At 56.4% G+C, this 48,791-nt stretch carries 48 protein-coding genes, 1 tRNA gene and 2 pseudogenes (1 of these 51 only partly in view); 30 read left to right on the top strand and 21 right to left on the bottom strand.

Annotation, left to right across the window (positions count from 1 at the left end):
* Nucleotides 1-594 precede the first annotated feature (594 nt).
* Genes SHIM_RS18390 through SHIM_RS18375 form a run of 4 tightly spaced genes read left to right on the top strand, consistent with a single transcriptional unit; the run spans nt 595 to nt 4,476 of the window.
* The gene (locus SHIM_RS18390; protein ID WP_054004140.1) at nt 595-1,686 is read left to right on the top strand and encodes an extracellular solute-binding protein; all 1,092 of its coding nucleotides are present in this window, start codon (nt 595-597) and stop codon (nt 1,684-1,686) included.
* Between the two features lie 25 nt (nt 1,687-1,711).
* On the top strand, nt 1,712-2,575 hold the full coding sequence (locus SHIM_RS18385) for an ABC transporter permease (RefSeq protein ID WP_241488925.1): 864 nt from the start codon (nt 1,712-1,714) through the stop codon (nt 2,573-2,575).
* Nucleotides 2,565-3,407, top strand: coding sequence for an ABC transporter permease (locus SHIM_RS18380; protein WP_054004139.1), 843 nt, complete (start codon nt 2,565-2,567; stop codon nt 3,405-3,407). Before SHIM_RS18385 ends, SHIM_RS18380 begins: the two co-directional genes overlap by 11 nt.
* A gap of 13 nt (nt 3,408-3,420) precedes the next feature.
* Nucleotides 3,421-4,476 (top strand): ABC transporter ATP-binding protein, encoded by a 1,056-nt coding sequence (locus SHIM_RS18375; RefSeq protein ID WP_054004138.1) that lies wholly within the window; start codon nt 3,421-3,423, stop codon nt 4,474-4,476.
* On the opposite strand, the gene SHIM_RS18370 is transcribed toward SHIM_RS18375, so the two are convergent.
* Genes SHIM_RS18370 through speB form a run of 3 tightly spaced genes read right to left on the bottom strand, consistent with a single transcriptional unit; the run spans nt 4,473 to nt 6,834 of the window.
* Entirely contained in the window at nt 4,473-5,423 is a 951-nt protein-coding gene (locus SHIM_RS18370; protein WP_054004137.1) for an ornithine cyclodeaminase family protein, read from the bottom strand. The two genes, SHIM_RS18375 and SHIM_RS18370, sit on opposite strands and share 4 nt — an antisense overlap.
* 1 nt (nt 5,424) lies before the next feature.
* Entirely contained in the window at nt 5,425-5,769 is a 345-nt protein-coding gene (locus SHIM_RS18365) for a RidA family protein (RefSeq protein WP_054004136.1), read from the bottom strand.
* Nucleotides 5,770-5,781: 12 nt separating this feature from the next.
* Nucleotides 5,782-6,834 carry an agmatinase gene (speB, locus tag SHIM_RS18360; RefSeq protein ID WP_054004135.1) on the bottom strand — a complete coding sequence of 351 codons (1,053 nt, stop codon included), beginning with the start codon at nt 6,832-6,834 and terminating at the stop codon, nt 5,782-5,784.
* Nucleotides 6,835-6,951: 117 nt separating this feature from the next.
* Between speB and SHIM_RS18355 the strand changes: the two genes are divergently transcribed.
* Nucleotides 6,952-7,866 (top strand): LysR family transcriptional regulator, encoded by a 915-nt coding sequence (locus SHIM_RS18355; protein WP_054004134.1) that lies wholly within the window; start codon nt 6,952-6,954, stop codon nt 7,864-7,866.
* Nucleotides 7,867-9,111: 1,245 nt separating this feature from the next.
* Here the strand turns inward: SHIM_RS18355 and SHIM_RS20750 are convergent.
* Nucleotides 9,112-9,462: pseudogene (locus SHIM_RS20750) on the bottom strand (dihydrolipoyl dehydrogenase); the annotation flags it as partial.
* 126 nt (nt 9,463-9,588) lie between these two features.
* Nucleotides 9,589-10,754, bottom strand: a pseudogene (locus SHIM_RS20590) (IS5 family transposase); the annotation flags it as partial.
* Nucleotides 10,755-11,098: 344 nt separating this feature from the next.
* Between SHIM_RS20590 and SHIM_RS18345 the strand changes: the two are divergent.
* The 4 genes from SHIM_RS18345 to SHIM_RS18330 are packed head-to-tail and all read left to right on the top strand — an operon-like array spanning nt 11,099 to nt 15,014.
* Entirely contained in the window at nt 11,099-12,154 is a 1,056-nt protein-coding gene (locus SHIM_RS18345; protein ID WP_054004133.1) for an ABC transporter substrate-binding protein, read from the top strand.
* Nucleotides 12,155-12,212: 58 nt separating this feature from the next.
* Entirely contained in the window at nt 12,213-13,301 is a 1,089-nt protein-coding gene (locus SHIM_RS18340; protein WP_054004132.1) for an ABC transporter ATP-binding protein, read from the top strand.
* Nucleotides 13,298-14,200 (top strand): ABC transporter permease, encoded by a 903-nt coding sequence (locus SHIM_RS18335; protein ID WP_054004131.1) that lies wholly within the window; start codon nt 13,298-13,300, stop codon nt 14,198-14,200. The genes SHIM_RS18340 and SHIM_RS18335 overlap by 4 nt, the downstream gene beginning before the upstream one ends.
* 10 nt (nt 14,201-14,210) lie before the next feature.
* Nucleotides 14,211-15,014 carry an ABC transporter permease gene (locus SHIM_RS18330; protein ID WP_054004130.1) on the top strand — a complete coding sequence of 268 codons (804 nt, stop codon included), beginning with the start codon at nt 14,211-14,213 and terminating at the stop codon, nt 15,012-15,014.
* A gap of 8 nt (nt 15,015-15,022) precedes the next feature.
* Here the strand turns inward: SHIM_RS18330 and SHIM_RS18325 are convergent, their stop codons facing one another.
* Nucleotides 15,023-15,730, bottom strand: a complete 708-nt coding sequence (locus SHIM_RS18325) for an IclR family transcriptional regulator (protein ID WP_054004129.1) — start codon at nt 15,728-15,730, stop codon at nt 15,023-15,025.
* A gap of 85 nt (nt 15,731-15,815) precedes the next feature.
* Between SHIM_RS18325 and SHIM_RS18320 the strand changes: the two genes are divergently transcribed.
* The 9 genes from SHIM_RS18320 to SHIM_RS18275 all read left to right on the top strand — a co-directional run bounded on the left by SHIM_RS18320 (nt 15,816) and on the right by SHIM_RS18275 (nt 25,121).
* Nucleotides 15,816-16,586, top strand: a complete 771-nt coding sequence (locus SHIM_RS18320) for an arginase family protein (protein ID WP_054004128.1) — start codon at nt 15,816-15,818, stop codon at nt 16,584-16,586.
* The gene (locus SHIM_RS18315; RefSeq protein ID WP_054004127.1) at nt 16,579-17,253 is read left to right on the top strand and encodes a hypothetical protein; all 675 of its coding nucleotides are present in this window, start codon (nt 16,579-16,581) and stop codon (nt 17,251-17,253) included. The genes SHIM_RS18320 and SHIM_RS18315 overlap by 8 nt, the downstream gene beginning before the upstream one ends.
* The gene (locus SHIM_RS18310) at nt 17,253-18,128 is read left to right on the top strand and encodes an arginase family protein (RefSeq protein ID WP_082358467.1); all 876 of its coding nucleotides are present in this window, start codon (nt 17,253-17,255) and stop codon (nt 18,126-18,128) included. Before SHIM_RS18315 ends, SHIM_RS18310 begins: the two co-directional genes overlap by 1 nt.
* A complete protein-coding gene (locus SHIM_RS18305; protein ID WP_054004125.1) occupies nt 18,125-19,123 on the top strand; it encodes an agmatinase family protein in 999 nt (332 codons plus the stop codon). Before SHIM_RS18310 ends, SHIM_RS18305 begins: the two co-directional genes overlap by 4 nt.
* Nucleotides 19,123-19,812, top strand: a complete 690-nt coding sequence (locus tag SHIM_RS18300) for a hypothetical protein (RefSeq protein WP_152926604.1) — start codon at nt 19,123-19,125, stop codon at nt 19,810-19,812. Before SHIM_RS18305 ends, SHIM_RS18300 begins: the two co-directional genes overlap by 1 nt.
* Nucleotides 19,809-21,257: an aldehyde dehydrogenase family protein gene (locus tag SHIM_RS18295; RefSeq protein ID WP_054004123.1), complete on the top strand. Its 1,449-nt coding sequence runs from the start codon at nt 19,809-19,811 to the stop codon at nt 21,255-21,257. Before SHIM_RS18300 ends, SHIM_RS18295 begins: the two co-directional genes overlap by 4 nt.
* On the top strand, nt 21,254-22,447 hold the full coding sequence (locus SHIM_RS18290) for a CaiB/BaiF CoA transferase family protein (protein ID WP_054004122.1): 1,194 nt from the start codon (nt 21,254-21,256) through the stop codon (nt 22,445-22,447). Before SHIM_RS18295 ends, SHIM_RS18290 begins: the two co-directional genes overlap by 4 nt.
* A complete protein-coding gene (locus SHIM_RS18285) occupies nt 22,444-23,256 on the top strand; it encodes a citryl-CoA lyase (RefSeq protein WP_054004121.1) in 813 nt (270 codons plus the stop codon). Before SHIM_RS18290 ends, SHIM_RS18285 begins: the two co-directional genes overlap by 4 nt.
* A 323-nt stretch (nt 23,257-23,579) precedes the next feature.
* Nucleotides 23,580-25,121 (top strand): DNA primase family protein, encoded by a 1,542-nt coding sequence (locus tag SHIM_RS18275; RefSeq protein ID WP_152926603.1) that lies wholly within the window; start codon nt 23,580-23,582, stop codon nt 25,119-25,121.
* Nucleotides 25,122-25,617: 496 nt separating this feature from the next.
* On the opposite strand, the gene SHIM_RS18270 is transcribed toward SHIM_RS18275, so the two are convergent.
* The 5 genes from SHIM_RS18270 to ychF form a co-directional block, all read right to left on the bottom strand.
* A complete protein-coding gene (locus tag SHIM_RS18270; protein ID WP_054004118.1) occupies nt 25,618-26,931 on the bottom strand; it encodes a DUF6538 domain-containing protein in 1,314 nt (437 codons plus the stop codon).
* 139 nt (nt 26,932-27,070) lie between these two features.
* Nucleotides 27,071-27,160 (bottom strand) — tRNA-Ser (locus SHIM_RS18265).
* Nucleotides 27,161-27,242: 82 nt separating this feature from the next.
* Nucleotides 27,243-28,202, bottom strand: a complete 960-nt coding sequence (locus tag SHIM_RS18260) for an NAD-dependent epimerase/dehydratase family protein (protein WP_054004117.1) — start codon at nt 28,200-28,202, stop codon at nt 27,243-27,245.
* Nucleotides 28,203-28,207: 5 nt separating this feature from the next.
* Nucleotides 28,208-29,194 (bottom strand): glycosyl transferase family 90, encoded by a 987-nt coding sequence (locus SHIM_RS18255; RefSeq protein ID WP_054004116.1) that lies wholly within the window; start codon nt 29,192-29,194, stop codon nt 28,208-28,210.
* A 75-nt stretch (nt 29,195-29,269) separates the two neighbouring features.
* Nucleotides 29,270-30,367 (bottom strand): redox-regulated ATPase YchF, encoded by a 1,098-nt coding sequence (gene ychF, locus SHIM_RS18250; RefSeq protein WP_054004115.1) that lies wholly within the window; start codon nt 30,365-30,367, stop codon nt 29,270-29,272.
* A 96-nt stretch (nt 30,368-30,463) separates the two neighbouring features.
* Between ychF and SHIM_RS18245 the strand changes: the two genes are divergently transcribed.
* Together SHIM_RS18245 and trpA are read left to right on the top strand one after the other, a co-directional pair.
* Nucleotides 30,464-30,877 (top strand): VOC family protein, encoded by a 414-nt coding sequence (locus SHIM_RS18245; RefSeq protein ID WP_054004114.1) that lies wholly within the window; start codon nt 30,464-30,466, stop codon nt 30,875-30,877.
* A gap of 186 nt (nt 30,878-31,063) precedes the next feature.
* Nucleotides 31,064-31,855, top strand: coding sequence for a tryptophan synthase subunit alpha (gene trpA / locus SHIM_RS18240; RefSeq protein WP_054004160.1), 792 nt, complete (start codon nt 31,064-31,066; stop codon nt 31,853-31,855).
* A gap of 152 nt (nt 31,856-32,007) precedes the next feature.
* Here the strand turns inward: trpA and SHIM_RS18235 are convergent, their stop codons facing one another.
* Entirely contained in the window at nt 32,008-33,381 is a 1,374-nt protein-coding gene (locus tag SHIM_RS18235; RefSeq protein ID WP_054004113.1) for an ATP-binding protein, read from the bottom strand.
* Nucleotides 33,381-33,926, bottom strand: coding sequence for a heme NO-binding domain-containing protein (locus tag SHIM_RS18230; RefSeq protein ID WP_054004112.1), 546 nt, complete (start codon nt 33,924-33,926; stop codon nt 33,381-33,383). The genes SHIM_RS18235 and SHIM_RS18230 overlap by 1 nt, the downstream gene beginning before the upstream one ends.
* A gap of 144 nt (nt 33,927-34,070) precedes the next feature.
* Between SHIM_RS18230 and SHIM_RS18225 the strand changes: the two genes are divergently transcribed.
* The 4 genes from SHIM_RS18225 to SHIM_RS18210 all read left to right on the top strand — a co-directional run bounded on the left by SHIM_RS18225 (nt 34,071) and on the right by SHIM_RS18210 (nt 37,995).
* Nucleotides 34,071-35,237, top strand: coding sequence for an alpha-hydroxy acid oxidase (locus SHIM_RS18225; RefSeq protein ID WP_054004111.1), 1,167 nt, complete (start codon nt 34,071-34,073; stop codon nt 35,235-35,237).
* A gap of 68 nt (nt 35,238-35,305) precedes the next feature.
* A complete protein-coding gene (locus SHIM_RS18220; protein ID WP_054004110.1) occupies nt 35,306-35,920 on the top strand; it encodes a sulfotransferase family 2 domain-containing protein in 615 nt (204 codons plus the stop codon).
* A gap of 130 nt (nt 35,921-36,050) precedes the next feature.
* Nucleotides 36,051-36,698, top strand: coding sequence for a 50S ribosomal protein L25/general stress protein Ctc (locus tag SHIM_RS18215; RefSeq protein ID WP_054004109.1), 648 nt, complete (start codon nt 36,051-36,053; stop codon nt 36,696-36,698).
* A gap of 148 nt (nt 36,699-36,846) precedes the next feature.
* Nucleotides 36,847-37,995: a M24 family metallopeptidase gene (locus SHIM_RS18210; protein WP_054004108.1), complete on the top strand. Its 1,149-nt coding sequence runs from the start codon at nt 36,847-36,849 to the stop codon at nt 37,993-37,995.
* A gap of 63 nt (nt 37,996-38,058) precedes the next feature.
* Here the strand turns inward: SHIM_RS18210 and SHIM_RS18205 are convergent, their stop codons facing one another.
* Entirely contained in the window at nt 38,059-38,514 is a 456-nt protein-coding gene (locus SHIM_RS18205; RefSeq protein WP_275043958.1) for a GNAT family N-acetyltransferase, read from the bottom strand.
* A 107-nt stretch (nt 38,515-38,621) separates the two neighbouring features.
* Nucleotides 38,622-39,311, bottom strand: a complete 690-nt coding sequence (locus SHIM_RS18200; protein WP_054004106.1) for an FkbM family methyltransferase — start codon at nt 39,309-39,311, stop codon at nt 38,622-38,624.
* A 90-nt stretch (nt 39,312-39,401) separates the two neighbouring features.
* Between SHIM_RS18200 and pth the strand changes: the two genes are divergently transcribed.
* From pth to SHIM_RS18180, 4 genes are all read left to right on the top strand, one after another.
* Nucleotides 39,402-40,112 (top strand): aminoacyl-tRNA hydrolase, encoded by a 711-nt coding sequence (gene pth, locus SHIM_RS18195; protein ID WP_054004105.1) that lies wholly within the window; start codon nt 39,402-39,404, stop codon nt 40,110-40,112.
* Nucleotides 40,109-41,173 (top strand): DUF2332 domain-containing protein, encoded by a 1,065-nt coding sequence (locus tag SHIM_RS18190; RefSeq protein ID WP_054004104.1) that lies wholly within the window; start codon nt 40,109-40,111, stop codon nt 41,171-41,173. The genes pth and SHIM_RS18190 overlap by 4 nt, the downstream gene beginning before the upstream one ends.
* Before the next feature lie 66 nt (nt 41,174-41,239).
* The gene (locus SHIM_RS18185; RefSeq protein WP_054004103.1) at nt 41,240-42,406 is read left to right on the top strand and encodes a serine hydrolase domain-containing protein; all 1,167 of its coding nucleotides are present in this window, start codon (nt 41,240-41,242) and stop codon (nt 42,404-42,406) included.
* Between the two features lie 182 nt (nt 42,407-42,588).
* The gene (locus tag SHIM_RS18180; protein ID WP_193749959.1) at nt 42,589-42,969 is read left to right on the top strand and encodes a DUF2237 family protein; all 381 of its coding nucleotides are present in this window, start codon (nt 42,589-42,591) and stop codon (nt 42,967-42,969) included.
* Nucleotides 42,970-42,981: 12 nt separating this feature from the next.
* On the opposite strand, the gene SHIM_RS18175 is transcribed toward SHIM_RS18180, so the two are convergent.
* The 5 genes from SHIM_RS18175 to ihfB all read right to left on the bottom strand — a co-directional run bounded on the left by SHIM_RS18175 (nt 42,982) and on the right by ihfB (nt 46,230).
* Nucleotides 42,982-43,296 (bottom strand): hypothetical protein, encoded by a 315-nt coding sequence (locus SHIM_RS18175; RefSeq protein WP_193749957.1) that lies wholly within the window; start codon nt 43,294-43,296, stop codon nt 42,982-42,984.
* A gap of 168 nt (nt 43,297-43,464) precedes the next feature.
* Complete coding sequence (gene trpB / locus SHIM_RS18170) at nt 43,465-44,721, bottom strand: tryptophan synthase subunit beta (protein WP_054004101.1); 1,257 nt, start codon at nt 44,719-44,721, stop codon at nt 43,465-43,467.
* 163 nt (nt 44,722-44,884) lie between these two features.
* Complete coding sequence (locus SHIM_RS18165; RefSeq protein ID WP_054004100.1) at nt 44,885-45,556, bottom strand: phosphoribosylanthranilate isomerase; 672 nt, start codon at nt 45,554-45,556, stop codon at nt 44,885-44,887.
* Between the two features lie 38 nt (nt 45,557-45,594).
* Nucleotides 45,595-45,945, bottom strand: a complete 351-nt coding sequence (locus tag SHIM_RS18160; RefSeq protein ID WP_054004099.1) for a lipopolysaccharide assembly protein LapA domain-containing protein — start codon at nt 45,943-45,945, stop codon at nt 45,595-45,597.
* Between the two features lie 3 nt (nt 45,946-45,948).
* Complete coding sequence (gene ihfB / locus SHIM_RS18155) at nt 45,949-46,230, bottom strand: integration host factor subunit beta (RefSeq protein ID WP_054004158.1); 282 nt, start codon at nt 46,228-46,230, stop codon at nt 45,949-45,951.
* Nucleotides 46,231-46,563: 333 nt separating this feature from the next.
* Here ihfB and SHIM_RS18150 point away from each other — a divergent pair, with 333 nt between their 5' ends.
* On the top strand, nt 46,564-47,637 hold the full coding sequence (locus tag SHIM_RS18150; RefSeq protein WP_054004098.1) for a bifunctional transcriptional activator/DNA repair enzyme AdaA: 1,074 nt from the start codon (nt 46,564-46,566) through the stop codon (nt 47,635-47,637).
* The gene (locus SHIM_RS18145; protein ID WP_054004097.1) at nt 47,634-48,404 is read left to right on the top strand and encodes an isocitrate lyase/PEP mutase family protein; all 771 of its coding nucleotides are present in this window, start codon (nt 47,634-47,636) and stop codon (nt 48,402-48,404) included. Before SHIM_RS18150 ends, SHIM_RS18145 begins: the two co-directional genes overlap by 4 nt.
* 36 nt (nt 48,405-48,440) lie before the next feature.
* On the opposite strand, the gene SHIM_RS18140 is transcribed toward SHIM_RS18145, so the two are convergent.
* Nucleotides 48,441-48,791, bottom strand: partial view of an SMI1/KNR4 family protein gene (locus SHIM_RS18140; protein WP_082358469.1) — the 3' portion only. 45 nt of this gene lie beyond the right edge of the window; 351 of the gene's 396 nt are visible here — the last part of the coding sequence; its start codon lies beyond the right edge, outside the window; it ends in the stop codon at nt 48,441-48,443.

Raw genomic sequence — 48,791 nt, 5'->3', positions numbered from 1 at the left:
ATCCGTCCGGGGAAAGGGGAAGTCCGGTCATGCCCCGATTTGTGCAACAAAGCCGCGGTAGAGCAGTCATTCGCTGTGCGTGCGAGAAATAGGTTTACCGTATGAAAAAGCAAACGTTCGGCTGCACGTGGCACTGTTGGCCGCAAGGGACGGTTGAAATGAACCCACTTTGCGTGACGCTGCACGATTAACGAATGTCCGCAATCGGCAGCGCTATATCAATCCTTGTTGCGCTATTGTTTTTCTACTTTAGCATCCAACAGCGATCGAAGAGTGCGACGTGGACGCGCGCATTTATCTGGTCCATTTGCCAAGTAGTCCAATTCTCAGGCAATGCCAGTCAGGATGGTCGCGATCCTAAACGGAGCTGCAAAGCAATTGCGTGGTTGTATTTAAGCACCAAAAGCTGAGGAAAAACAGCATTTCGAGAAATTTCCATTTTGATGCATTTTGTGCTCATTAAGTTGGCATCAGTTGCATCGGGATGAAACATTTCTTGGATTCAGCGGTATTTAATCGACATCGATGTTCGCGATTATACCCCAATAAGAAAATGGTTCAGCAATACGAACTGTCATCCAACAGGGGAAAATCATGACGTACAAGATTTCACGACGCGGCCTTCTAGCGTCCTCAGCTGCGGCGGCGACAACATTAGCTATGCCATCCATTGTGCACGCCGCAGGAAGCCAGCCATTGGCAGGAAAAGAGCTGCGACTTTTGACGTGGTCGGACAATACTGGCCTGGCTATTTTGGATCATATCGCGAAGCCATTCGAGGAAGCCACAGGCGCACGGGTCATCGCCGACCGGACCGGATCTACATCGGAAATGGTCGCCAAATTGCGCGCCGCCGGCGATCGTCCACAGTACGATGTCATCACGCTAGCGGGTGTTGGGGCAGTTGAGCTGGCTGGTGACGGTCTGTTGGCGAAGCCAGATTTGAACATGTTACCCAACCTCGAGCAGGTTGACCCTCGCTTCCGAACGGGCGCGGATGGGCACGGCATTGGGTATCTGCTTTGGACCGGCGGCTTAATTTACAACACCAAGACATTTGCTGAGCCACCAAAATCTTATGCTCAGATGTGGGATGCATCCCATAAAAATCGCTTGTTCATGCCACCGTCCACGTGGACCGACGCTCTGGATACAATCTTTGCGACTGACAAGATGCTCGGTGGTGACGGCACCAATGCCGAAGAAGCCTTTGCGAAGCTGGCGGAACTCCGCGATAGCCTGTTGACGTTTGGTGAAAACCCCGCACAGATTTCAGAATTGTTCCGCTCGGACGCATTGGACATCGGCGGCGTCTATGCGCCCGCATTCTACGCAGATGAATTGAAAGACCCCGCCAATTCGAACATGGGTGCGACCTATGACATCGACGAAGGTTTCTTTGCGGATCTGATGTACACCATCGTTCCAAAAGCCAAACCGGGTGACGATGATGTTGTTCACGCCTTCATCGACTACACGCTGGACGCAAACGTGCAGGGTAAAATGGCCGAAGCCGTGTTGAACGGCCCGATCAACCAAAACGCCGTGATGTCGGAAGAGGCCAAGGCCAGCCCGTTCATCATCAAGCCCGAGCAAATGGGCGACACAGCTGTGGTGCATGACAAGTCCTTCATCGCAGATGTGCGTGAAGACTGGATCACCCGCTACACTCAAACCTTGGCGTGATCCGCCTAAGTCAGGACGTTCCTCAGTGAGCCTTCAACTTACCAAACCCAAGGCGCTGGCATATTCTTTGCCAGCGCTTATCGCGATACTCCCTTTTCTCGGGGCGTGCCTATACATTTTCCGATTTTCGATTTCGGGGGAGCAATCGCGCATCGACGGCTTTTCGATACAGCCCTATGTGGACCTGATGACGCCATTTTTCGGCCGCTCGGTCTGGCTGACACTGCGACTTGCCTTTATCGCCACTGTGCTTGCCATGTTGATGGCCGTGCCGCTGGCGTTTTTGCTGATCAGCCTGCGCAGCGCTTTCGCCCGCCGCACGCTGACCATTGTCATTTTGCTGCCGCTGATCCTGAACCTTCTCGTTCAAGCCTATGGCTGGATATTGCTGCTCGGCCCAAGCGGCGTGTTGAATTCCACCCTGCGCAGTTTTGGCATCATTGAGCGCCCTATCTTTTTACTCTTCAATGAGACCGGCGTTTTGCTGGGGCTGGTGCAAACCTCTCTCCCCTTGGCGGTCTTTCCAATTGTCAGCGCGGTGCGCGGTATCTCTCGCGAACACCTCGAGGCGGCAAGCTCTCTGGGCGCTTCGCATTGGCGGATCTTCTTTGACGTGACCGTGCCGTTGCTGCGGCCTGGGCTGTTTGGTGCGGCCTCTATCGTATTTGCCTTCAACGCCAGCGCCTTCGCAATTCCATTGCTGCTCGGCGGTCGCCGTGTGCAGATGATGGGCATTGCCATTCGAGATATGATTTCACCCCTGTTTAACTGGTCTGGTGCCGCAGCTGCGGGCATGATCCTGATCTTTGTCACCATGTTTGTCATGCTCTTTGCAGCCTGGCTGACACGCCTGGCATCTGAAAAAGTGGAGCGCCAAAATGCGCGTTGATCTTCTCCCCACCGAAGGGGGCGGCTCCTATCGCTTCGTCATCTTGTTGCTGGCAACCTGTGGGATCCTGATCTCTTCGCTGCCCGTCATCGTGGTGACAATCATGTCGTTCTCCGCGGCAGACAACACAGGCTTCCCACCCGAAGCGCTGTCGTTGCTCTGGTACAGTGAAGTCATTGCGCTGTTCACGTCCGAGGACGCCAACAGCGCCCAATCGGTGGTGGGATCCACAGTGACAAGCCTGCTGGTTGCGGTCATCGTTATGGCCATTTCGACGGGTGTTTGTATACCTTTGGCCTATGTTTTGGCACGGGGCGATCGGCGCATTCGGGGCGGGATGGAGCTGTTGTTTACGCTACCGCTCGTCTTTCCGCTGGTGATCCTCGGGATTGCGTTTTTGTTGGTCGCGGAAAGCTTGCGCCTTGAGCTCGGCATTTGGCGGATTGTGATCCCGCATGTGGCCTTGGTGCTCCCGTTTGTGCTGCGCAATTGCTTGAGTGCCATGAGCGGCATCAGCATCGAACTCGAGGAAGCCGCCGTATCACTTGGCGCATCGCCATTGCGCGCGATCTGGGATGTGGTCATTCCCTTGATGAAGGCGGGTATCCTCGCTGGCCTAATCTTTGCGCTGATCATCAGCTTCAACGAATTCACCATCACGTTCTTTATGTACACCGTCGATGTCAGCACATTGCCGATCTGGATGTACAGCCGCACTGCGTCCTCTCTGGACCCCTCAACACTGGCCTTGTCCGTGTTCATCATTGTCGCCGATGTGGTGCTGATCGTGCTTGTTGACAAGCTGATCGCCGGTCGAGCGAGCCTCTTTTAGAAAGGTCATAGACATGACGTCTGACACTCACCTCCACATCAATAATGTGTCGAAGCGGTTTGATACGGTCGATGCTTTGCGTGATATCGATCTCAAAATTGAACGCGGCTCATTTGTGTGCCTGTTGGGGCCATCGGGCTGTGGCAAGACCACATTGTTGCGCATCATCGCAGGGTTCGAGGCCGCCAGCAAAGGCAGCTTGATCCTTGATGGAAACGACATTTCAAACCAGCCGCCACACAAGCGCGGCTTTGGCATGGTGTTTCAATCATTGGCCTTATTCCCCCATATGAGTGTGGCGCGCAACATTGGCTACGGGTTGAAGCTACGTGGCATCAAAGGCGCCGCCCAACGTGACCGGGTGGAGGAGCTTTTGGAGGTGATCCAGCTGCCGCATATCGCGGATCGTCCGGTGTCGGCCCTGTCGGGCGGGCAACGTCAACGGGTGGCGATTGCCCGCGCCTTGGCGATCCAGCCGCCGTTGTTCTTGCTCGACGAGCCGTTGTCCGCCTTGGACGCCCAACTGCGCGACAACATGCAGATCGAGTTGCGCCAATTGCAGCAAAAATTCGGTGTGACGACGGTTTTGGTGACCCATGATCAGCACGAAGCGATGATGCTGGCGGACGAACTGGTGGTGCTCAAAGACGGTGCAATTCGCCAGTCGGCACCACCGACGCAGATCTATAATGACCCTGCCGACAGCTTCGTAGCGGACTTCCTTGGCGCAGCGAACCTGATCGACGTAGGTGCTATAAAAGGTGGCGCGGTGGATCTGTTCGGCACCCCAGTCCAAAGCGCGACACCCCATCAAGACGGCGACAATATACTGGCCGCGGTGCGCGCAGAACATGTGGGCCTGACACCAGTTTTATCCAACGGAAAAACCTGCGTCGGAGAGATTTCCTTCATGCGTGATCTGGGTGCAGCCACCGAATTTGTCGTGGCAATACAAGGGAAAGACCTGCGCGTTCGCCGCTCCAGCGCAGAAGCGCAGGGCCTTGATATCGGCTCCAAAGTGGCGCTGACATTCGACCCCGCGCAGGTCTCCTTGTTTAAAGCGGTTTAGTCAAACGTTGCGGCGGCTTCATAGGTGAGGATCGCCGCAGCCAGATCTTCTAGGGCGGCGCCGACAGATTTGAATACCGTGATCTCCGTGTCGCAGCTGCGTCCTGCATGCTCACCACGTGCCAAATCATACAAATCCGCTTGAATGTCCGACGCCTTAAATGCGCCTTCGCGCACGGCTTGAACGATGTCGCCGCCCTCAGACAAAACGCCTTCGCGCGTGTCCGCAAACACCGAAGATTTGGCAATGACTGCACTGTCGGTCTCGCGCATGTCGGGTTTGAACGCGCCGATAAGATCGACATGAGTGCCGGGTTTGAGCCAAGCGCCTTCAATCAATGGCATACGCGACAAAGTGCAACAACTGATGATGTCGGCCCGTTTGGCCTCCGGTTCCAAATCAGACGCTGATTTCGCATCAAAGCCCAATGCCCGAGCACATCTCACCACCTCTTCGGCTTGTTCGATGCGACGTGCCCAGATGGTGACCGAAGTTATCGGACGCACAGATGCATGCGCCTCAATAACGTTCAGCGCCAGTTTCCCCGCGCCCACAACCAGAAGATGGCTTGCGTCCGCGCGTGCCAAATATCGCGCAGCAAGCGCGGAGGCCGCGGCCGTACGGCGCGCGGTCAGTTCAGCACCGTCAATCACGGCCAGCAAAGCGCCTGTTGCACCAGACGACAGGAGATAGGCACCCGAGATCGCAGGGAGCGAACGCGCTGAATTTCCCGGAATAACATTGACCATTTTGACGCCGATGTAGTTCCCAGGCGTCCAAGCAGGCATCAGCAACAATGTACCGCTATCCTCACCGGGAACCTCAACCTCATGATGGTGACGCAATGGCATCACACAACCCGATTTGAACATCGCGTCCAGCCCACCGACAAGAAGAGGCCATTGCAGCCCCTCCCGCGTTTTCTCAGCACTAAAAACTTGCGTCATGCTACGATTTCGCAGCTGTGATCATGACCTCAACCAGATAGTCCGGTGTGGCCATGCGAGACTCAACACACGCGCGGGCAGGCGGGTTCGCGGGATCAATCCACGCATCCCAAACCGCATTCATCTCACCAATGGTATCAATATTCGCGAGCCATATCGTGGCGCTTAGGATCTTTGATTTGTCACTGCCCGCGTCCACCAACAAGCGGTCAACTTCGGAGAGCATGGTTTTGGTTTGCGCCGTGACATCTGCCCCTTTGCCGATCTGTCCGGCCAAGTAGATAGTGTCGCCGTGAACGACGGTTTGGCTCATGCGGCTATCAAGTTCGGAGCGCTGGATTGTCATAGGGTCTTGTCCTTATTTGGAAGTTATGGAGGGCGAAAATTGCATCAGACTTAGGATCTCGAACAGCATCTGCGCGCCGTTTTGAGCGGTGTTGGTTGTCGGGTCATAGGCCGGTGCCACTTCGACGACATCTCCGCCCACGAGGTTTGCACCTTTCATTCCACGGATCAGTTTAAATGCCTCGCGCGTGGTCAGGCCGCCGACTTCCGGCGTACCCGTTCCGGGGGCATATGCTGGGTCGAGGCTATCAATGTCGAAGGAAAAATACGTCGGCCCGTCACCGATGACCTCGCGCGCTTTCGCGATAATATCGGGCAGATTTGCATCAGTGATGCGCGCCGCCTCAATGACCGTCATTCCCGACATCTCGGAAAACTCCCAGATGTATTTGGCCGCGCCGCGGATGCCGATCTGGATGGTGCGCTCGGGGTCGAGAACCCCTTCAAGGACCGCATTGCGAAAGGGCCCACCGTGGTGGAATTTCTCACCCTCATAGGAGCCTCCCGTGTCGCAATGCGCGTCGATATGGATCATGCCAACTGGCCCGTTCTTTGCGACCGCTTTCAAGATCGGATGGCTGATCGAGTGATCGCCGCCAACGGCAAGCGGGATCACATCTTGGGCAACAATTTTGGATACGAAGCCTTCAATATCGGCATGGCTTTGGGTCAGATCAAAGCGGCTTTGCATCGGCACATCGCCAATATCGGCAACCACCATTTCATGCAGCGGGGCACATTCCAATGCATCGTTGTAGGGGCCAACACGCTCGATTGCACGCAAGGCGCGCGGCCCAAAACGCGACCCGTTGCGATTGGTCACCCCAAGGTCCATTGGCACACCGTATAGCGCCACATCCAAAGTGGAAATATCCGCGCCACCGTCGAAGGGAATAAGAGGCGCATCCAGTAACGTCGGGATGCCAGCATAAGGCGCAGGGCGGCGCCCCCCTTCGGAAAAGATTTTCTCCGCTATCCTCCGCCCTTTTGGATCATGCAAATCGCCGCCGGTTCCGCCCCCAAATTTTTTCAGCAATTGCGCCCGTTTTTCTGCCGACCAAGTCATTGAAATTCCTTTCACTAGTGCCTCGTAAATAGCGCACCGGATTGGTGAGATAAATTTGTACATTCGGAAGTTTTGTTGCATATTTATGCAACCCGAAATCATCACGGACTTTCACGCATGCCACGACGCAAAAAAGCTTTCTCCGGCACCGTCAATGATGTGGACTTGCGCCTGATGCGCGTGTTTAAAACCGTGATTGAATGTGGTGGCTTATCCGCGGCTCAGACTGAATTGGGCGTCGGAAGATCCACCATATCGCGGCAAATCTTGGACCTTGAAGTCAGGCTCGGCATGCGCCTGTGCCACCGCGGCCGCAGTGGGTTTTATCTGACGCAACAAGGTCAGCAAGCCTATGATTTCATTGTTGAGTTCCTCAAACAGAGCGAAGACTTCACCTCGCGCATTGCCAGCATCAGCAACAAGATGGTTGGGAAAATCGAGATCGGAATGATCGATTTCACCATGAGCGATGTGAAAAACCCCCTCATTGGGGCCATTCGCCGGTCTCAGGACATTTCGCCCGATGTGATGATCAACATGATGACGGGATCGCCAAATGAAGTGGAGCGCGGAGTCATTGATGGCAAATTACATATCGGCATCGTCCCCGACTACCAACGCCACCCCAGCCTCAACTACGTAACGCTTTATGATGAACGTGTTGGGCTGTTTTGCGGCGGCAATCACCCACTGGTCGACGATGTGCTCAACGGCGTTGAGTTGTCGGACAAGGACGTGTGCAAGCACAAGCTGGTATATCGTGGATATTTCGAAGGCGAGCGTTTGCGCAAAAGAAAGCAAATTTTCCCGGTTGGGAGTACGGTCTACCAGACCGAAGCGGTACTTTCCCTTGTTCGAAGCGGTGTTTACTTGGGTTACTTTCCGTCCCATTGCCAAGATCTCATTCGGGATGAGTTTTACGAAATTCTGCCTGATGTTTTTGGCTATTCCACACCAATCTGCGCAGTTTGGCGCACAGATCGAAATCAGTCTGCAATCTTACAGGACTTTTTAGATCTTCTAATGCCGTAGACTTGGACCTGTCACGCTTTCGTGCCGCCCCCGGTGCTCGTTTAAGCCACCTTTCGCTCGAGGGCGACAGGGCTTTTCCAGCCCTGTCTGACGTCAGCGCTGACGTCAGACATCACTCCACTTGGCAAATGTAGCTACGGCCGTCGTTTATCAAGCGATGTGCGCTCAGTTGGGTGGGTGAATTCAGCGTCCTGCACGAAAATGGTAATTGCAGCCGTTGGTGCAACCGCAGCGAAATCACGCTTTGTCCGCAGAGCAGTCATCCGGTAGGCCCAAAATGCTGCATCCTGCACCAATGGCTGCTTTCGGGAAGACGGCCGACTGAGATTTCCGTCAGTCGAATGTCCGCAAAGGGCCGAGATCGGCGATCGACAAATCTGCAAGGAAGCGTGATGGCAATGCCGAATGCAAGAAGGTCTCTTTCGCGCGTGGGTGAGCGGCACGAATACGAACGAACAAGGCGCACGCTTGATTCGATACCTATTGGGGGAAAGAATGGGGGAAGTCGGTGGCATGGACCCAGTATTTTCCCGCATTTTCAGCGCATTAAAAAATAATAATGGCGGAGACGAAGAGAGTCAATCCGAACTTGATTTTCAGTATTTTATGTTTTGTTACAGAAGGTTGAAAGGGGGTGAAGGTTTTTTCTCCAGACCGCCATGCGGGATTTCATGCGGGATTTTTTTGGATTGAAACGAACGCTTTTTGGCCCGTCTCTTCGCACGGTTCATATTCCAATCGGTATTGGTGGGACGACATTCGCTGTTCTGACAGATCACTACAAGGGAATTGAAATCCCGCGTGCAGGGTAAACGCCAAGCGCGGTTCAACGGGTCGCAGCCCGCCAGCATACAATGCTCTTCTGTGCTGGACAGCTGCGGTCAACGCAACCAGCGAGGATGTGCGCTCAGGTTGGGGGCTGTTCGTCTATGCTCTTTGCTTGGGGGCTCAGCCTTGAATTGGGGTGACAGTTGAGTGGATGAGGTTGTGGGGCATGGCCTGCGCCGGTTGCCTTGGGGGGTGGGTTAACGGTTCGGGACATTGCTTGGATTTAGGGGCTTCGCATTTGTCTTTGGGTCCTTCCGGGGACTTTTCACATTCGGGTAATTCACACCCCTGTCGACGGCATATATCAAATCCAGCAAGGCGTGAGGGCAGTGTCGACGGTAATGCCTTTGTGAGGCCATTACAAACGCTGCTACCGATTTCCCTGGAAAGCGAGCAGCGCTGAATCGCCTAGATAAATCACAAATCCGTCAGTGTCCCTAGCGCGCGCTCTGCAGCGAAAGCCACGGTTTCTGATAAGGTCGGATGGGCGTGAACCGTTAACGCAACATCTTGGATCGTGGCTCCCAGCTCCATAGCCAGAACGAGTTCTGCCAGCAATTCACCTGCATTTGTGCCAACTAATGTGACCCCCAGAATTTGAAGGGTATCGGGGTCGTAAACCAGTTTGGTCAACCCGTTGCCACCACCTGAGCTCAAGTTACGCCCGCTGGCCGCCCAGGGAAAGCTTGTGGTTTTATGGGCCCGCCCGGCCTGTTTTGCCTGTGCGGCGGTCATGCCGACCCATGCCAATTCAGGGCTGGTGTAAGCAACAGAGGGGATCAAATCGGTATCCAAAGCGGCCGCGTGACCTGATGCGACTTCGGCTGCAACATGGCCTTGATGCGTCGCGCGGTGAGCCAGTATAGGATTGCCAGTCACATCACCAATGGCAAAAATGTGCGGCTGTACGGTGCGGCATGACTTGTCTACGGTGATTACACTGGACCCATCCACAGATATGCCAGCAGCATCAACCTCCACTAGCGCGCCATTCGCACGGCGCCCAACGGCCTGAATGATTGCATCTGCTTTAATAGGGCCTTCAAACTCGCCTTCACAGGTGAGCGTTAGCGCAGCTTTGGTGGCTGTGATTTGGGTTACTTTGGTGCCCGTGTGGATGAGAACACCCTGTTCCTCCGAGGCCGCTTGCAAAATACCCACTGCTTCAACGTCAGCGCCGACTACGATTTGGTCAAATAGTTCAACCACCGTGACTTGGGACCCCAGCGCCGCATACCCCAACAGTTTCACAAAATGTATCTTGGTTTCGGCGCAGCTCCTCCGGTGATATTCGCTCCATCGTCGCCATTGCGCCCGTCCGAGGTATTTGTTGGCCCGCACAGCTTCGTTCTGGGCAATTGCACCGGCCGAATTTAGCTTCCAGGGCCAGGCATTCTTGCGTGGCGGGATGACGGCATTTGCGCGTGTCGTAGGCACCATCTGCCTTCACCGATCCGATTTATTGATCGGCTGGGATCTGTTGCAGAAGGTCCGGCAACATGGGCGCGTCTCCAATGTGGTTAGTGGTGACCTCCACAGCCCGAATTTTCAGTGTTTGTTCACCGATCCCCCTCTCGGCGAATGATCAATTCGCCTGCCGGGCAAGGAATGTGGATCTTGCGCCATAGGCGACGTTTGGGATCGCCATGCCTACGCGCATTCCATTGGCCATCACCCTCTGCCTTGATGCCTATGCTATCAATCAAGAGATGCAGCGTACCCCGTGATCCCCGATAGGGAATGTTGACCGGCAGGGTTCTTTGGCGGCGGCACAATATGTTGAAATCCGGCACTGCCCAATCCAAACCAATCAGTTGCAGGAGACTTTCCACAAAGCCTGTCGTCTGCCGGAGGGCCGTACCAAACAGCACCTTCATCGTTAGACAGGTTTGGATGGCGGCATCGCCATAGATCGGTTGCCAACCACGCTTTCCGGATGGTTCTGGCTTCCAACTCATAGCGGGATCAAACCAGATTGTCAGTGATCCACGCTGCTTCAGCGCAGCATTATAATCCGGCCAATTCTTCGGCTTGTAGGTCGGTGCTATCGGTTTGCTCATGCAAACGGACTATCACGCTGGATTTACAACATGAATCCCCTCAGTCGATTTGTGCAACAAAGTCTTGGGGACAGGTAAAGTCTGCTTTCGATACCATATGCGCAAGATCGAAGCGAGATGGGCACAGGGCATAAGGGCGAAATACGACGTTTCGCCCGGCTCTGTGGCTCCATTAACGGGAGGGTTAATCCTGCGGGTTCAAAAGAATCCTTGACCAGTTCTAGCATTAACACTAGTAAAAATGAAATGACGTTTTGTTCAGCGAAATGTTGGAGTAATAAAAGATGGGGCGCTCATGCCGCGAACCCGCAAGCCAACCAACCAACAATTAGGAGTTTAACATCATGAAAAATAATGGAAAATTTACGATCACCGCGGGTCTCGCAGCCAGTATCCTAGCCATTGCCACGCCTGCCTTCGCCGAAGGTGATGTGGTGTTTGCGTCCTGGGGAGGCTCATTTCAGGATGCCTTGCGCTCAGCGATGCTGGAACCTGCAGCCAGCGCACTGAATGTCACGGTCAAGGAAGATACGACAAACGGTATTCAGGACGTGCGCGCGCAGATCACAGCGGGTGCCGTCGCTTGGGATGTGACTGAGCAGGATTTGCCCTCGTGTGAAACACTCAGCCGAGAGGGCAGCCTTGAGCCGATCGATTATTCGATTGTCGACACAACGGGTATCCCCGAAGAGCTGATCCATGAAAACTACATCGGCTTCATCAACTTCACCAAGGTGATCGCGTATCGCAAGGATGCCTTTGGCGACAATGGTCCATCCAATTGGGCAGAGTTCTGGGATCTGGAAAACTTCCCTGGCAAGCGCAGCATGCATGGCAAGGTGAATTATAACCTTGAGGCTGCCCTGATGGCCGATGGTGTGCCCATGGCAGAAGTCTACGACACGCTGGCCACGGACGAGGGCATGAAGCGCGCCTGGTCCAAATTGGGAGAGATCGCTCCCGAAGTCACCGTTTGGTATCGTGGCGGATCGCAATCCGCACAATTGCTGCGTGATGGTGAGGTAGACGTGATCCACATGGGCCATAACCGCGTGGAAAGTGTCATCGCATCCGGCATTGAAGTCGCCTATGCATTCGATGGTGGCACGATGGATGTTGACTGTCTGCTCGTACCCAAGGGCGCGCCAAACGTCGAGAATGCTATGCGCCTAATCAATGAATTGCTCAGTGCCGAAGCGCAGGCGCGGCTGGCGGTCACGATGCCGCTGGGCCCAGTGAATACAGGTGCGTTTGACACCGGTATTATCTCGGAGGAGCAGGCTTTGCTGGTCAACACCTATCCCGACAATTACGGCAAGCAGCTTCTGGTCGACCCGACCTTTTACATCGGCCAGTTGGGTGAGTTGACTGAAGAGTTTGACACGCTGATCCAGCAGTAATCCATTTTGGCGCAGTGCATTTTGCACTGCGCCCATTTTTGTCAGGTTAGGAGCCCCTATGTCATCTGCTGCCCAATCCCTTCCCATCGAAATATCCAGCCTGTGCAAGGCCTACGGACCGGTCAAAGCGCTCGATGATGTGTCGCTGAATATTGCTGCAGGCGAATTCCTGACTCTGCTTGGGCCGTCGGGCTCGGGTAAAACGACTCTTCTGATGGCACTCGCTGGTTTTATGCGTCCTGATGGCGGATCGATCCGGTTTGGCGATCGCGAAATGATTGCGACACCGCCGCACAAACGCGGCCTTGGCATGGTTTTTCAAAGCTATGCGTTGTTTCCATTCATGACGGTGGCCGAAAACGTGGCCTATCCACTGAAAATCCGCGGAGTTTCCAAAAGCGATCAAAAGACACGCGCCGAGCGTGCACTGGATACTGTACAGCTTGGCGGCTATGGGGATCGGCGCATCAACCAATTGTCTGGCGGCCAAAGACAGCGTGTGGCTCTTGCCCGCGCCATGGTATTCGAGCCGCAGATCATCCTGATGGATGAGCCCCTGTCCGCGCTCGACAAAAAACTGCGCGAACATATGCAAATTGAATTGAAGGCGCTCCATCAAAAATTGGATGCAACCGTTGTATATGTGACCCATGACCAGCGCGAAGCCCTGACCATGTCAGACCGGATTGCAGTGGTCAATCATGGTCGGATCGAACAGGTCGAGACACCTGAGCGGCTGTATCGTCAGCCTCATAGTTTCTTTGTGGCGGATTTTATCGGTGAATCAATTTCGTTGCCGGTGAAAGTGGCCAACGATACGGCGCAACTCAATGGGCGTGTGTTGAAATCTGATTTACCCATTGCGCACGGTAGCGGTGGACATCGCTTGGTGATCCGGCCTGAGTTGTTGGAGGTCACCTCTGGTGCTGTGCCTGAAACTGCCAATGATTTATCCGGCCGCGTCAATGACATCATTTATCAAGGCGACAGCGTGCTGGTTATGGTTCAGCACGACAGCGCAGGCCAGATCAATGTACGCGTCCCTGCCAATCGCGCTGGCCAGACTGGGCTGCCTTCCAAGGGAGAGCAGATTGGCCTTGCCCTGCATCCCGAAGACACGATTATCGTACCGGAACATGTGTCATGAGCGTTGCCGAGACCTATGAGGGGGCTGTGACGCATCAGAACGCAAGTACGCTCAAATCCGAAGAACGCCGTGAAAGCATGACGTTTTTCGGGCTTTCGTTGCCCGCAGTGCTTGCAATTTTGGTTGTCGTGTTTCTGCCGGTTTTCTGGCTGTCTTCGCTCTCGTTTTACAATGCCGCGGGCGAGTTGAGCATGGAAAATTATGCGCGTATCTTTGAAAGCGCTTTGTATCGACGGACCTTTGTTGTCACCTTTCAGATCAGCATCGCCGTGACGGTGATCTGTGTCCTTCTCGGATATCCGCTGTGTTACTGGCTGACCAAGGTGCCGGACAGAACAGCTGCCATTCTGATGGTTTTCGTGCTGGTCCCGTTCTGGACGTCGGTACTGGTGCGTACATACGCCTGGCTGGTGCTGTTGCAGCGTAATGGCATCATCAATTCGTCGCTGATGTCGCTTGGCATAATTGAGGAACCGCTGCAGCTGGCGCACAACCTCACGGGATCAATCATCGGCATGGTACATATCATGCTGCCGTTTCTGGTCTTGCCGCTTTATGCCACCATGCGTAGCGTTGACACCGACTTGGTCCGGGCCGCTGTGGGGCTTGGCTCCAGCCCGCGCGGGGCATTCTGGCGGGTGTTTTTCCCGATGTCCCTACCGGGCCTTTTTGCCGGCATCGTGCTGGTCTTCATCCTGTCACTTGGGTTTTTCGTCACACCTGCATTGTTGGGCGGCGGCAAGGTGCAAATGCTTGCACAGCGGATCGAAAGCACGATCACAGTCTATTCCAATTGGGGTGCGGCATCCGCCTTGGGCGTTGTCCTGCTGCTGCTGGCACTGGCGATGATCTGGCTGATGAACCGTGTCTTCGGTCTCGACAAACTCTTCATGCGCTAAGGATCTGAAAATGGAACAAGTTGGACAACGTAAAATTGACGGTCTTTGGTTGACGGTCGTCGGCACCGCGGTGCTGTTCTTTCTGATCCTGCCCACGCTTATCGTGATCCCGATGTCGTTTTCGGGGGCCTCATTTCTGGAGTTCCCGCCTACGTCGTTTTCGTTTCGCTGGTACGAGACCTATTTCACCTCCCCAGAATGGATGAGCGCCACGAAGACCTCCCTGATAGCGGCGGTGTTGACCGTGGCGATTGCGACACCTTTAGGCTCACTTTGTGCCTATGGCCTGCATTGTTCCTCCCCGCGGATCAGGAGCACTGCGCAGATCCTCGTGATCATGCCCATTGTCGTACCGGTGATCCTGATCGCCGTAGGCGTGTTCAGCCTTTATGCCAAGCTGGGGCTCAATTACACGCTTACCGGAATTGTAATCGCCCATACCGCGCTGGCGCTGCCCTTTGTGATCGTGACCGTGATGTCGGGCTTGCAGAACTATGATTTCGATCAGGAACTGGCGGCGCGCAGCCTGGGTGCGTCCCGAGCGTACGCGTTGTGGACAATAACTGTACCGCAAGTCAAATTCTCGATCCAAACAGGGGCCTTTTTGGCCTTTATCACATCGCTGGACGAGGTTGTGATTTCGATGCTGGTCTCGGGCGGGGAGAATGCCACAATTACCCGCCGCATGTTCAATTCCCTGCGTGATCAGCTTGATCCTACCATTGCCGCAATCTCTACCTGCCTGATTGTCGTGTCGATCGCGGCGCTCATCGGCGTTCAGTTGATTGGCCGCAGCAAGAATGTTGACAATTGATGGGCTCTTTATATCTCACCAATCTCGGCCCGGATCTGGCGAGCGGCATCAAGCACCGCAGCGCGATAGCCTTCGACAGCGGTTTCGCTGAAGCGAACGCGCAGACCCGACAGGCTGACTGCACCCAGCAGCTCGCCCTCAAGCCCAAGAACCGGGACAGACAATCCAGCAACGTCTGGATCACGTTCGCCGAGACTAAGATAATACCCGGCCTTTCGGATGCTGGTGGCCTGTTTGCCCTGTCGGATGGAATAGGCATCCAGCACCTGGCCCGACGCGCCCATGCTCAGCGGAATGATCTCGCCCTCTTCGATATGATCCCGCGCAAGCCTGTGCGAATTGACACGGTAAAGACAAACGCCGGAGTTGCCGCGCTGCACGTAAAAGGACGCGCTTTCCCCCGTGGCATTCACCAAGTTCGCCAGCACCGGGCGCACTATAGGCCCCATGCGCAGGTTCTGGCGAAATACGGATCCAAGACGCCACAAAGACGGCCCGAGGTGAAACAAGCCTTCGGCGTCTCGCGTGATATGGCCAAACTTTTCAAGCGAGACGCTCAGACGCAGGATTGTCGCTTTGTTGACACCACTGCGGTCCGCAACCTCTTTCAGAGACAGACCCGCATCACCGGGCATAAAGCAGTCCAGCACACGCAATGCGCGTTCAACCGCTTCGACACCACCTGTTGTGTCCGGGGCTTGGGGTTTGTTGGGCATAGGCAGACCTTTCGACGCAAATCCGTGGCTTTTTGTAGCTTGTTTGGACGCAATTGGAAATCGCAATCAATGGGGGCATCTGGCAATGAATAATGCACAGAAACGATGGATGATAACCGGATATGCCGGTCTGCCATTTGGCGAGTTTTCGCAATGTGAGGCGGGCAATATCGGGGTTTTGGGTGTTCCAAGCGAAGTCGATAGCGGACCGCGTTCCGGCGCCTCCTTGGCACCGGATGCGTTACGCAGGATGACGCAACAGCTTGGAACCGATCTGCCTGCAAATGGCCGGGATCTGGGAAATCTGGACCTGTCGGGCGATTGGTCCGGCGTATTGATGCAGCTTGTGACGCAAATGGTGGATCACGACATTGTGCCAGTTGTTCTGGGCGGCGCGTCAGATGTTGCCTCGGCGGTGCTGCGGGCCTTGCCTGATCTGCCGGTTGTCGCGGCCATGCCACTGGCCCGGCGTGATCTCATAGAGCGACCAGCAAACACGATCTGGGTGGGTTTGAACGGCGGGCAACCTGCCGATGTCTGGGATCAGATCAGTCAGCGCACGATGGCCTGGCGTACCGCCCGGCAGTTGGATGAAGGGCACGCCGACACTCTTGACATGCCCGAGCGCGCTGTTCTCTGGATCGACATATCGGTCATTGATCTGGGGCATGCGGCCGGTGCTGTCGGCCTTAATCCCGGCGGGATGAAACCCGAAACGTTGGTTTCCGTCATCGGGGCTATGTCCTGTAGCTGGCAGGCGATTGTGATCACTGGCCTTGCACCTGCCCGCGACACGCGGGGCATGTCGGAATTGGCGGCAATTGAAACCCTCAACGCGGCATTGCACAATGGGTGAAGCGGCGCACATACAATTTGATACGATCCCCAGTTTTCTGGGCGCACCTGTTGGCGATTTGGAAGACCTCGTGACTGGCCAGATCGCGATGGCAGGATATTTTTGTGACAATCTCGACCGGCCAGCGGCGGGGCAACGCTACCTCGCAAGGCAGCTGCGATATGCCTCCCGGCCCGGGAAGGTACCACCGAATGCAATTGATCTGGGGGATGTAAACGTATTTCCGCTTGAGCGGGACAAGCATTTTTCCATAGTCATCGCGCAATGTGCGGCGGTTCTAGAAACCGGCGCGCGACTGGTGCTGGTTGGCGGCGATTCCAGCGGCCTGAAAGCGCTTGGTATCGCTGCACAGAAGGTCACAGGTGCGGATGTTCCTGTCGTTTCGGTAACAGGGGGCATTGCGGGCAATCTGTCCCAAACCCAACCGGTCATCCTGTCTGTGGATTTACAAGAGCTTGCGGCCAACTGGGTATCGCAACCGCGTCGCCTGACCGGGCTGTCGCCCGCACAGATGATCGCGCAAATTGACACCACCTCGGGCAATGTTGTCGCCGCAGCGGTTTTTGGGCTTGCCCCCGCGTTAGACAGTCGCGGCAGCACGGAAACCCGGGCGGCGCTGGCTATCTTGCAGGCGGTGGCCGAGCGTCTTGAGAAAGGAGCGCGCTGATGCCTTTACGTTCAGCCCCATTGCCGCGCATGGCAGGGCATTTGTCGTTCATGCGCGCGCAAACCAAAGCAATCTGCGATGTCAGGCCTGGCGATCTGGCGGTGCTGGGCATCCCGTTTGAGGACACCAGCGCACCCCATGCTGGCCAGTCTCTGGCACCGCGCGCTTTGCGCGAAACCTCGGTCTATTTTGGCTGGCATGCAAACCCGCAGTTCAGCCACCCGGTTGATATTGATGCGCGACAAGACATTCAGACCGACGGCCTGCATGAGCGGTTATGTGACCTCGGAGATATATCGCCGGGGCCCGAAGACGAAATCCACGCGGCATTGAGGGCGGCAACAAGTCAGATCAGCCGCAATGGTGCCTGTGCCGTAATATTGGGTGGGTCGGATCGCCTGTCCGAGACAGTGCAGAGCGCGCTCCCTGAGTGTCAGACAGCGCAGCTTGGCGGTCCGTCAGGCGATGCGTGCGATTTTCAGATAGCACCCTTGCTTAATGGGGGGGGCACGACCTGCACCTTGGATACTGCCGCGCAGCGTGCAGCGTTTACCCAATGGCGGGATGTATCAAAGCCGTTGTTTGTGCGGTTTGATCTTTCCGTGTTTGAAACATCGCTCAGCGCGCTTTGTGATCGGCCCCGGTTAGGTGGCTGCGATCTTGATACAGTGGTGCAATGGCTCAGCGCCCTGGGACAGCACGAGGTCAGCGCCATCATGTTGACCGGTCTGAACCCGAACAGGCCCGGAATGGGTGTGGTGAAGGTTGGCCAACGACTTATGGTCACGGCTCTTCTGGCATTTATTTATGCGCGCCTCGGATTTGGGATTGATCATCCGGGGCGCCTAACTTCAGAGGAAAATGTACTGACATGACTGAAGCGATTACAACATTCCACCCGCCCCTGACTCAACCGGGATATCGGCTGTTTGATGGGCCTTTACGCGACGTGGCCGATGTCAGTATGGACCAAATCGGCGTGGTGGGCATGCCGAGCGACTGGACACATTCCAGCCGTCTTGGCACAAGACTCGGACCCGAAGCATTGCGCAGGGCGACAACCCTTTTGCAAGCCATGCGCCCGCAGGGGGGCAGCTTTGACCCTGACACGAGCCGCCATACCGTGCCTGCAGCGGATTGGTTGGTCGATTGCGGGGACGCAGAGATCACGGCGCAAGACGTTGATGCAACGACACAGGCCATCGCCGCAATGACCGAAGGATTGACCGTTGCAGGCGCGATCCCTCTGGCACTGGGCGGTGATCACTATAACAGCTTTCCAGCCTGTCTGGGGTATTCCCGTGGGCTGGCTAAACGCGCGCCAAACGCACGTTTTGGGTATATCCAGATCGACGGTCATCTGGATTTCTCCGACCGGCTGGGCGCATGGGGCAGCCACAACCACGCGACCAATGCGCGCCGGATTTCTGAACTGCCCAACATTGATGTGTCAAATATGGTCTGGGTCGGCATCGCAGGCTGGGTCGATGGCGGCGATCTGGCCCTGATCGAAAAACAGGGCGGTCGGGTGTTTTCGGCCTCTGATGTGCATGAAATTGGGGCGGCAGAGGTTATGCGCCAGGCCCTTGCACATGCCATGCAGGGTTGCGACGAGCTTTATCTGTCGATTGACATTGATGCAATGGACGCCGGTTATCTTCCCGGTACAGGTTCCATCGTACATAGCGGCATCACACCTCGTCAGTATTATGATATGCTCGACGGGTTGGCTGAGGCACCCTTGGGAGGGTTGGATATTGTCGAGGTCTCACCGCCGCTTGACCCGTCAGAGCGCACGGAATTTCTGGCGGCGGAAATGCTGTTCCGTATCCTGCGCCGCTTCCGCACTCAGCCGGTGACAGGGATATGATGGAATACATCGGAATCCAGCCGCTCGGTGGGCTATCCCATGCAGGACAGGTCCTTGCCCCGGCAACCCGACCCTGGATCACGGATCTTGCAGCACTTTGTCCTTACGAGGGTCTGCAACCCGGTAATATCCCCGAGTTCGAACGTGACCCGGATTGGGACAACTGGTCCCTTATAGACAGCCCCGGAGACCCTTCTGAGCGTCTGAACTGGCATGTGTTTCAGCGGGGAGGCATCCGGTACCTTGTGGCCGACCGGATGCTTCTGACCCGCGTCAGCTGGCAGGATTTGGATCAGGCCGGGTATGTCTTTGGTAAAGAGGTGTCGATTGATGGCAGGCAGTTTCGCTGCCGGTTGCTGACCGGCGGTAATACCCCCTGTGATGACCCCTATCAGGGAGCGACCCGACCCAATGAATGGGATGCGTTTGTGGGCGGTACCGCGTCGAACGCACCCAAGCCCGATGCAACAGATAATACTACCCCGCTTGGCCCGGATCATCTGAACTCCACGCATAACGGTTTGTGGAATTGGTTCGGTGCGGTCAGTTGGACGGCCGAACCCGTCGCCAGCCGCGCCGACGGGCGGGTATGCCGAGGTTATCACGGCCCGACCTATTTTTACGTGAACACTGTGGACCACCGGCATGAAGATATCGGGTGGCGACCAGTTCTGGAGGAAGTGCTATGACTGCCGACCTGTTCCCTAACTATATCGCCGGAACATGGGCCGTAGGCCACGATGCCGCGCCCAATATCAACCCCTCGGACCTGAACGACACGATTGGTCATTATGCTCAGGCTAGTGCCAACCAGACTGTTGACGCGATCGAAGCCGCGGCCGCTGCCTTTCCGAAATGGCGTGCGACATCGCCTCTGGTACGGTTCGAAGCGCTGGACCGCATTGGGTCAGAAATCCTCGCCCGTGTGGACGAGCTGGGCGATATGCTGGCCCGCGAAGAAGGCAAAACCCTAGCTGAGGCCAAGGCAGAAGCGCATCGCACCGGGCATCTGTTCAAATATTTTGCGGCCGAGGCGTATCGCACAACCGGCGATATCTACCAATCTCTGCGCGAAGGTGTGTCGCTTAAGGTTCTCCGCGAGCCAATTGGCGTCGTAGGCGTAATCACACCGTGGAATTTTCCGCTGGCAATTCCGGCATGGAAAATCGCACCCGCACTGGCCTATGGCAACACGGTTGTGTTCAAACCTGCCGAACTGGTGCCCGGATCGGCATGGATGTTGTCCGACATCATTGCCCGGGCGGGCCTGCCTGAGGGCGTGTTCAATCTTGTGATGGGTACGGGCGGTGAAGTGGGGGAAGCGATCGTTAACCACCCCAAGGTCTCCGGTGTCACCTTCACCGGCTCCACACCTGTCGGACGCAAGATTGGTGCCGCGCTGTTCACGCGTGGGGCCAAAATGCAACTTGAGATGGGGGGCAAGAACCCATTGATTGTGCTGGATGATGCGGATCTGGATCTGGCGGTTCACTGCGCCATGCAGGGCAGCTTTTTCTCAACCGGCCAACGATGCACCGCCTCATCCCGCCTGATCGTCACAGAGAGAATACACGGCGCATTTGTGGACCGTCTTTGTGCCGCAATGAAAGACCTTAGGGTCGGTGATGCGCGCGCGCCGAAAACCCAGATTGGCCCGGTGGCCAGTGAGCCGCAGCTGGCCATAAACAAAAGATACATCTCCCAAGCAGTGGCTGACGGCGCAACACTTGCCGCAGGCGGCGGCGAAGTGACATCGACAACTCCCGGACATTACTTTGCACCTGCCCTGTTTACGGATGTGTCACCACAGGCCGCAATAGCGCGTGACGAGATCTTTGGCCCGATTGCTGCTGTGTTGCGCGTGCCGGACTATGATGCCGCACTTGCCACCGCCAACGACTGCGAATTCGGTTTATCAGCGGGCATCGTCTCGCGGGATGTGGCCAAGATCGACCATTTCTCGCAGAACGCTGAGGCAGGTATGATACAGGTCAATTTGCCCACGGCAGGCATGGATTTTCACGCCCCATTCACCGGCCGTAAAGGATCATCCTATGGTGCGCCGGAAAAAGGCAGCTATTGCCGTGAATTTTTCACTGCAGCCAAGGTTGTGCACGAGGGGCGCGGACAATGACGCAGGCACCATTGAAGGGCATTCGCATTCTTGATCTGACCAATGTGCTCGCCGGTCCGTTCTGCTGCCACCAACTGGCCCATATGGGGGCCGAGGTAATCAAGGTCGAAACCCCGGGCACCGGTGATCTTGCGCGCCAGCTTGGGGCTGACCCCGCACGCAACGCCGATCTGATGGGCGTGTCCTTTCTGGCGCAAAACCCGGGCAAACGGTCAATCACGCTGAACCTGAAATCGACATCCGGAAAACGTATTCTGAGGGAGCTGGTGCAAAAAGCCGATGCCTTGGTCGAGAATTTTCGCCCCGGGGTGATGGCACGCCTGAACCTTGGCTACGATACGCTGGCCCGTGAAAACCCCCGCCTTGTTTATTGTGCTATCTCTGGGTTCGGTCAGGATGGCCCGCTGGCGAAACTGCCCGCTTATGACCAGATTGTACAAGGGATGAGTGGCGTGATGTCGATCACCGGCGACGGTGACACCGCCCCCTACCGGGTGGGCTACCCGATGGCCGACACCATTGGCGGTATGACAGCGGCCTTTGCCGTGGCCGCCGCCCTTGCCAATAAGGCACAAGATCGCGGCACATTCATTGACGTCTCGATGCTTGAGGCCGTCATTGCGACAATGGGTTGGGTGGTTTCGAACCATCTGATCGCCGGGCAGACCCCCACGCCGAACGGCAATGTCAATTTCACCGCCAGCCCGTCTGGCACGTTCCGGACCGCCGATGGCGTGATGAACATTGCGGCCAACAAGCAGGAACAATTCGAGGCTTTGTGCCAAATAATCGGCAAACCCGGCCTTGCCCAGGACCCGCGTTTTGATGACCGAAAGAACCGACTGGCCAACCGCGCCGCCCTGACCGCCGAACTAGAAGCGGCCTTTGCAACCGCCCCCACCCTTGATTGGGTCGAAAAACTGACTGCACAGGGCGTTCCCGCAGGCCCTGTCTGGTCGGTGCCCGAAGCGCTGGCGCATCCGCAACTTGCTGATCGGGGCCTGCTGCAAACCCACCGAATTGGCCCTGAGGATCTGCAACTGGTCGGCATCGGTGCCAAGCTTGATGGCATGGCCCCTAAAGTCAATTCGCCTCCCCCCACATTGGGCGCCCATACAAACGAAATTCTGACAGAGCTCGGCTATAACAATGCCCAGATCTCGACCCTGAAAAAGGAAGGCGCGATATGATGGACCCCTCAGGACGCAAAGAAGCCGAGGATTGGTGGCAGACCGCCCTTATCCGGATGGAGCCGAACCAAATCGACATACGTGGCCGCCCTATCCAGGACTTGATCGGCACGATCGGATTCGTGGACATGATCTGGCTTTGCCTGCGCGGCGATCTGCCATCCGAGGGTCAGGCGCGGTTGCTTGAAGCGGCTCTGACGGCAGCCGTTGATCACGGCCCACAGGCACCATCCATCGCCGCCGCCCGTATGGCCGCGACCTGCGGGGTCGGGCTGAACAGCGCCATGGCGACAGGGATAAACATGTTGGGCGATGTGCATGGTGGTGCAGGCGAGCAGGCAGTCTCTCTTTACCGGCTTGCATTGTCCTTTGTTGATGAAGGTGACACGCCGGATGCAGCGGCAGGGCGGGCTGTAGAGCATTGGACAGCACACCATGGAAAATACATGCCCGGTTTCGGGCATCGCTTTCACACACGCGATCCGCGCGCTCCGCGCTTGATGGAACTGGTAAAAATTGCACAAGACAACGGTGTGGTTTCAGGCGGGTCGCGAGACATTGCACAGCGGATCGAGGAACACCTGTCAGATATCAAAGGCCGGGCGATCCCGATGAACATTGATGGCGCGACCGCCGTAATTTACGCCGAGCTTGGCTTTGAAGCCCCACTCGCGCGCGGACTGTTCTGCCTGTCTCGGTCAGTTGGCATCCTGGCACACGCCTGGGAGCAGACCCAACAAGGGGGGCGCAACAAAGGTCCATTACCTAAAGGTAATCTTTGGACGTATCTCAAACCAAGTGAGAAATAATACGTTTCTCACTCTTGTTCTGACGTCAGCGAAGCGCAACAAGCTGCCATTTTGGTGCAAGAGCAGCGAACTTACGCTTTGTCCCGCAACTATGCCTTTGGTGTACATCGCGGCGAATGACTGCCTCCCCCCCTCCTGATCACTGCGCTTTTGATTTTCAGCCCATTGATCAGGAAAGTATCCTTAATGCCGCGATACCTCGGAGTGCGTGAGGGTAGCTCAAATACTGGAGCGCGTTTTGGAGGCACCGTAAAAAATTCAACCTGTTAACACTAGGTTTACCATTTAGGCACCTTCTTCAATAGATTGAGGAGGGTTTTGACGTGTTTGATGAAACTGGATCTCGAACAAGAAAAGGTGTTGGTGAAAGGGTAGAAATGCTCCTCAAGCGGGCCCAACAGCCCCTTAATGACTTGGGAAATGCACGTCGTCTGAAAGCGGCATATGGGGACAATATAATCAATATTGTCAGCCGAGGGTGGGCTGTCTGGAACGGCTCCAAATATGATCTTGCACAAGGAGAGATCGAAGCTGCAAAACTTGCAGCAACGCTTGGCGAGCTGGTGGCTGAAGAGGCCCAGGCCATTCGTGAACTTGACCGTACAAAGCATACTTTTGACCGCAGCGAGCATCCATTTCCCGATGATCTAATTCGTTTTTCTAACCGTTGCGGCAACATGAGCATGCGTAGGCACGCGCTTGAGGCGTTAAAAACTGAGTGTGCTGTCTCGATTGATCAATTGGATCTGGCCCCAGAACTCTTCACTGTCACAAACGGCTGTATTGATCTGGATGCATTCGCCAACAGTCCAGGGTTCCCAGCGCAACGCAAGCGAAATGCCTCCGCAATGGGGGTCTGGGCCAATGCATTTTTTGGAGCACACCTTCGCGAACATAGACCGACACGGGCGGCAAACGTTACCTATGACCCAACTGCAACCTGTCCAAATTTCAAAGCCATGTTGCGCACCGTGTTCCTGGACGATGATGTTCGTTCCTGCTTTCAAAGGTGTGCAGGCGCGATGCTGTTTGGCCGTAACAATAGCCAAGCCATGCTTTTGTTTCGCGGCTCCGGAGGAAACGGAAAATCCACCCTGTTGAATGTGTTTTCTAAAGTTCTGGGTGATTATGCCGTCCCTTGCCCGATTGAAGTCTTCCTTAAAACAGCAACCCAACACGCGGGCAGGGCAACGCCTGAGGAAATGAACATGCCGTCGGCGAGGATGGTTTATGCCTCAGAGCCTGGGATGACGGACACGCTTTCGGGGAAGGCTATAAAGGGCTTTACCGGAGGGGATGCCAGAATGGCCCGCGCGCTTCACCAAAACCCCTTCAAATACACGCCGACTGCGATCCCAGTGCTCCAATTCAACAGAACGCCACGGATTGTGGAGGAGGACGAAGGGCTGCGCCGCCGCTTGGTTTTTATTCCGTTCGACGTTGAATTGCACAAACTGCCCGAGAAGCAGCGCAAAGACCCGCGCAAGGTTGAAGCGGCTCTTCAAGATGAATTGTCGGGAATTCTGAATTGGATGCTCGCGGGGTACAAGAAATATGCCGAACGGTTGGATAAAGGCAAAGGTGCGCCGCCGGGCATTGACCCTCCACCGATGATGCTGGCCCTCAGGGATAGGCTGCTGCGCCAAGCCGACCCAGTGGGTGAATTCCTTGCTGACGTAACGCGGTCAGATATTGGAAAACGCTTGGACCTAAAGGAGCTCTATACTCGGTTCATTGATTGGGCTGACTGCAATGGGACTGCTCACGTGAAATCGTGGACATTTCAACGATTGCTGACTGAGAAGGGTTATGAGACCCGAAAATCCAACGGATATTCGAAAGTCCTGGACTTGTCTTGGAGGTAACGGATGTGGATGAGCTCTAGATTTTTGAGGGCAGCTATATGCGTCTCGCCTAAACGGACCCAAAATAACTCCGCACGAATGGGTATTTTTCCAGCGTCGTTGATGATTTTGGTCGATGGCCCAGATCAGGACGGCAAACCCAATTGAATTGGGGAAGCAAGGGGGAGACCTTGGGGAGGGTTTGGGGAAAGTGAATTTCCCCTAAGTATATTATATACTGTCCTAAAATCTTCTTGGGGAGGACGGGGAGGACCTACAGGGGAAACGTCAGCCTCTTTCAGTACTGGCTCACAAAGTGTTACCCTACCCTCTACTGACAATGCAGTGTGAAAGTTTGGGTCCTTCCTGGCCTTTTGTTGCGTGGGTATATTCGCACCCCGCTGCCACAGACAGTTAGACAGAACTCAATGCTGGGCGTTTGGGTTGTGGTTGTTATAGTTGTAACCGCGAGCGCCGATAATGGAGTTATTTCAAAAATTTGGAACAAGGTGCAGGGTTAGAGGGCAATCTTAGCGAGAGCAGCCCGCCGCATCGGCAGACCACCACCGGAGCCATAAACAGGCCGTTGGTACTTATGGCCAAGGATATCGGCCCGCACGCGGTCATCCACGCCCACAGACAACAGCATATCTTCGACGTAATGGCGTAAGCTGTAGGCCGTGTGATCTGGTGTCTCTTTCAGCCCGTTGTTTGCCAGGAACTTGTTCACCAAACTCGACCAATGGCTGGCTTTGTGCCGATACCGCTTGATCCCGCCACGCGCAACAATACGTTTAATTGCGTCCAGAGAAATGCCGAGAAGAGGGATTTCACGTGCCGTATGGCGTTGTTTGAGTTCCCGCCCGTTGGGAGCGACACGAATGAAGGGGATCTCTTCGGACAAGCAGAAATCCTCTAACGGGCATGAGAGGACTTCGGAGGGCCGCAAGCCGGTGTTGACCATCGCCAATAGAGCGTCGGCGGCCTCAAAGTTCAGCCCTTCAAAAGCATCTTTTGCGAGCAACTTCTCCGACACCCACTCACGTGAGAATGCCGGACGGGAAACGAGAGGATCGACGGCTTTATCAAAACGCATCTTCGCAAATGGATTGTTGAACTCGGTATGACCCTTTAGCTCACACCATTCGTGGAACAGTTGGGAAAGATGGCCAAAGTCCTTATTCGCCGTTTCTGCCCGTGTTTCGCCTGAATCAACGCGAGTGGCCCACCACTTCCGAAATTTCAGGGCATCAGCGCGGGTGATTTCATTGATCCCCGACGCCCTTCGCTCTGGGACAGCCACTTCGAAGTTCGCAACGGCACGCGTCCTTGGAAGTTTCCAGAGATGCTTTTGCCGCTCAGATTTCCTGATGTGTTTTGTTGCCGTCAGTTCAATGTAGTCGGCGAGAATTTGGGACAAGGTGGGGAGAGCGCGTGGAATAGTCCCGAGAAGAGCCTGAATAACGGGGTGCGGGGCCAATTTGTTATCTGGCATAATTGCCTCGATGCGCGCGATACTTTCCTCGATAGGCAAGGCCAGAATTTCAGACATCGGCATGAAAACAAACCCACGCCCCTCGGCTACCTTTTTCGCGGCCTCGTATTTTTCATATGCGAGGGCTTCCTCCCCACATTCCAGCAGCGCCCACTCAGCTTGTTTAAGTTCCTCGACTTCAAAGGCCCTTCGTTTTGCAACAGTCAAATCAGCTGTTTTTAGGGCCTGACGGATTTGACGGACAGGCTGCCCGGACCGGCCAAGTACTTTACCAAATAGATGATCAGGCACGTTCAGCACGAAATAGTATCGGCCACGATCTAAGGTCAGTCCCATGAGCTCAGCTCCTTATGAAATGCGGGATTCCATGCGGGATATCATGCGAAAATCTTATTCCGTTTAGGGTTAAGAAAGTCTTACCCATTTGAAAATACTCGAATTTTCCGTACCAATGACACTCACGAGGCCATTTTAGTGGCGGAGACGAAGGGATTCGAACCCTCGAAACGGTTCCCCGTTTACTCCCTTAGCAGGGGAGCGCCTTCGACCACTCGGCCACGTCTCCGTCGACGCGTGTATCAGCCAATCGGCTGGAAGGACAAGTGCAAAAAACCACTTTTGAGCGCAATTTTGCAAACCCGCGCGACTTACAGCCAACAGGCCTCTTTTGCTTCAATCCGGCGGGCAAAATCTGACACCGTCTCTGAAAGCCCCTCCTTGAGCGCCACTTCAGGCTGCCATCCCAAAAGTGCCTTGGCGCGACTGATGTCAGGACAACGACGCCGGGGATCATCGACCGCTTCGGGCAAATAAGAGACCTGCGACGCGCTGTCTGGGCACTGTGCCAAAACGGTCTGTGCAATCTCGGAAATGCTGCGTTCATCGGGGTTGCCGATGTTGACAATGGCGCCGGACAAATCTTCTGTCAGCGCCAATTTCAACAACCCGCGGACGGTGTCTGACACATAGCAGAACGAGCGTGTTTGATTCCCCGATCCCATGATGGTGATCGGCTCATCAGACAAAGCCTGACGCACAAAATTGGACACAGCCCGACCGTCGTTCAGTGCCATTCCGGGCCCGAAGGTGTTGAAAATCCGCGCAATGCGCACGTCCAGCCCGGTCTCGCGCAACATATCCAGCAAATAGGTTTCCGCCGCCCGTTTGCCTTCGTCGTAACAAGCCCGCGGCCCGGTAAAGCTGACGTTGCCAACATAGTCTTCAGTTTGCGGATGTACTTCGGGGTCGCCATACACTTCGCTGGTCGACGCCTGCAGAAATCGCGCCCCACACTCCAGCGCCGCCTGTGCAAGGTTGAGCGTGCCAAAAACCGAGGTGCGCCAGGTCTTTAGAGGCTGCGCCTGATAATGCAGCGGCGATGCCGGACAAGCCAGATTGATAACCAAATCACAGGCGAGCGAGCGCGGCTCACAGACGTCCGCCTCAACAAAGGTGACCTGCGCCTCAGGTAGCCCCTCAAAATGGCGCCTGGTGCCAGTATGCAGATTGTCGATCACGGTTACATGCGCACCCTGCGTAACCAGCTGCCTTACAAGATGGCCGCCAATAAAACCGGCGCCACCCGCAACAACTACGGTGGAATTCATTGGGGTCAAGAAAAGCTCTTCCAGTTGTTTTCAATTGCCTGCGCCGCATAGCGCATTTCGGCTTCAAATGTCATCGAATGCGCCAGCGCCCGCCCCTCCTGCGCTATTTCACGCGCTTGTGCATCATTTTCGCGCACCCAGTCGTATTTTTCAAACAAATCGCTCAAATCTGACTTGACCGGAACGTAATGCTCCCACGCCTTGAGGCGGTCATAGTACCACTGGCTAAATCCGAAATCGCTGCCCACCTTCAGGATGCAACAGCCCATCAACATTCGGTGAAACTGATTGTCCCAGGTGCTGGCGAACCCGTCGAGATCAAGCGCATATTTCTTGCCGAACCAGTCGTTTCTTGGGGTGCGGTCGCGGAGCCAGCCTACACGCAGAAAAGAATCGCGATATGGGCCGCGCGGCGGCACAACGAACCCGCAATCAATCTCTGTGTTGTGACACAGGGCAACACATCTCACCCTTTGCATGATCCCGGGGTGATCGGCCAGGTGGGCTTCGGTTGTCATAAGCCCGCTGCCATTGGCCGCGCCGCGCCAAACCAGGTCCTCGCTACGGTCTTCCCACACGATATCTGCCCCGGCGACCTCGTCCCGAAGGTCCTGAAAACCCAAAGTTTCAAAAAAATAGATGTCCGGCAGCAAACAGACATCATCCCGAAAGCTTGAAAAGAAAAAGCCGCCGTGACTGAGGTTGTCGCCGTCGGAGAAATGCACGAGCAGCCTCTGAACGTTGGCGCTGGTGCGGGCCATGTAATTTAAGTACGCACCAGCCCGCCAGGCCTGAAGATCAATCTTCCGCTTGCGCATGCGGCGTGGCAACAACAACAGATAACCCGCGCCCTCACGCTCCAGAATCCCGTCAAAATTGTTCCAAAGATCGTCCGAAAACCTGACACGCAGTGCCGGCGCGGCCTGCCCTGCCCGCGCAAAGCACGCCTGCGCCCTGCGCCTGACCGACCACTCTGGCCAAAGGTATGTCATTTCCGCTACCGCCCACTGTTCCTAGTGCCCGCAGACAATAGCTAAACGGATTGAAACTCAACAGAAATTCGCGCCTCAGGTGTTGAAAAGGAAGTGCATCACGTCGCCGTCCTGCACTGTGTAGCCTTTCCCTTCGGCGCGCATCTTGCCCGCTTCTTTGGCACCCTGCTCGCCGTTGCTTTCGATGTAGTCATCATATGCAATGGTTTCTGCGCGGATGAAGCCCTTTTCAAAATCGCCGTGGATCACGCCAGCCGCTTGCGGCGCCAAAGTGCCGGTGCGGATGGTCCAGGCGCGCGCCTCTTTAGGGCCAACCGTGAAGTAGGTTTCTAGATGCAGCAATTCATAGCCCGCCCGGATCAGGCGATCCAGACCTGCTTCGTCCAGTCCCATCTCGTCGAGGAACATTTCTGCTTCCTCATCTTCGAGTTTGCTGATCTCTTCTTCGATCTGTGCCGAAATGATCACATGGCTGTTGCCTTGCGAGGCCGCCAATTCACCCACTTTGGTGGAGTGCGCGTTGCCCTCGGCCGCTTCGTTTTCACCCACGTTGCAGACATACAGGACCGGCTTGGTGGTCAGCAGTTGCAGCAGGCTCCACGCCTTGGCGTCATCTGCATCCACGTCGATCACTCGGGCAGGTTTGCCCTCTTCCAAAACAGCCAAGGCTTCATTGAGAAGACGCTCCTGTTGAACGGCTTCTTTGTCGCCGCCGCGCACTTTGCGCACCAGCCCCTGCAGGCGCTTTTCAATGCTTTCAATGTCGGCCAGCATTAGCTCGGTCTCGATGGTTTCCGCATCGGCAACCGGGTCTACCCGACCTTCAACATGGGTCACATCCCCGTCTTCAAAGCAGCGCAGTACATGCGCAATCGCGTCCACTTCGCGGATGTTGGCAAGGAACTGGTTTCCAAGACCTTCGCCTTTGGAGGCCCCCTTCACGAGACCGGCAATGTCTACAAACGTCATCCGCGTTGGAATGATCTGCTTGGACTGGGCAATTTCTGCCAGCTTATCAAGGCGCGCATCCGGCACGCCAACCTCGCCCACATTGGGCTCGATTGTGCAAAACGGAAAGTTGGCCGCCTGCGCGGCAGCAGTTTTGGTCAGCGCATTAAACAAGGTTGATTTGCCCACGTTTGGCAAACCCACGATACCCATCTTGAAACCCATGGCCGGACTCCTGTCACATGTTTGTCGCTGCTCTTATGCAGAGTTTGGGCGCTGTGCAAGGCATGTGTTACCCTGCCCCATCAGAGGAGCGCTCAAATGACCTTCAATCCGTATCTCAACTTCGACGGTCAATGTGCCGAGGCCCTCACACTTTACGCAGACCTTTTTGGCGCGACGGACCTCACGCTTATGCCCTACCATGAGGCGCCGCCGGAGGAGAATATGCCTGCATCCGACCGGATCATGTACGGCCACTTCATGCTGGGCGACGCCCGCTTGATAGCCTCTGATTTTTTTCCCGGTTCAGAGGCCAAGCCGCAGGAATCCGTGTCGATCAATCACTCCGTGCCCGACATTGAAACCGGCCAGGCTATATTTGAAGCGCTGGCACAAGGCGGCCAAGTGACCCTGCCATACGGCCCAGTGTTCTTTTCGAAATCTTTTGGCATGGTCCAGGATCGTTTTGGCACAAACTGGATGATCGGTGTGCCGCCTGAGATCCCCGCGTGACAAAATTTGATGTTTGAAAGCCCGTCCAGATGAAAGGAATTTGCAATCCGGCACCTGCGTGGCTGCGCGCCAAAACCACCAGAAGTCTCAAACATTTTGGACAACCCTGTCGATTTCCCCGTGTCAGGATTGATTTCCGCGTGCGCATCCTGCACATGGGATGAGACCAACGACGAGGACTTGCCCATGACACGTATCGACGCCAAATTCGCCGCGCTACAGGCAGACGGAAAAAAAGCATTTGTGGCCTATGTGATGGCGGGGGATCCCGACTACGACACGTCACTTCAAATCGTCAAAGGATTGCCGGGTGCGGGCGTGGATGTGATCGAATTAGGTCTGCCTTTCACCGACCCGATGGCGGATGGCCCGACGATCCAATTGGCTGGGCAACGCGCCTTGGATGGCGGCATGACATTGCAGCGCACTTTGGACCTCGCCACCGAATTTCGCAAAGACGACGACACCACGCCGATCGTGCTTATGGGGTATTACAACCCGATTTTCTCTCGCGGCGTGGACAAATTTTTGGTCGATGCCAAAGCTGCCGGTATTGATGGGCTGATCGTGGTGGATCTCCCTCCCGAAGAAGACGAAGAACTGTGCATTCCCGCGCAGGCCGCCGGATTGAATTTCATCCGCCTCGCCACCCCCACGACGGACGACAAACGCTTGCCCAAGGTGCTGCAGAACACATCTGGCTTTGTTTACTATGTGTCGATCACTGGCATCACAGGCGCCGCGGAAGCAGAAGCCACCAACGTTGGCCCGGAAGTTGCCCGCATCAAGGCCGCCACGGATTTGCCGGTAATTGTCGGCTTTGGCATCAATACCCCCGAAAAATCCAAGGCGATTGCGAGCGTGGCAGACGGCGCCGTTGTTGGCTCCGCGATTGTCAGCCAGATCGGCGCTGGTAAGCCTGTTGCCGACGTGCTGGAGTTTGTAGCCTCATTGGCTGGCGGCGCGCATTCCGCATAAAAGCAGGGGGTTCCCCCAAACTCTTGGGAATGCACGCCGCCGCGCAGCTCTCCTTTTTGTAGCGTCTAGCGAGCAGCCGGATGTCCAGTGTGCAAGCTGCAAGACGGGCGCGGGCTCCTCCCAGATATCCGCGTCTCAAAAGGATCAAGGCATCAATGGCCTCTGCTGCGCTTTTCTTCGAGAGCCCGGGTCATTGCCTCGACCAACACGGATCGGCTGACCGGTTTTGACACATGTCCGGTCATGCCTTGCGACAAATATCCGGCGACCTGATGCACCATAGCGTTGGCAGATACCGCGATGATTGGCGTGGTGTCCTTCACGGCTGCGGTCTCTGCCTCACGGATCAAGCGTGTGGCCTCCAAACCGTCCATCACAGGCATGTTGATGTCCATCAATACCATGTCAAATTCGCCGCTACACCAAGTTTCCACAGCCTGTTTCCCGTCAGGAACAATTGTCAGATCCACCAATGCTTTCTTGAGCATGTGCCGCAAGACCAACTGATTGGTTTTGTTGTCCTCCGCAGCCAACACCCTCAGTCCTTCGAGGCTAATGGCCTCCCTTTCGCTGTCAGGAAGCACCTCAGCCGGGGTGCGGTCTTCCAAAGGGATAACAAGCACCTTGGCTCTGAAAGTGGCACCTTCGCCGGCGTCACTTTTTACACTGATGGAGCCTCCCATCAGTTCACAGATCCGCCGCGAAATTGCCAACCCTAGCCCAGTGCCGCCATGCATCCGCGTCACAGAGGTGTTGGCCTGCGAGAACCGTTGGAAAAGGCGCGGCTGCTGCGACTTCGCGATCCCTTGCCCACTGTCTGTGACGACAATCTCCAACCAGGCTTTGTTATTTGGCGCAGGTCTAAGGTCAAGTTTTAACGAAACCCGTCCGGTCTCTGTGAATTTGATGGCGTTGGACAGCAAATTCCCGACAATCTGTTGCAGCCTCGTGGGGTCGGTTTCCACCATGATTTGGGCGCCCGGTTCGACACTAAGATCAAACACCAACCCTTTTTCTTCGGCCTTCACTTGATGATGTTGCCGCATAACACGCGCCAACTCAGGCAACGAATAAGGTATGGCCTCCAGATCAAATCTTCCGGCTTCGATTTTGGAAATGTCCAGCACATCGTTGATGATCGCCAACAAAAGACGCCCGCTTTCTCCCAAAACCGCGACCAGCCGCGATTGTTCGGCGCTCAAGCCACTGTCATCTAACGCCTGAGCCATACCAAGAATGCCGTTCAAGGGCGTGCGAATTTCGTGGCTCATCGACGCCAGAAACACTGATTTTGCCTCATTCGCAGCTTCGGCTGACACCCGCGCACTATCAAGTTCAGCCGTCCGCTCTTGAACGGCTGTTTCAAGGGACTCTGCCAGTTTGGTCAACCGTTGATTTGCTTCATACAAATCGCGGCTCTTGGCTTCCAAGAGCCGTTCCGCCTCTTCCCGGCCTTTTCGTTCCCGTTGATACCGCCGGCGGGAGACGCCGTCCGGTTGCGTACCAACCTGATCCCCCAAATACATTAGGCGACCTTTTGCACGAGGAATTCCGCGCGAAACCGGCCATTCTCCGAAGCTTCCTGCATATCCACCGTAAACTTGTGCCCGAAATGCGTCATACAGGCTTCAACCATTCCACGGCAGAAATGCTGCAAGGGACGCTCTGACGAATAGACCATCTTTAGCTGCTGTTCCGCGGGCCGTTCCGTGGCGAATGTTGGCAACTCCACCTCGGGATACAGCTTACGCACTTCGACATGAACTTCGTTCTCGATGGAATCCAGCATGTCAAAACCGTCATGTTTGCCAACAAAGAACGCCGGATATCCTTCGACGAAACGCTCGAACATCCATTCGCCAAACTGGACCTGAAGCGCCTCCACCGGCGCGTTCAGGTGCGCGCCAAAGGCGCCCACCAGCGTCATCAATTCGCTGCAGGGATAGTTGCCGACGGTGCTGAATGCGCCGTCGGAGTCCAAATTCACCTTGTCAAGAATGTCGTCTACGGCCTCTTCACCCATCACGGATTCAGCCATGCGGATCAATTCCACAAACACCACGCCCTTCATCAGGACCTCCAACAAATAAACTCATTAAACGCGGCCAGAATATGCCAGAACCGTAAACGAGTCCCTAACAGCCGGAATTTCGATTGCACCGCACAGGTGATATTGGTAAGGAACTCTTACCAATATGAGAGAGTCAGGCCCAAAATGACGGTAATCACCTGTATCGAAGATCTAAAGCGCATCTATGAACGGCGCGTGCCGCGGATGTTTTTTGACTATGCGGAATCCGGCAGCTGGACAGAGCAGACGTTTCGCGAGAACACCTCGGACTTCGAAGACATCTATTTACGTCAACGCGTCGCCGTGGACATGTCCGGCCGCTCAACCGCGTCGCAGATGATTGGCCAAAACGTGTCCATGCCCGTCGCGCTTGCACCAGTTGGCCTCACAGGCATGCAATGCGCTGATGGCGAAATCAAAGCCGCCCGCGCGGCCGAAAAATTCGGCGTTCCCTTCACGCTCTCGACCATGTCGATCAACTCGATCGAAGACGTGGCCGAAGCCACCACCGCCCCTTTCTGGTTTCAGCTCTACACCATGCGCGACACCGATTATGTCAGCCGCCTGATCCAGCGCGCCAAAGACGCGAAATGCTCGGCCCTGGTGATCACGTTGGATTTGCAAATCCTCGGTCAGCGCCACAAGGATCTAAAAAACGGCCTCTCCGCCCCGCCCAAACTGACCCCCTCTACCATTGCCAACCTGATGACCAAATGGCGTTGGGGTATCGAAATGCTGGGCGCAAAGCGCCGCAATTTCGGCAACATCGTGGGCCACGTCGACGGCATTTCCGACTCCAAGGATCTTGGCGCTTGGACCGCCGAAAGCTTTGATCCGACGCTGGATTGGGACAAGGTCGCCAAAATCAAAGAAGACTGGGGCGGCAAGGTCATACTCAAGGGCATTCTTGATGCCGAGGACGCCAAGATGGCGCTCAAAGTCGGGGCCGATGCCATTATTGTGTCCAACCATGGCGGGCGCCAACTGGATGGCGCGCTGTCCTCGATCCGCGCTCTGCCCTCCATTCTTGAGGCCGTTGGCGATCAGGTCGAAGTCCATCTGGACAGCGGCATCCGCTCGGGTCAGGACATTCTCAAGGCCCTCGCGATGGGCGCCAGCGGCACTTACATCGGACGCGCCTTTGTTTATGGCCTTGGCGCTATGGGCGAAGCGGGCGTCACCAAAGCGCTCGAGGTGCTGCACAAAGAGCTCGACACCTCGATGGCCCTGTGTGGCCGTCGCCGCATCGACGAACTTGGCCGCGACGTTTTGCTTATCCCCGAAGATTTTGAAGGCCGGTGGCAGGCGTAAGCCTGCTGCCTCCAACTGGACAGCCCTCGCGGGCCGCGCAATAGTGCGGCCCGCAGGAGGCTTCTGACGTGCTGATCTTTTTCGAACAATCCCTGGCGCTGTTCGCGGTGCCGAAAACCGGCTCCACAGCCTTTGGGCATGTGCTGCGCCCCTTTGCCGACATCTCATTTCAAAAGCGCGTCAAACATCTCACGGTTGGTAAATATCACCGGCGCGTGGCCCCCATGCTGGATCGCACCTTTGATCTGCGTCCTGACCGCGTTGCCGTGATGCGCGACCCGATCGACCAACTTCGCAGCTGGTACCGGTTTCGTGCCCGCGCCGAAAGCATGGCGCAAAGCACACAAAACATGACCTTTGACGCCTTTGTCTTGAACGTGATCTCCGACAACCCCTCGCCGGTGGCGCGTATTGGCACACAGGTCAATTTTCTGTCTCTCAAAGACAAAAGCGTGCCGGTGCATCATCTGTTTGCCTATGATCGCCAACCCCTGCTACGGCAATGGCTTTCGGAACGTTTTGGCGAAGACATCACCCCCAAGCCGCGCAACGTGTCACCCTACTTTGACGCGCCCCTGTCGCCCGAGGTAGAGATCAGATTGCGCAAGGCCCGCGGCAGGGAATTCGCACTCTATGACCAGATTGTTCAGGCCGGCGGCGTTTTGCGTGACTACGTCGGCTGATCTTCGGCGATTTTCCCGCATCTGCCACCCGAATCCCCTTTGCATTCAGCGCAAACCTCGCTATACGCGCGGCTTCACGCGGGGATACAGCCTTGGAGGATCCTCGCCCTAGACAATTGGAGAATTCAATATGGCTGGTCAGATTCCTGATCTTATCGCCGAAGCACGCACGGGGACAGGCAAGGGCGCCGCTCGTCAAGCACGTCGTGACGGCTTCGTACCTGGTGTTGTTTATGGTGGCGACGCAGACCCTCTGTCGATCCAGATCCCGTTCAACGTCCTGTTCAAAAAGCTGAAAGACGGCCGTTTCCTGTCGACGCTTTTCAACCTCAAAGTTGAAGGCCAGGAAGACGTTCGTGTGATCTGCCGCGGCGTACAGCGTGACGTTGTAAAAGACCTTCCAACTCACATCGACCTGCTGCGCTTGCGCCGCACGTCGAAAATCAGCCTGTTCATCCACGTTGATTTCGAGAACGAAGAAGAAGCACCCGGCATCAAAAAGGGCGGCGTTCTGACTGTTGTTCGTCCCGAAGTTGAGCTCAACGTGACCGCAGGTGACATTCCTGAGCGTCTGGTTGTTGATCTGACCGGTAAAGACATCGGCGACACCATCACCATCAGCCAGATTGATCTGCCTGCAGGTGCAAAGCCGACCATCGACCGGGACTTCGTGATTGCGAACCTGTCCGCACCATCGAGCCTGCGCTCGTCTGACAGCGACGACGGCGAAGCCGAAGCTGAAGTCGAAGCAACTGCAGAGGCAGCTGCCGAAGAATAAGACCCCACCGCAAGGTGCGTGGCAGAACGCGGCGTCCTCCGGGACGCCGCGTTTTTTTGTGGTCCGACGCAGCCGCCGTGCGACCATTGGGATGGTCACGCTTCCAACGCCACGCTAGGCTTTCGCATTGATCATAGAAAGCTCGCGCATGTCTCTGCATTTCACCGCCGAAGAATTCACCACGCGCCGCGAACAGGCCTGCGCAGCATTGCGGCGTGCAAACCTCGATGCGATCCTGCTGTTCGCCCCCGAAAGCCACCTTTGGCTGACGGGCTACGACACATTCGGCTTTGCAATGTTTCAGTGCATGGTGCTTGGCGCCGACGGACGCATCGACCTGCTGACACGCGCGCCAGATCAGCGTCAGGCACAACACACCTCCATTTTGGAAGATGACCAGATCCACATTTGGCCCGAATTCGAAGGCGCGCAGCCGCAAAAGGATCTCGTTGCCCTGCTTGCTGATCGCGGCCTGTCAAACGCCCGCATCGGCTGGGAAACCCAGACTGCCGGCCTAACGATGTGGAACGGCCAACGGGTCCGCGATGCCTTCCCCAACCTGATCGAGGCTTCAGATGTCGTCCGCCATTGTCGCCGCCTAAAATCGCCCGCTGAGATCGACATGCATCGCCGCGCGGCAGCCTTGTCGGATGATGCACTTGATGCCGCGCTCAAAACCACCCACGCTGGCGCTTTTGAAGGCGACATTCTCAGCGCCATGCAGGGCGCGGTGTTTGAAGGCGGCGGCGACTATGCCGGCAACGAATTCATCATTGGCTCTGGGCCGGGCGCACTTTTGTGTCGCTACTACTCTGGTCGGCGTCACCTCGACACCAGCGACCAGATCACTTTGGAGTGGTCCGGCGCCTACGCCCGATACCACGCAGCGATGATGCGTACTCTGATCATAGGACCAGCCAGCGATGTGCAAAAGCGTATGCACGCCGCGACGGTTGAAGCGCTGAGTGCCTGCGAAGCAGCGATCAGGCCCGGCGCGCCGATGGGCGACGTGTTTGATGCCCACGCCCGCGTGTTTGATGCTTATGGCTTCCACGATGCCCGCCTGCAGGCTTGCGGGTACGGCATGGGCGCGGTCTACAATCCAATCTGGGTCGACTTCCCGATGTTTTACGAAGGAAACCCCCTGCCAATTGAGGCCGGACAGGTGTTTTTCCTGCATATGATCCTGATGGATTCAGACAGCGGATATGCCATGTGCAATGGCCATTCCGTGCTGGTCACCGAAACCGGAGTGGAGCGGCTGTCCCGCAGCCCGCTGGATCTCGTCTCGTTGTAGAAAGCGGTCGCACCGCAAGCTGTGTGTCAAACACGGCGGCCCGCAAGGCGCGGACTGTTTGAGCTATGACTTGCTGTAAACAATTTGCTCCACGTCAAAGCGCACAAGGCGGCGCTGCTGGGCAAATCCCAGCGCCTCAAACAACCGGCAACTCGCTTCATTCACGGCCTGCGTCTCCGCCAGAATCTGCGCCAGACCCTCATCGTTCAGGATGTGGTCCACAACAGCCCCAACCGCCTCACGAGCCAGCCCTTGTCCCCACACCCGACGCACAAACTCAAACGACACTTCATGTCCCATGCCGTCATGATGCGGGTGCACGACAATCACGCCCAGCGGCGCCCCGTCCACACTAAGCGTCGCCACCCAGATGCCAACGCCGACAGCCCCTTTCACATAAGAGGCAAACCGCGCCTCCAATTGATCCACCGCCACCGGCCCGCCCAAATACCGCCGCACCTGGGGATCACGCCACATCTCCGAAAGAAAGGCACGATCCGCGCGCCCTACCGGGCGCAATTTCAAACGCGCGGTCAGTAACTCCCCTAAAAATACAGCCGCTGCCCTCTTCCTCTTGCTAAAATATCCTGGGGTGGCGACAGCTTGCTGTCGCAGGGGCAAAGCCCCTACCCTTTCTTCACCCGTCCAATGCGCATAAACCCCAAGGTCCGCCCGCTGCTGGTCCCCGGATCATAGGTCAGTCCCGACCGGCTCATACAGTCCACGATCTTTTTCACCACCTTGCGCGGATACTTGGACAGATGCAGCTCCAACACCACATGGCGCACGCATTTTGGCCACTTCTCTTCAAAGAGAAACTGCTCGCCGCCTTCGATGTCCATCATCACAAATTGCGGCTCTTGAATCGCCAACAGATGCCCAATCGGAACCGCGGGCACCTCGACCATGTCCTCAGGCGATGTGCCCTCCTCCACCAGACCGCCACCCCAGAACAAAGCCCCCGCGCGGAATTTCACCGTCTCAGCATCATGCGCGTTGCCAACCACGGCCCCATGCACAAGCGTCACCTCGCTTTGCCCGTTGCGCGCGAGGTTGGCGCGGATCGGATCCAACATCTTGGGGTTGGCCTCCACGCTCATCACGTTCTCGGCTCCGGCCGCTTGCGCACAGATCGCGCTGACATAGCCAAGCCCCGCACCGATCTCCAGCACGCGCCAACCCTTCTTGATCCGCTGCAACGCGGCGGCGCTTTCTTTGTTTTCATACTCGCCAGAGGCCAATTTGGCGGCGATCTGTGTGTCGGTGAGCCAGTCCGGAATGCCAACTTCAATGCCTTTGAGCGTGTAAACTGTCATGCCCGATCTGCCCGTTTGTTCTTGTCAATTGATTGAGTCCTAGGGGCTTGGCCGCTATAGAGCAACCGTGAGCAGCAAAGGCAGTCCTTCATGAAACTCTTTGTCGGCCTGGGCAATCCCGGCACCAAATACCAGAACAACCGACACAACATCGGTTTCATGGCGCTTGACCGCATTGCGGATGACCACGGTTTTGCCCCGTGGAAGGGCAAGTTTCAGGGTTCCCTCACCGAGGGTCGGCTTGGCTCTGAAAAGGTGCTTCTGCTCAAGCCCGAAACCTTCATGAACCTCTCCGGCCAATCGGTGGGCGAAGCCATGCGGTTTTACAAACTTGCGGCTGAGGACGTGGTGGTGTTTCACGACGAACTCGATCTGGCGGCGGGCAAACTCAAATACAAAAAGGGCGGTGGCCACGCTGGCCACAACGGGTTGCGCTCGATGCATCAGCACATCGGCGAAGCCTATGGCCGCGTTCGCATGGGCATCGGCCATCCGGGGCGCAAGGATCTGGTGAGCCACTACGTCCTGCATGATTTTCACAAAATGGATCAGGACTGGCTTGATGACATGCTGCGCGGGATTTCGGATGGCGCCGCACATCTGGCAGCAGGCGACACCGCCAAGTTTTCCAACGCTGTTGCCCTGCGTTTGGCGCCGCCGCGCTCGTCCACCACAAAACCCAAACCAGAGACGCAGCAAAACCAACCGAAGGCCAAAGCCACGCCAAAACCGGATCCCAAACCGGAACCGGCTCAAGACACACGAAACCCATTGCAAAAGCTGATGGACAAGTTTTCATGAGTGCGCCCCTGCGGGCGGCGTTTCTGGATCAAGCCGGCCATTGTGACGGCCTCGGCAGCCCTTTCATGGTACGCCTGCTGCGTCTGCTTTCGCAAGACTGGCCCGAAGACACCGCACTGGCGGAAAAGAGCGCAAGCTTCACAGGTGACATCGGCCCCTCCGGCCACAGCCTGCCGCTGCGCATCGCCAGCGGACTGCATGCGCTTGTCTTGCAAGACCGCGACGCCGCGCTCGCGGCGGTCTACCCACCCCACTCCGCGCCGGATGCGCTGTTTGGCGAAACCATCAAGCAAGCGCTTCATACACACGACGCGTTTCTCTGCGATTGGATTGACCGCCCGCCCCAAACAAACGAAGTACGCCGGTCGGCCGTCCTGATCGCCGCGGCTGAACTTTTGCACGCGAGGTTCGGCTTACCCTTCCAACTCTCCGAACTTGGTGCCTCTGCCGGGCTCAACCTGATGTTTGATCGTTTTGACCTCGTGACGGACCCCCAAGTTGCCCCTCAAAGTCCGGTTGTTCTCACGCCAAAGTGGACCGACGCGATACCGACGCAATACAGTCGCGATGCCGACAGCGGTTTTTCACTGCCCGTGACTGAACGTCGGGGCGTCGATCTGACCCCGTTAAACGCCCACGATCCCGCCGACGCGCTGCGCCTTCTCGCCTATCTCTGGCCCGATCAGACCGAGCGCCTCACCCGCACCCGCGCGGCCATAGAACTGCAGGATGCACCGGTCGACAAAGGCGATGCCATCGACTGGCTTCAAGACCGTTTGCAAACGACAACCGACGGCCAGCTGCACCTGATCTATCACACTGTCGCGTGGCAATATTTCCCCGCAGAAACACAAGCGCGCGGCACCGCATTGATCGGGGCCGCAGGCGCCAAAGCCACGGACGCCTCACCGCTTGCCTGGCTTAGCTATGAGGCCGACAACCAGACCCCGGGCGCGGCATTGACCCTGCGCCTCTGGCCCGGAGATTTGCGCTTCGATTTGGGGCGCGCTGACTTTCACGGCCGCTGGATTGATTGGCGCGGACCAGCTGCACTGACCTAAGGTTTTGCTTGCTCAAAAGCCGCCGAAAGTGGTCAACTCCTCCTTCAACATGGGGAGGATGTTTTAATGCGTACTTTTGGTAAATGGCTGGGGCGAATTCTGTTGATGCTTGTTTTGGCGGCCGCAGTGGTCGGCTTTCTGAAACGGGATGAGCTCACACGACTGCTTGCGGTCAACTCGCTGTTTTCCGAAGGAAAAATTGTTCACAACTTCTCCAACATGAACGCCGCTTTCCTGTGGCGTGAGGTGCCGCGTGGCGACGCGCCGGTGATCGACTTACCCAAAGGGCCACAGGCCGCTCTGCCGTCGGGCGTGGCGCAATATGTCAAAGACCGCAGTGTGACATCCATGCTTGTGCTCAAGGACGGCGCGATTGTGCACGAGGCATATTACAAGGACACCACAGACACCGATTTGCGCATCAGTTGGTCCGTGGCCAAGTCATATTTGTCCGCACTAATGGGCGTCGTCTTGGCAGACGGCGACATCGACAGCATCGACGATCCGGTCACCAAATACGTGCCAGCCTTGGCAGGTTCCGCATACGACGGCGCCAGCATCAAAAACGTGTTGCAGATGTCTTCAGGTGTGACATTTGACGAGGACTATCTGGACTCCAACTCAGACATCAATCGCATGGGCCGCGTGCTGGCGCTTGGCGGCACGATGGACGGGTTCACCGCCGCATTGTCAGACACCTTCGCCGCGCCGGGCGACGAGATGAAATACGTCTCGATCGACACACATGTGTTGGGCATGGTGATCCGCGGCGCCACCGGTCGCGATGTCGCTTCGCTTTTGTCAGAGAAAATTATCTCCAAACTCGGCTATGAAGCCGCGCCATACTACCTCACCGACGGGGAAAGTGTCGCGTTCGTCCTCGGCGGATTGAACGTGACTACACGGGATTATGCGCGCTTTGGCCAAATGATCCTGCAAAAAGGTGAGCACAATGGGCAGCAGATCGTGCCCGCTGATTGGCTGGCAGCGTCAACTATTCCCAGCGCCAAAACCAAGGTAGGTGAGCTGAACTATGGGTACCAATGGTGGATGCCCAACGACCCCCGCGAGGGTGAGTTTTACGGACATGGGATTTATGGCCAGTACCTTTATGTCAACCGGCCCAAAGGGGTGCTGATTGTGGTGACCTCGGCGGACCGTCAATTCAAAGAAGGTGACGTAAAAGGCGACAGTATCGCTCTTTTTCGCCAGATATCTGAAGAGTTGCAGTAACGCCTGCGACAAAACTGTCCACGAAATGGGGCGCGCCGCTGCCGATAGCCTGCGGGCCCAGAAATCCACGACTTGAAACTCCATTTCGTGAATGGCGTCGATCTGGCCAGTATGTTCAAATCTCGCCCTTGGAGCCAATATCCGTACTTTGCCGGAGCACGCTGCCGTGTCAGACTGGCACCATGATCGAAAAAGACCCCTCTGTGAACGTCCTCGGGGACGTGTTGAAACCCTGCTCTCTGGATCCGCTCACCGGATACTTCCGGGACGGCGCCTGTAACACGTGCACACATGACACCGGAAGCCACACCGTCTGTGTGGTCCTAACCGAGGAGTTTCTCGCCTATTCCAAATATGTGGGCAACGACCTGTCAACGCCGCGACCGGAGTTCGGATTTGGTGGCCTGAAAGCTGGGGACCAATGGTGCCTGTGCGCCGCGCGGTTTCTGCAAGCTCACGACGAAGGTTGCGCGCCAAAGGTACGGCTCGCCAGCACGCATCAGTCCGCTCTTGATATTGTGCCGCACGCCGTTCTTGTGCATCACGCACTCGACGCGCATTAGCAACCTGTCGGTCTAGTGGCCTTCGATATCGGCAAAATCGGGACCTTGGTCTGCCCAGTGCGTTTTGGGCATTTCTGTCAGAGGCACCACGATATCCGTCACAAACCCACCGGTTTTCTTATCTATGATGATCACGTGCAAATCGGTTTCTGAGAACCCGCGAAGTCGGGTATTACCATTCAGCCGACGATCGATTTTCACCCGTTGCACGCCTGCTGATGTCATTTTTTGGATGGCCGCCTCGCGGGCCACCGAAATGCTTTCAGCCCTTACCGGGGCCACCGCCAGCAGCGCCACGGTGGCAGACCACAAAAAATACTTCATCATTGCACGCATAGATCACCACCGTCCTTGGAATGTCTTTCACCAAGGTGGCCCTCTCTGCCCGCCCTCGCAAGGGGAAGAATGCGCAGAAAGTCCCATGCGGTGTTTGCGCAAAAATAAAAAAGGCGCCCCGCTGGGCGCCTCTTGTTCTGGTCCGTTGCTGCCACCAATCTAGTCGGCCGAACGCCCCTCTTCGGTGTCGGACATGTCAAAGCCGAGATATCGCGCCACGGTTTGCACGTCTTTGTCCCCACGACCACACATGTTCATTACAAGGATGTGATCCTTAGGCAGGTCCGGCGCGATTTTCATCACATGCGCCAGCGCATGGCAGGGCTCCAACGCAGGAATGATGCCTTCCTGACCACAGGAGAACTGGAACGCCTCAAGCGCCTCTTTGTCCGTGATCGACACATATTGTGCGCGTCCCGTATCATTCAGCCAGCTGTGCTCCGGCCCGATCCCCGGGTAATCAAGTCCCGCAGAGATCGAATAACCTTCCAGAATTTGGCCATCGTCATCCTGCAACAGATAGGTGCGATTGCCATGCAGCACACCCGGACGCCCGCCGGTAAGCGACGCGCAGTGCTCCATCTTCTCATTCACGCCTTTACCGCCAGCCTCGACGCCAATGATGTTGACCGACGTGTCATCCAGGAACGGATGAAAAAGCCCCATCGCGTTGGAGCCTCCGCCGATCGCTGCAATCAACGTGTCAGGAAGGCGGCCCTTGCCCTCTTGCTCTTCGAGCTGCCAGCGCACTTCTTTGCCGATAATCGATTGGAAATCGCGCACCATCGCCGGATAGGGATGAGGTCCAGCCACGGTCCCGATGCAATAAAACGTGTCACCGACATTGGTCACCCAATCGCGCAGCGCGTCGTTCATCGCATCTTTCAGCGTACCACGACCAGAGGTCACCGGTACGACTTCGGCGCCCAGCAAACGCATGCGGAACACGTTGGGCGCCTGACGTTTCACATCATGCGCGCCCATATAGACCACACACTTCAGGCCAAACTTTGCACAAACGGTGGCTGTCGCCACGCCATGCTGGCCCGCACCGGTTTCAGCAATAATGCGTGTCTTGCCCATGCGCCGCGCCAAAATGATCTGACCCAACACGTTGTTCACCTTGTGGGCGCCCGTGTGGTTCAACTCATCACGCTTAAGGTAGATCTTGGCGCCACCCAGCGTCTCGGTCATGCGGGACGCAAAATACAACGGGCTCGGACGACCGACATAGTGTTTCCACAGATCATTCATCTCGGCCCAGAACGTATCATCGTCCTTGGCCTTTTCGTATTCCGCCTCAAGATCAAGGATCAAGGGCATCAAGGTTTCGCTGACAAATCGGCCACCGAACTGGCCGAACCGGCCTTTTTCGTCTGGGCCGTTCATAAAGCTGTTGAAAAGGTCGTCGGACATCTTGCCTCTCCCGCGGTGTTTCAAATGTTCTAGGGCTGGGGATCAGGATTTGCCAGCGTAAACTGCTCGCAATCGCCGCGATAAGTGCATTCGCGATCTTCCTGCCGACTGCCACTGATACAAGCTACGTCAACGCCGCTCGCGCAGACCAAAAACATCTGTATCAGACGAGCTTTGGAGGCAAACTTCCCTCAGAGCCCCCCCTAGCAGCTTGAACAAATGTCCTGATCAAGTTGACGTCTTTTATCCCCGGCCCGCTTTCCACACCCGAAGACACATCCACCTGTCGCGCCCCTGTCATGCGCACGGCTTCAGCGACGTTGTCCGGCGTCAGCCCGCCCGCAAGCATCCATGGCGCCGGCCAGTATTTGCGGTTCACAAGACGCCAGTCAAACGCCAGCCCGTTGCCGCCCGGAAGAGCCGCGCCTTTAGGTGCCTTTGCATCCACCAGCAACTGGTCTGCGACATTTCCGTAAAGATCGATCTGGGCCACATCAGCCGCTTCCGCGATGCCAATGGCTTTCATCACCGGCAAACCATACCGGGCGCGCACGTCGGCCACACGTTCCGGACTTTCGCCGCCATGCAGCTGCAACATGTCCAGCGGCACAGTCTCCACCAATCGGTCCAGAAACCCGTCGTCCGCGTTCACGGTCAAAGCCACTTTGGCGAGCCCAACCGGAGCCGCAAGCGCCAAATCTCGGGCGAGGTCCAAGCCGACGTTACGCGGAGACTTCTCAAAGAACACAAAGCCGACGTATGCCGCGCCCGCCTCAGCGGCCGCCAACACATGCCCAGGCTCTTTCAGCCCGCAAATCTTGACTCGAATATCCATGTGCAAGCCCTACAAGAGCCGCGCCCAAATGCAAAGCTTCAGCAGGCTTCGTCCAACAGCGCGAGAACTTCGTCCTTGTTCTCCGCCTGCTTACCTTTCAGGCGACGCACTTCACGTTTGGTCTTGTGCAACTCTTTCTCGGCCTTGGTCTTGTCCGCCCGATGCCGATGCTCGCGCAGCCATTCCCAGACGAAACCGACCAGAAGACCCACAACAATCGCGCCAAGGATCACCACGAATTGCGGCAGGGTGATGGAGAAGTTCAGACCCAACAAATCACCCAATGCCGCGGGCAACACAGTCAGCGTGACAAAGTCACGGTTTGCCAGACAAACAGAGATAAGGACGACGCCAAGGGCACCGAGAAAAGCGTAGCGAATATAGCGCATGGGTTACTTCCCGTTCAGACGATCTCGCAGCAACTTGCCCGTCTTAAAGAAGGGCACGTGTTTTTCTTCCACTTGCACCGACTCTCCTGTGCGCGGGTTGCGCCCTGTGCGGGCGTCGCGCTTCTTGACTGAGAATGCACCAAACCCCCGAAGCTCAACGCGGTCACCGCCGCTCATGGCGTCCGTGATTTCGTCGAATATCGTGTTCACGATACGCTCAACGTCACGTTGGTACAGATGGGGGTTCTCATCGGCAATCTTCTGAATCAATTCCGAACGGATCATCGGCATATGTCTCCCTAACGGCGTGCAGGTCTTTGCGCATGCATCTGTCTAACTATAAGTAGAAACGCTGAAAACGGAAATGGAAAGGCAGGTTGATCGCCCGTTTTTGCTCAATTCCGCCGATTTTTGCGCCTTGATCGCGCTATCGGGTCGGTTTTTCCCCCACTCTACTTCCCCGACATCACCGCCGCAGCGCAGCGAAGCCATTGATTCGCAAAGAAAAGCCCCAGCGCGCTTTCGCCTTGTTTTGGCCTGACACCTTCCGGTGTTTCGCGCGGCAATAGACGCCTGATTTCTGGCTGACCGAAACAATGCACGTGCTAATGTCACCACATGTTCTTTGATTTGCCTTCCCATGCCGATTTGTATCAAGCTCTGCTCGATCGCGACGACCGCTATGACGGGCAGGTTTATGTGTGCGTCGCGACCACCGGCGTGTTCTGCCGACTGACCTGCCCTGCCCGCAAACCCAAGCCTGAAAATTGCACCTTCTTTGCCACCATTGGTGAGTGCATTGAAGCCGGATATCGTGCGTGCAAGCGATGTCATCCACTCGCGCCGGCGGCAGATGCTGACCCAGCCATCGCAACTTTACTCGCGGCACTGGACGACCGCCCTGACATCCGTTGGTCCGAGCGCCATATCATCCAAATGGGGTTTGACCTTTCCACCGTACGACGCAGTTTTAAGCGCCAGTTTGGCATGACATTTCTGGACATGGCCCGCCAACGCCGCCTGCGCGAAGGATTTGAAACACTGGCCAGCGGCGACAACGTGATCGCCGCGCAACACGACGCCTCCTTTGACAGCCCACAGGCCTTTCGATCAGCATTCGCCCGCCTCATGGGCTGCCCACCGTCAGCCCTAAAAGCGGGAGGACTGTTGCGGGTCGACTGGATACCAACCACCTTGGGTGACATGATCGCCGTTTCGTCGGCCAGCCACCTTCATCTTTTGGAGTTTGTCGACCGCAAAGCGCTTCCTCGCGAGCTTGCCCGCTTGCGGGACTTCGCCAAAGGAGATCTGGGTTTGGGCCGTTATGCCCCGACCGATCAAATCCAGTCCGAACTGGCCGCCTTCTTCAACGGTGCCAGCGCGACATTCTCCACGCCGATGGCGATGCATGGCACGGCCTTCACCAAAGACGTCTGGCACGCACTCCTTACCATTCCTGCGGGAAGCACGCGCAGCTATTCCGAGATTGCTCGGGACATGGGCCGTCCCTCCGCCACCCGCGCGGTTGCCCGCGCAAACGGCGCCAACCAAATCGCTATTGCGATTCCCTGCCATCGCGTCCTCGGCGTCAACGGGGCGCTCACCGGATATGGTGGTGGGCTGTGGCGCAAACAGAAACTCCAAGACATCGAACACCATTATCGTCCTAAATCTGAAAGGCTCCCCGCATGAGTGACGCCCGATCCTCGATCCAAAAAGCCGATGCTTTGAGATCTCTGCACACACCCGGCACACCTCTGGTGCTTTTCAACATCTGGGACGCCGGCAGCGCTGGTGCGGTGGCCAAAGCGGGCGCAAGGGCGCTTGCCACCGGCAGCTGGTCAGTGGCCGAGGCGCAGGGGTATCGTGACGGCGAAACACTGCCGATGGAGTTCCTCCTCAACATTGTCGAACGCATCGTGGCCACCAGCCCCTTGCCGCTGAGCGTGGATTTTGAAGGCGGCTACGCAGCAGATCCGTCCGCAATCACACTCAATGTTGAACGGCTGATCTCCGCAGGCGCGGTCGGCCTCAATTTTGAGGACCGTGTTGTCAAAGGCCAAGGACTGCACGCGATCGCCGCCCAAGCAGACCGCGTAAAAGCTGTGCGCGCTGCCGGGGAGCAAACTGGCATTCCAATTGTGATCAACGCCCGCACCGACCTTTTCCTGCAATCCAAACCGGAAGATCACGCCAGCCACATCACCGAGTCGCTTGACCGTGCCGCCGCTTATGCCGAAGCGGGCGGTGACAGCTTCTTTGTGCCCGGCCTGTCCGATCCGGATCTGATCCAGCAGGTTTGCGCCCGAAGCCCGCTTCCAGTGAACGTGATGCTGCGCGATGTGAGCGCCCAAGTCGCGCCTCTCGCGGCACTTGGTGTGGGCCGTATCAGCTTTGGCCCCACGCCTTATGCAGCGGCGATGAAAGGCATCACCGAACAGGCGCAGGCGTTTTATTGAACATCTAGTGGACACACCAGCGGTCTGAGGGACGCTTCACTCAGACCGCGACAGACGACCAAAGTCTCGCGCGACCATTGCGATTTCTCCGGTCTCATGCTGCCAGCGGTGCACGGAAGGTGTACAAACACCATTCTCATATAGAAACGCCAAGGCGTCTCCCATCCCGTTTGCCCCGATGCATATCGCGTTGTCCGGCCAACCGACCCAATCTTTTATTGCTGCGGTCTCCTGAACGATGTCCATTGCAGTACGTTTCAGGCGTTTTTTGTCCGACTTGTCCCAAACTGGATGCAGATCCCAGTTGTCACCATCACAGACAACTTCACCGCCGTTTTCCGACTTCAAACTCTTCCGATACTCGCTAGGTAGCTTGACGCCGAGGGT

The sequence above is a fragment of the Shimia sp. SK013 genome (assembly GCF_001292625.1).
Lineage (GTDB): Bacteria > Pseudomonadota > Alphaproteobacteria > Rhodobacterales > Rhodobacteraceae > Shimia.
The sequence above is the reverse complement of the archived record's forward strand: the minus strand, read 5'-3'. Positions and strand labels throughout refer to the sequence as shown.

Coding starts and splice junctions, on each gene's coding strand:
- SHIM_RS18230 (WP_054004112.1), bottom strand. CDS start 33,926: ATGAAGGGCGTGGTGTTTGTGGAATTGATCCGCATGGCTGAATCCGTG.
- SHIM_RS18185 (WP_054004103.1), top strand. CDS start 41,240: ATGCGTACTTTTGGTAAATGGCTGGGGCGAATTCTGTTGATGCTTGTT.
- SHIM_RS18380 (WP_054004139.1), top strand. CDS start 2,565: ATGCGCGTTGATCTTCTCCCCACCGAAGGGGGCGGCTCCTATCGCTTC.
- SHIM_RS18160 (WP_054004099.1), bottom strand. CDS start 45,945: ATGCGCTATATTCGCTACGCTTTTCTCGGTGCCCTTGGCGTCGTCCTT.
- SHIM_RS18215 (WP_054004109.1), top strand. CDS start 36,051: ATGGCTGGTCAGATTCCTGATCTTATCGCCGAAGCACGCACGGGGACA.
- SHIM_RS18315 (WP_054004127.1), top strand. CDS start 16,579: ATGGGTGAAGCGGCGCACATACAATTTGATACGATCCCCAGTTTTCTG.
- SHIM_RS18320 (WP_054004128.1), top strand. CDS start 15,816: ATGAATAATGCACAGAAACGATGGATGATAACCGGATATGCCGGTCTG.
- SHIM_RS18285 (WP_054004121.1), top strand. CDS start 22,444: ATGATGGACCCCTCAGGACGCAAAGAAGCCGAGGATTGGTGGCAGACC.
- trpB (WP_054004101.1), bottom strand. CDS start 44,721: ATGTCCGACGACCTTTTCAACAGCTTTATGAACGGCCCAGACGAAAAA.
- speB (WP_054004135.1), bottom strand. CDS start 6,834: ATGACTTGGTCGGCAGAAAAACGGGCGCAATTGCTGAAAAAATTTGGG.
- SHIM_RS18145 (WP_054004097.1), top strand. CDS start 47,634: ATGAGTGACGCCCGATCCTCGATCCAAAAAGCCGATGCTTTGAGATCT.
- SHIM_RS18355 (WP_054004134.1), top strand. CDS start 6,952: ATGCCACGACGCAAAAAAGCTTTCTCCGGCACCGTCAATGATGTGGAC.
- SHIM_RS18200 (WP_054004106.1), bottom strand. CDS start 39,311: ATGACAGTTTACACGCTCAAAGGCATTGAAGTTGGCATTCCGGACTGG.
- SHIM_RS18375 (WP_054004138.1), top strand. CDS start 3,421: ATGACGTCTGACACTCACCTCCACATCAATAATGTGTCGAAGCGGTTT.
- SHIM_RS18330 (WP_054004130.1), top strand. CDS start 14,211: ATGGAACAAGTTGGACAACGTAAAATTGACGGTCTTTGGTTGACGGTC.
- SHIM_RS18310 (WP_082358467.1), top strand. CDS start 17,253: ATGCCTTTACGTTCAGCCCCATTGCCGCGCATGGCAGGGCATTTGTCG.
- SHIM_RS18390 (WP_054004140.1), top strand. CDS start 595: ATGACGTACAAGATTTCACGACGCGGCCTTCTAGCGTCCTCAGCTGCG.
- SHIM_RS18165 (WP_054004100.1), bottom strand. CDS start 45,556: ATGGATATTCGAGTCAAGATTTGCGGGCTGAAAGAGCCTGGGCATGTG.
- SHIM_RS18175 (WP_193749957.1), bottom strand. CDS start 43,296: ATGATGAAGTATTTTTTGTGGTCTGCCACCGTGGCGCTGCTGGCGGTG.
- SHIM_RS18150 (WP_054004098.1), top strand. CDS start 46,564: ATGTTCTTTGATTTGCCTTCCCATGCCGATTTGTATCAAGCTCTGCTC.
- SHIM_RS18290 (WP_054004122.1), top strand. CDS start 21,254: ATGACGCAGGCACCATTGAAGGGCATTCGCATTCTTGATCTGACCAAT.
- pth (WP_054004105.1), top strand. CDS start 39,402: ATGAAACTCTTTGTCGGCCTGGGCAATCCCGGCACCAAATACCAGAAC.
- SHIM_RS18245 (WP_054004114.1), top strand. CDS start 30,464: ATGACCTTCAATCCGTATCTCAACTTCGACGGTCAATGTGCCGAGGCC.
- SHIM_RS18370 (WP_054004137.1), bottom strand. CDS start 5,423: ATGACGCAAGTTTTTAGTGCTGAGAAAACGCGGGAGGGGCTGCAATGG.
- SHIM_RS18365 (WP_054004136.1), bottom strand. CDS start 5,769: ATGACAATCCAGCGCTCCGAACTTGATAGCCGCATGAGCCAAACCGTC.
- SHIM_RS18190 (WP_054004104.1), top strand. CDS start 40,109: ATGAGTGCGCCCCTGCGGGCGGCGTTTCTGGATCAAGCCGGCCATTGT.
- ihfB (WP_054004158.1), bottom strand. CDS start 46,230: ATGATCCGTTCGGAATTGATTCAGAAGATTGCCGATGAGAACCCCCAT.
- SHIM_RS18305 (WP_054004125.1), top strand. CDS start 18,125: ATGACTGAAGCGATTACAACATTCCACCCGCCCCTGACTCAACCGGGA.
- SHIM_RS18225 (WP_054004111.1), top strand. CDS start 34,071: ATGACGGTAATCACCTGTATCGAAGATCTAAAGCGCATCTATGAACGG.
- SHIM_RS18325 (WP_054004129.1), bottom strand. CDS start 15,730: ATGCCCAACAAACCCCAAGCCCCGGACACAACAGGTGGTGTCGAAGCG.
- SHIM_RS18210 (WP_054004108.1), top strand. CDS start 36,847: ATGTCTCTGCATTTCACCGCCGAAGAATTCACCACGCGCCGCGAACAG.
- SHIM_RS18340 (WP_054004132.1), top strand. CDS start 12,213: ATGTCATCTGCTGCCCAATCCCTTCCCATCGAAATATCCAGCCTGTGC.
- SHIM_RS18345 (WP_054004133.1), top strand. CDS start 11,099: ATGAAAAATAATGGAAAATTTACGATCACCGCGGGTCTCGCAGCCAGT.
- SHIM_RS18260 (WP_054004117.1), bottom strand. CDS start 28,202: ATGAATTCCACCGTAGTTGTTGCGGGTGGCGCCGGTTTTATTGGCGGC.
- trpA (WP_054004160.1), top strand. CDS start 31,064: ATGACACGTATCGACGCCAAATTCGCCGCGCTACAGGCAGACGGAAAA.
- SHIM_RS18255 (WP_054004116.1), bottom strand. CDS start 29,194: ATGACATACCTTTGGCCAGAGTGGTCGGTCAGGCGCAGGGCGCAGGCG.
- ychF (WP_054004115.1), bottom strand. CDS start 30,367: ATGGGTTTCAAGATGGGTATCGTGGGTTTGCCAAACGTGGGCAAATCA.
- SHIM_RS18295 (WP_054004123.1), top strand. CDS start 19,809: ATGACTGCCGACCTGTTCCCTAACTATATCGCCGGAACATGGGCCGTA.
- SHIM_RS18180 (WP_193749959.1), top strand. CDS start 42,589: ATGATCGAAAAAGACCCCTCTGTGAACGTCCTCGGGGACGTGTTGAAA.
- SHIM_RS18235 (WP_054004113.1), bottom strand. CDS start 33,381: ATGTATTTGGGGGATCAGGTTGGTACGCAACCGGACGGCGTCTCCCGC.
- SHIM_RS18300 (WP_152926604.1), top strand. CDS start 19,123: ATGGAATACATCGGAATCCAGCCGCTCGGTGGGCTATCCCATGCAGGA.
- SHIM_RS18270 (WP_054004118.1), bottom strand. CDS start 26,931: ATGGGACTGACCTTAGATCGTGGCCGATACTATTTCGTGCTGAACGTG.
- SHIM_RS18335 (WP_054004131.1), top strand. CDS start 13,298: ATGAGCGTTGCCGAGACCTATGAGGGGGCTGTGACGCATCAGAACGCA.